The sequence below is a fragment of the Acuticoccus mangrovi genome (assembly GCF_016411865.1).
GTDB classification, from domain to species: Bacteria; Pseudomonadota; Alphaproteobacteria; order Rhizobiales; family Amorphaceae; genus Acuticoccus; species Acuticoccus mangrovi.
Genome location: NZ_JAEKJA010000020.1, coordinates 57,672 through 112,419 on the forward strand (window position 1 = coordinate 57,672; position 54,748 = coordinate 112,419).

Here is a 54,748-nt window from a genome sequence, read left to right on the forward strand (position 1 = left end):
GGCCGACGCCGAGGAGGAGACGAACAGAACGTCGCCATGGCGATAGAGCGGCTGCATGGAATCGCCCACCACCGACAGAGCGTAGAGCGGACCGTGCCGCGCATCCGGAAAATGGATGATCCGCGGCGGACGCGGCAGCGCCACGGGTTTCTCGGCCGCCGCCGCCGGCAGCTCGAAGCCCGCGTGCGCCTCCCCGAGGAGGGGCACGGAGACGTGCTCGGCCGGATAGACGGTTTCCGCCCCCTCACCGAAGAGCTCGGTGATCGAGGTGTTGGTGGCCGTCAAAATCTTCGCGATGGATTCGGTGGACGGCCAGCGGGGCCGCCCATCCGGCGCGAAACGCTTCGACTTGTTGAACGTGGTGGGATCGAGACCGGAACGGCGCGCCAACCCCGATGGCGACATGCCGTTGCGATCCGCCAACGAGTCGATCGCGTTCCAAACCTCTTCGTGCGCAAGCATATTCTACTCCAAGCCGAAGGTGTTCGTCCGCGGCAATGTCCTAATCCGCATGCGGTACTGACCTAGATCAAACTTAGCCCGGGTCGCGATCGCAACCGCTCAGCGTGCGAACAAGCTGCAACCGCTATGGAAACATTTAACACAGTATGCATTCAGCATGGAATAATGCCGGAACGCCTCTCTCTCTTTCATCGAAACCATCGCGGAGGACAGAAGCTCAATCCAATGAACGATGTGTCGATCATTAAAATTCTCCGCGCCGACGAGTTGGCCGAACTGGTGGTGTCCGGACGCTTCGAGGGCTCCGCCGACGACCGCCGCGACGGCTTCGTGCACCTGTCGACCGACGCCCAGGTGCCCGGCACCCTGACAAAACATTTCCACCAAATCGCTACGCTGTTTCTAATATATGTTAAAATTGGGGCGCTTGAAGACGCACTCCGCTGGGAGGTCTCGCGCGGCGGAGAGCGCTTCCCTCACCTCTATCGTCCCCTCGTGCTGAGCGACGTGGAAGCGGTCGTGCCGGTCCCGCAGACGCGGGACGGCTGGCAGGTCCCGCGTCTGAAGTTGGAAGTTTAGTGCGACGTCGTGTCGCACCCTGACACCTGTCAGGCGGCCTGACGCTGCCCCGTGAGGAGCTTCCTGTTCACCAGGAGTTCAGCAATCTGCACGGTGTTGAGCGCCGCGCCCTTGCGCAGATTGTCCGACACCACCCACATGGCGAGGCCGTTCTCCACCGTCGGATCCTCACGGATGCGGCTGATGTAGGTGGCGTCCTCGCCGGCGGCCTCGTAGGGGGTCACGTAGCCGCCCGGCTCGCGCTTATCGACCACCAGGCAGCCCGGCGCCTCGCGCAGGATCTCGCGTGCCTCGTCGGCCGACAGCGGCTCCTCGAGCTCCAGCGTCACCGCCTCGGCGTGGGAGATGAACACCGGCACGCGCACGCAGGTGGCGATCAGCTTGATCTTGGGGTCGAGGATCTTCTTGGTCTCGACCATCATCTTCCACTCTTCCTTGGTGGCGCCGTCCTCCATGAAGACGTCGATCTGCGGGATCACGTTGAACGCCATCCGCTTGGGGAACTTCTTCGATTCCACCGTGTCGGAGACGAACACCGCCCGCGTCTGGGCGAAGAGGTCGTCCATCGCCTCCTTCCCGGCGCCCGACACCGACTGGTAGGTCGACACCACCACGCGGCGGATCTTGGCGCGGTCATGGATCGGCTTCAGCGCCACCACGAGCTGCGCGGTCGAGCAGTTGGGGTTCGCGATGATGTTCTTCTTGCGGAAGCCCTCCACCGCGTCGGCATTCACCTCCGGCACGATCAGCGGCACGTCGGGATCGACGCGGAAGGCGGAGGAGTTGTCGATGACCACCGCGCCGGCCTTGCCGATCTTCGGCGCCCATTCGCGCGAGACGTCGCCGCCGGCCGACATCAGCACAATGTCCACGTCGGAGAAGTCGGCAGTCTCGAGGGCGGAGCAGGTCAGGGTTTTGTCGCCGAACGACACCTCGGTGCCCTGGCTGCGGCGCGAGGCAAGCGCCGTCACCTTGTCGGCGGGAAAGCCGCGCTCGGCCATGATGTCGAGGATTTCGCGGCCGACGTTGCCCGTCGCGCCGACGACTGCCACGTGGAAGCCCATCGAACCATCTCACTCTTTGTCGTGATGCGAAGCGGTCAGATAGGCGCGATAGGGGGCGCTTGTCCATGGCAGGCGCGCAATTCGCTCCCGGATCAGAGGAGCGGGACGAGCTCGGCGCGCAGCGCCGCCGCGCTCAGGCCGCCGTCGCGCAGCACCTGCAGCGCCTCCGCCCCGTTCGACTTCGACAGCTTGCGCCCGTCCGCCCCGAGGATGAGCGGATGGTGCCGATAGGCGGGGGCCGGCAGGTCGAGGAGGCTTTGCAGCACCCGGTGAACCGCCGTCGAGGGAAGGAGGTCCTCGCCCCGCACGACATGGGTGATGCCCTGCGCGGCATCGTCGACGACCACCGCGAGATGATAGCTCGTCGGCGTCTCCTTGCGGGCGAGGAGAACGTCGCCCCAGAGCGCGGGATCGACGGGGCGGCGCACCGGATCGGCCCCGTCGGCGTCCACCGTCACGGCCTCGAGCGGGCCGGTGCGGACGAGGGCGTCGGCCATTCTGAGGCGCCACGCCGCCGGCTCGCCGCTCGCCCGCCGGCGTGCCGCCTCCGCCGCGCCGAGGATGGCATCGTCGCCGGGGAACACCGGCGCCCCGTCCGGGTCGCGCGCGATCCCCGGCACGCGCGCCGCCTCCGAAATCTCCCGTCGCGAGGCGAAGGACGGATAGAGGAGCCCCATCGCCCGCAATCGCGCCAGCGCGTCCGCATAGGCGGGGAAGCGGGTGCTCTGGCGCCACATCGGCGGCGTCCAGGCGATGCCGAGCCAGGCGAGATCGTCGAGGATGGCGCTCTCGTACTCCGGCCGGCAGCGACCGGGGTCGATGTCCTCCATCCGCAGCCTCAGCGGCAGGCCGAGCCGATCGGCCATGTGCCGGTTGGCGAGCGCGGAGAGGGCGTGACCCTTGTGCAGGCGCCCGTTCGGGCTCGGCGCGAAGCGCAGCATTCGTCCTCCTCGACCGCCGCAACTCTGAGCCGACCGTCGCCCCAGTGTCACCACAGCCACACCCATTTCAACGGGATAGGGCCCGCGCACCGTCGGGCCGATCACGAATTCAATGGCGCGGCCCGCTGGGAGCCGCTATGGGAGAGCGACATGGCAGAGCGGATCCGAACTCAATCCGACATCGACGATGCCGTGCGGGCGCTGACCGCCCGCGACCCGCGCCTCGCGCGCATCGCCGAGCTGGTGCCGGTGGTGCCGCTGCGGCTGCAGCCGGCGGGGCTCGCCGGCCTCCTGCGGATCGTCGCCGGCCAGCAGCTGTCCACCCAGTCCGCCGCCGCGGTCTATGGCCGGGTCGAGACCTGCCTCGCCCCGCTCACCGCCGAGACGATCCTCGCCGCCAGCGACAGCACGATGCGCACCGCCGGCCTCTCGCGCGGCAAGGTGCGCACGTTCCGCGCCGTCGCCGAAGCGGTGGCGGGCGGGCTCGATCTCCTCGCCCTCGCCGAGGCGGAGACCGCCGAGGCGCGCGCCGCGCTGGAGGACCTCCCCGGCATCGGCCGCTGGACCGCCGATCTCTACCTGATGTTCTGCGCCGGCCATCCGGACATCTTCCCCGTCGGGGATCTCGCGGTGCGCCGCGCCACCCAGGACGCCCTCGACCTCGCCGAGGAGCCGCGCCCCGACGCGCTCGACGCCATCGCCGAGGCGTGGGCGCCCCACCGCTCCACCGCCGCCCGGCTGATGTGGGCCTACTACCGCTATTCCGGCGCGCCCGCGACGCAGACCCCCACCGAGGCGGCAACGGCGGGGTTCCCCTTGTGAGCCTCCTCACCGGCCCTCGCAAATCGCCGCGCTCGGGCCGGCCGCCGACCTCGCTGGTCGTCTTCCTCCACGGCTACGGCGCCGACGGGGCGGATCTCATCTCGCTCGCCGACATCTTCGCCCGCGCCCTGCCGAACACCCAGTTCGTGTCGCCCAACGCGCCGGCGGCGACGCCGATGGGCGGACGCCAGTGGTTCCCCCTCACCATGCGCGACCCCGCCGAGTATGTTCGCGGGGTCGCCGCCGCGGCGCCCTCGCTCGACGCCTTCCTCGACGCCGAGCTCGCCCGCTACGCGCTCGACGAGACGGCGCTTGCCCTCGTCGGCTTCAGCCAGGGCACCATGATGGCCCTTCACGTGGGCTACCGCCGGCCGCGGCCGCTCGCCGCGATCGTCGGCTTCTCCGGCCTCTGCGCCGATCCGGAGCCCGCCGACCTGCCGCCGGTGCCGACCCTCCTCATCCACGGCACGGCCGACAACATCCTTCCCGCCGGCCACACGCTGCAGGCCGCCACGGCGCTCGGCGGCGCCGGTGTCCCGGTGGAGTTTCATTTCCGCCCCGGCCTCGCCCACGGCATCGACGAGGACGGCCTCGCCATGGCCGGCGACCATCTCGCCCGCTCCTTGCCGAGGTAAGCATCATGGTGACGCCGAGACGGACAAGCTTCACATCTCCGTCACGTTGGCGCACGATAACGACGACAGGACTTCTCGCGATTCGGCGAAGAGGGAGAGTAGGTTGACCATCGCGGTTCATCCCGATGCGCATCCCACGCTGGTACTCAATGCAGACTACCGGCCGCTCAGTTATTACCCCTTGTCTCTCTGGGCTTGGCAGGATGCCATCAAGGCGGTGTTTCTCGACAGAGTGAACATCGTATCGGAATACTCGGCGGAGGTGCGCAGCCCCTCCTTCCGAATGCGGCTCCCCTCGGTGGTCTCGCTGAAGACCTACATCCGACCGGCCCGCTTCCCCGCCTTCACACGCTTCAACGTGTTCCTCCGCGACCGCTTCGAGTGCCAATATTGCGGATCGCCCGACGACCTCACCTTCGACCACCTCGTTCCGCGCTCGAAGGGCGGCCTCACCACCTGGGACAACGTCGTCACGGCCTGTTCCCCCTGCAATCTGCGCAAGGCCAACAAGAGCTGCAAGGCGGCCGACATGTTCCCCCGCCAGCACCCCTACCGCCCCACCGTGCAGGACCTGCACAACAACGGCCGCCTCTTCCCGCCCAACTACCTCCACGAAAGCTGGCTCGACTTCCTCTACTGGGACACCGAGCTGGAGCCCTAGACGCCGCCCCCCCGCCCACGCGGCACCCGCGCGCAAGCCGACACCGTCTCCGAAGCCGCACGGCCGCGAGCCCCCTTGCCCGCCACGGTGTCGCACGCCCCTTGCGTCGCACCGCACCGACACGACCTCTGCAATTGTTCCAAGTCATGAAAGCAAGGGTCAATGCTGGGATGCTAAGAGGCTCCGATCCGGCACGGAGGAGCGGTGTTGTCGTGAGCCCATCCGAAGCCATCCCCAGCCGACACTTCACCCTGATGAAGACGGGCGGACGCATCGCGGCCTCCGCCGTCGCCATCGTGCTGACGCTGATGCTGCTCGCGGTGGCCGCGGCCTGGGGCGGCAGTCCCGGAGCCCCGGGCACCCAGCCGTTTCGGGTCGCCGACGCGTCCTTCGTCCGTCAGGAGGTGCAGACGCCGACGCGGATCATCAGTCCACCCGCCCGCGTCAGGGGTTGCGCCGGCACCTGCGTCGGCGAGGCGACCACCGTCACCACCTATCGCACGCGCGAGGTCTACTGGTCGCGCGCGACGCCGACGACCGCCCTCCGGCGCACCGCGCCCGCCGCGGCGACGCTGCGCTGCTCGACCCCCTCCTGCGCCTCGCGCTGACGCGGCGTTCGCGACGCCGAAGGCTGCGGCGCACCGCGCAAGCAGGCTTTCCCCTTTCGCCCAAGATGCCCTAGGTGGATGCTGAACCCATCCGGAGGCATCCTATGCATTACCTGCACACCATGGTCCGCATCACCGATGTGGACGAGTCGCTTGATTTCTATTGCAACAAGCTCGGCCTGCGCGAGGTGCGCCGGATGGAGAACGAGAAGGGGCGCTACACCCTGATCTTCCTCGCCGCGCCCGACGACATGGCGCGCGCGCAGAGCGACGAGAAGAGCCCGATGGTCGAGCTCACCTACAATTGGGACCCGGAAAGCTACCCCAGCGGCCGCAACTTCGGCCACCTCGCCTTCCGCGTCGACGATATCTACGCCACCTGCCAGCGGCTGATGGACGCCGGCGTGACCATCAACCGCCCGCCGCGGGACGGCTACATGGCCTTCGTGAAGTCGCCGGACAACATCTCCATCGAGCTGTTGCAGAAGGGCGAGGCGAAGGCCCCGGCCGAGCCGTGGTCGTCGATGGAGAATACCGGCAGCTGGTGAGCCCGCGGCTCGACACCGGCGCACGCCGTCGATGCGGCCTCGCGCCGCCGGAGATCGCGGCGGTCAGAAGTCCGTCGCGATCCCCTTGACCTCCCAGTCGCCGTAGCGGACCGGCTCGGGGCCGTTGCGCCCGCCCTGTTCGGCGGGGCGCTCGGCGGCCTCCTGCGCCGCCGCGGCGCGGCGGGCTGCGGCCTCTTCCAGCGCCCGGCGCGCGGCCGGCGTCAGGGGCGGACGGTCGTCGGATTTGGTTTCATCGCTCATACCCGCGATATGTTCCATTCCGCGCCGCCGATCAATCGCCGTGTCCGTGGCCGATCCGCCACCCCTCACGCGCGTGTGAGCCCCCGCCCATTGCGACGCGCCGTGCCGACCTCATCTGTCGCCTCAACTGCGCCGTGCTGCCCCCCGGCCAAGGCGCGACAAGGGAGCGACATCATGATCCTCAACCGCCGCCAGATCCTCTTGAGCACGGCCGCCGCCGGCGCCGCATCCACGCTGTCCGTGCGCCTCGCCGCGGCGCAGGGTGCCGCCGCCACCGCGGGCACCGCCCAGGCCCCCGCCTTCCATCGCATGAAGGTGGGCGAGGCGACGGTGACGGCCCTTGCCGACGGCTATCTCCAGCTCAACGCCGGCGTCTTCCCCACCGTCGGTGAGACCGACTTCGCGGGCGCCATGGAAGCCGCCTTCCAGCCGACATCGGCCTATCCCGCGGCGGTCAACGCCTACGCCATCGAGATCGGCGATCGCGTCATCCTCGTCGACGCGGGCGGCTCGCGCGGGATGGCGCCGACGCTCGGCAACCTGAGGGCCAACCTCGAGGCGGCGGGCATCGCGCCGGCCTCGGTCGACACCATCCTGATGACGCACCTCCACCCGGACCACATCGGCGGCCTGACGGACGCGACCGGCGCCGCCGCCTTCCCGGACGCCGAGCTCGTCGTCGCCGCGCCGGAGCTCGAATTCTGGACCGATCCCGGGACCCGCGCCGCCCTGCCGGACGGAGCGAAGGGGATGGTCGACGGGGTCAACGCCGTCGCCGCGGCCTACGAGGGAAGCACCCGCACCTTCACCGACGATCTCGGCGTCGCGGGCGTCGACGCCGTGGCGCTGCCCGGCCACACGCCGGGGCACACCGGCTACCGCCTCGAAAGCGGCGACACCGGTCTCCTCATCTGGGGCGACATCGTCCACGTCCCGCCGCTCCAGCTCGCCGACCCGGCGATCTTCATCGGCTTCGACTCCACGCCGGAGCAGGCCGTCTCCACCCGCCAGAAGATCCTCGACGAGGCGGCGAGCGATCGCCTGCTCGTCGCCGGCATGCACCTCCCCTTCCCGGGTTTCGGCCACATCGCCCGCGACGGTGACGGCTACGCCTTCGTCCGCGCCGACTGGCAGTATCTCTAGGTCATCCGACGCTCGACCGAGCGCATAGAGGATGCTCTATCCGGCTGCGCGGGACGCACCCCTCATCGGTCAGGCCTGACCGATGAGCACCCCGGCGGCGAGCACCAGCGCGCCGCCGACCACCACCTGCAAGGTGGCCCGCCAGAACGGCGTCTGCATGAAGTGCTTCTGGACCCAGGCGATGGCCCAGAGCTCCATCGCCACAAACGTGAAGGCGATGATCGTCGCCGTCCAAAAGTGCGGGATGAGGTAGGGAAGGGCGTGGCCGAGGCCGCCGATCGTGGTCATCACCCCGGTGGTGATGCCGCGCAGCAGCGGCGACCCACGCCCCGAGATCACCCCGTCGTCCGACGCGGCCTCGGTGAAACCCATCGAGATGCCCGCGCCGATGGACGCCGCGAGACCCACCAGGAAGGTCTGCCATGTGTCGCCCGTCGCGAACGCCGCCGCGAAGATCGGCGCCAACGTCGACACCGATCCGTCCATCAAGCCCGCGAGGCCAGGCTGCACGTAGGTGAGGATGAACTGGCGATGCGCCGCCGCGTCCTCGGCCGAGCGCACGTCGCGCGGCACGTCGGTCTCCTCGATGCTGTTCCAACGGTCCTCGTGCTCGGCCTCGGCGGCTGCGAGATCGCCGAGCAGCAGGCGCACGTCGCCGTCGGGACACACCTTGGCGGCGTTGACGTAGAAGTCGCGGGCGTCGGCCTCCATCCGCGCCGCCTCCTCGCGAATGCGGGTGACGCCCATCTTCTCGATGAGCCACACCGGGCGGCGGGTGTAGTAGCCGGCGATGTGCTCGCGCCGGATGAGGGGGATCACCGGACCGAAGCGCTTCTGATGCATCTCGATCAGGCGCCGGCGGTGACCGTCCTCCTCGCCGGCCATCTCATCGAGCGCACTGGCGCTCGCCGGATAGTCCGGACGCAGGCTCTCCGCGTACCACCGGTAGATCTGCGCGTCGTCCTCCTCCGACGTGATGGCGAGCGCGAGCACCTCCTGCTCCGACAGATCCTTGAACCGTCGGCGCCCGAACAATCCCGCCATCATCGATGAGAGCCCTTCTTACGAATTAGAATAAATCCAATCTAATGGATTTCCGTCGCTGTTTCAATGCATCATGCCTTGGTGATGGAGTTGCCGCCATCCACCATCATCGCCGCCCCAGTAACGAAGCTCGCGTCGTCCGACAACAGGAAGAGCGCGGCGCGCGCGATCTCCATCGGATCGGCCATCCGCTTCAGGGCGTGGAGACCGGCCACGTAGGCGTGGACGTCGGGATCGTCGCCGGCCATCGCGGTGCGCGTGCCGCCCGGCAGAAGCGCGTTGGCGCGGATCCCCTCCGCCCCGTGCTCCGCCGCCAGCACCCGGACGAGACCGACGAGCCCGGCCTTCGCCGCCGCATAGGCGCCCATGCCGGCAAGCCCCGTCGTGTGCCCCACGAAGGACGAGGTGAAGACGAGCGCCCCGGCGCCCCGGGCCCTGAGCGCCGGGATCTGGTGGCGCGCTGCGGCGAAGGCGGCGGTGAGGTTCACCGCCAGCGTCTCCTCAACCTCGGCCATCGACAGTGCCTCCACCGGCGCGAGGGTGCCGACGACGCCGGCGTTGTTGAAGGCTCCGTCGAGCCCGCCGAAGCCCTCCGTCGCGATCGCCACGAGGGCCGCGGCATAGGCCTCGTCGCGCACGTCGCCGGCGAGGGCGGCGGCGCGCCCGCCGTCCGCGGCGATCGCCTCGACCAGCGCAGTGAGGCGATCGCCGCGCCGCGCTCCGAGCACCACGTTGGCACCCTCGGCGGCAAAGAGCCGCGCGGCAGCGGCGCCGATGCCGCTGCTCGCGCCGGTCACGATGATGGTCCTGTCCTGAAGGCGCTTGTTCTCGTGCGGATGCATGGGTGCTCCTTGCGTTGAAAGAGCCTCCCGATAGGTTCGCGCCCCAGCCGCCGCGTCCCGCTTCTCGCCGGCAAACTCTGCGATGCTTGCAAGGATGCGCCACGGCGTGGCACATAGCCGGCCATTCCCGCCCCCTTAAGAGCACGCCATGACTGCGCCAAAGAAAGTCGTTCTCGCCTATTCAGGCGGTCTCGACACCTCCATCATCCTCAAGTGGCTCCAGACCACCTACGACGCCGAGGTGGTGACCTTCACCGCCGACCTCGGCCAGGGCGAGGAGCTGGAGCCGGCGCGCAAGAAGGCCGAGATGATGGGCTGCCGCGAGATCTACGTGGAGGACCTGCGCGAGACCTTCGTGAAGGACTACGTCTTCCCGATGATGCGCGCCAACGCGCTTTATGAAGGCGTCTACCTTCTGGGCACTTCCATCGCCCGTCCGCTCATCGCCAAGCGCCAGATCGAGATCGCCCACGAGACCGGCGCCGACGCCGTCGCCCACGGCGCCACCGGCAAGGGCAACGACCAGGTCCGCTTCGAGCTCGGCTATGCCGCCCTCGACCCCACGATCCGCGTCATCGCGCCGTGGCGGGACTGGGAGTTCAAGTCGCGCACCGACCTGATCGAGTTCGCCAAGCTGAACCAGATCCCGGTGACGAAGGACAAGGAGGGCGAGGCGCCCTTCTCCGTCGACGCCAACCTCCTGCACTCCTCCTCCGAGGGCAAGGTGCTCGAAAACCCGGCCGAGGCGCCCCCCTCGATCGTGTTCCAGCGCACCGTGTCGCCGGAAGAGGCGCCCGACAAGCCGACCATCATCGAGATCGGCTTCAAGGCCGGTGACGCCGTCTCCATCGACGGCCAGGCGATGAGCCCGGCGACCCTTCTCGCCGCCCTCAACGACCTCGGCCGCGACAACGGCATCGGCCGCCTCGACCTCGTCGAGAACCGCTTCGTCGGCATGAAGAGCCGCGGCATCTACGAGACCCCCGGCGGCACGATCCTGCACGTGGCGCACCGCGCGATGGAATCGATCACCCTCGACCGCGGCGCGATGCACCTGAAGGACGAGCTGATGCCCCGCTATGCGGAGCTCATCTACAACGGCTTCTGGTTCTCCCCGGAGCGCGAGATGCTGCAGGCGGCCATCGACTGCTCCCAGAAGGAGGTCGAGGGCACGGTGCGGCTGAAGCTCTACAAGGGCAACGTCATCGTGATGGGGCGCGAGAGCAAGAAGTCGCTCTATTCGGAAGCGATCGTGACGTTCGAGGACGACGCCGGCGCGTACGACCAGAAGGACGCGGTGGGCTTCATCCACCTCAACGCCCTGCGCCTGAAGCTCCTCGCCCAGCGCAACAAGCGCGGCTGAACGACCACGGGGCGTCCGCCGGACGCCCCGCCCCGCCCCGCCGGCCCCCGGTCCGCGTCAGTCGCTGATGATCTTGACGAGCTCGCCCGAGGCCAGCTGACGATCGGGCCCGAGGTCGTTGAGCGCCTCGAACAGCGGCACCTTCAGCTCCTCGTCCACCCCCACCATGCGCGCGGCGAGCGTCTGCACCGTCTCGTTGGGGCGCACCGCGACGATGCGGATCCGCAACGGCCGCATCTCGGCCCGCTGCTCGGGCGTCAGCAGGCGGAAGGACGCCATCGTGCGCCGGAACGCCGCCTCGTAGGCCGACGCCGGCTTCGACGAGGCGAAGATGAAGCGATAGACCCGCTCCGGGCCCCGGATCACCCCGATGCGGAACGACCAGCCCTCCACCAGCGCCGAGGCCATCGCGGCCTCCAGCCCGCCGACCATGTCGGTGCGGATGGAATCGGCGACAAGCCCCTTCACCCACCCCGACCGCAGATAGTCGGCGAGCGAGGTGTTGTCGGGCACGGCCACCGCGTCGAAGCGGATCGCGGTGTGCTCGCCGTCCGTCGCGAGCACGGCGGCGGAGGTGTTCTTCAACACGTAGCCGTCCGGCACCTCGAAGGCGATGCCGAGCTCGATGTGGGCGAACTCGCGCCCGCGCACGTAGCCCTCGCGCGGGTCGTCGCCATAGAGCGTGCCGTTGAGGCTGCGCAGGTAGCTGTTGCTCGCGCTGTTGCCGATGCCGGGTGCACCGAACTGCCGGGCCACCCGCCGCGCCTTCTCCACCCGGGCGGGCGTCGAGGGGTGAGAGGAGAGGAAGCCCGCCTTCGTCTGCGTGGCCGCATTGATCGACGGCAGGGCGGCGAAGCGCGCCATCGACGTGAGGAAGCGCGCCGCGGCAAACGGGTCGAAGCCGGCCCTGGCGAGCGTCTTGACGCCGATCTCGTCGGCTTCGAACTCCTGCTGCTGACTGAACGTCGCCAAGCTCGTCTCGGCGGTTTCGCGCGTGTCCTCGCGCACGCCGGGGTCGACAACCACGTTGCTCACCCGCTTGGCGAGCGCCGCGGCCTGCGCCTGGCGCTGCCGCTGACGCGCGTGGTCGGCGGTCACGTGGGCGATCTCGTGGGCGATCACGGCGGCGAGCTCGCTCTCGTCGTTGGCGAGCACGATGAGCCCGCGCGTCACATAGAGGTCGCCGGAGGGCAGAGCGAAGGCGTTCACCGCCGGGGAGTTGAGGATGGTGACGCGGAAGCTGCGGTTGGGCTGATCCGATGCCTCCACCAGCCGGCCGACGATCTGGGCGACCTCGGTCTCCACCTTCGGGTTGGAGTAGACGCCGCCATAAGCGCCGATCAACTTGACGTGCTCGGCGCTGCGCTGGGTGTTCGGCGGCGTCACGGGCGGCATCGGGGGCAGCCCCTTCGCCGGCGCGTTGGACGTGATCAGCGGCTGCTCGCTGATCGATCCAGCGCACCCGGCGAGCCCGAGCGCAGCGACGAGAACGGACGCTAGCGCAGCGGCGCGAAAGCCTCCGCTCGCTCGATTTGCGCGGGATGCTCGATCCGGATCAAGCCGCCGTTCCACGCTTCCAACACACCCCTGATGCGTACCCTGGCGCCCTTCAGCGCCGTCAGACCGTCACCCCATCCGCGAGCATCATTACGCCGGACCAGGGCAGTGAAATCAGTACGATAGTCGCCGCCGAAGTTCAGATAGATCGTCCGTTTCGTTTCGCCGACGCTCTCCACCGTGCCGTCGACGATGACGTAGCGCCCCGCCTGATCTACGAGATTCGGCGTGCCCGCCGGCACCACCGTCCCCGCTTGTGCCCAAAGGCCGCGGCTCTCGGCCTCCGCCCGCCGTTCGGCCGCAAAGAGCACCGAAAGGCACTGTTCCGACATAGCAACCGGGTCGACGAACGCAAGGCCACGCGCGACGAGTGATGCGCTTAAGGACGCGGTTGTGTCTTTCAGAACGATGTCGCCGACTGTTCGGCCGTACCGATCGAGCTCCGGCAGCGGCCTCAGCAGCGCCTCGCGCCCGTCCAACCCAACCGGCGGCTCGGCGCCCTCGACCACCCGCACATCGGCAAGCCGCACCGCCCTGCCGTCATCGAGGGTGACGACGGGGAGGCGCGCCGTCGCGATCCTCACCGGCTCCGACGGGCCGTAGCACGGCACCGCGGCGGCCGGCCCCGGCGTGACGAACCCCGCCGGGAGCGCCGCCGCAGCGGCGAAAAGCGCCTGTCGCGGCCCCCGCCTCAGCGGGTCGGCACCGGGGTCTCGCCCCGATAGTCATAGAAGCCGCGACCCGCCTTGCGGCCCAGCCAGCCGGCTTCGACGTACTTCACCAGCAGCGGGCACGGGCGGTACTTCGAATCGGCGAGCCCGTCGTGCAGCACCTGCATGATGGACAGGCAGGTGTCGAGGCCGATGAAGTCGGCGAGCTGCAGCGGCCCCATCTTGTGGTTGGCGCCGAGGCGCATCGCCGTGTCGATGGCGATCACCGAGCCGACGCCCTCGTACAGCGTGTAGATCGCCTCGTTGATCATCGGCAGCAGGATGCGGTTGACGATGAAGGCCGGGAAGTCCTCGGCCACCGCCGACACCTTGCCGAGCCGCTCCACGAAGCGCTGGGCGAGCGCGAAGGTCTCGTCGGCGGTCGCGATACCGCGCACGAGCTCGACGAACTCCATCACCGGCACCGGGTTCATGAAGTGGATGCCGACGAAGCGCTCCGGCCGGTCGGTCGCCGCCGCGAGACGCGTGATCGAGATCGACGAGGTGTTGGTGGCGAGCACCGCCTCGGGCTTCAGGAGCGGGCACACCTGCGCGTAGATCTTGCGCTTGACCTGCTCGTTCTCGGTCGCCGCCTCCACGACGAGGTCCATCTCGGACAGCTCGTCGAGATTTTCGGCGGGCGTGATGCGCTCCACCGCCGCCTTGCGCGCCTCGTCGTCGATCCGACCGGCGGCCACCTGGCGGGCCATGTTGCCGGTAATGGTGGCGAGGCCGGACTGGATCCGCTCCTTCGCCACGTCGTTCAGGTAGACGGTGTAGCCGGCAAGCGCCGCGACGTGCGCGATCCCGTTGCCCATCTGACCGGCACCAATTACGCCAACGCTTTGGATATCATTCATGGGGATCGCCATCCTCGACGAGTAGGTATCGTCGATGAAGCCCGCCTTGCCCGGCACGTCAAGCCGGGGCGACCGTTTCACGCTCCGATCGCCTCGGCTCATGGTCAGGATGTGTGTTTTTTGATCTCACCCTGAAGCTCAGGGACGATCGTGAAGAGGTCGCCGACGAGCCCGTAGTCGGCCACCTGGAAGATCGGTGCCTCCTCGTCCTTGTTGATCGCCACGATCACCTTGGAATCCTTCATACCCGCGAGGTGCTGGATGGCGCCGGAGATGCCGCAGGCGATGTAGAGCTCGGGCGCCACCACCTTGCCGGTCTGGCCGACCTGCCAGTCGTTGGGGGCGTAGCCGGCGTCGACGGCGGCGCGGGAGGCGCCGATCGCCGCACCCAGGGCGTCGGCGAGCGGCTCGATCACCTCGTGGAACTTCTCCGCCGAGCCGAGCGCCCGGCCGCCGGACACGATCACCCGCGCCGCACCGAGCTCGGGACGGTCGCTCGCCGCCACCTCTTCGCCGACGAAGGACGAGAGGCCCGGGTCGGCCGCCGCGTCGACCGGCTTGATCTCGGCCGAGCCGCCCTCGCCCGCCGCCGGGAAGGAGGCGGTGCGCACGGTGAGCACCTTCTTGGGATCGGTGGAGCGCACCGTCTGGATGGCGTTGCCGGCGTAGATCGGTCGGCGGAAGGTATCGGGGCCCTCCACGGCCATCACGTCGGAGACCTGCATCACGTCGAGGAGCGCGGCCACGCGGGGCATCACGTTCTTACCCGTGGTGGTCGACGCGGCGACGAGGGCGTCGTAGTCGCCCGCGAGCGACACGATGAGATCGGCGAGCGGCTCGGCGAGGCCGTGGGCGTAGATGTCGCCGGTGGCGGTCAGCACGGCCGCCACACCGTCGAGCTTTGCGGCGGCCTCGGCCACCGCGGCCACGTCGCCGCCGGCCACCAGCACGTGCACCGGCGCGCCGAGCGCCACCGCCGCCGTCAGCGCCTTCGCCGTGGCGTCCCCGAGAGCGCCGTCCGCGTGATCGGCGATAAGAAGCGTCGTCATGTATCCCTCCGCGGCCGTCAGATGACGCCGGCTTCGTTCTTCAGCTTGTCGACCAGCTCGGCGACCGAGCCCACCTTGACGCCCGCCTGACGCTTGCCCGGCTCGGCGGTGGTGATGACCTCCAGGCGCCGCTTCGGCTCCACGCCGTAGTCGCCGGGCGTCTTCTGATCGAGCGGCTTCTTCTTGGCTTTCATGATGTTCGGAAGCGAGGCGTAGCGCGGCTCGTTGAGGCGCAGGTCGGTGGTCACGATGGCCGGCATCTTGAGCTTCACCGTCTGCAGCCCGCCGTCGACCTCGCGCGTCACGTCGACGCTGTCGCCGTCCACCGCCACCTTGGACGCGAAGGTCCCCTGCGCCCAGCCGAGGAGCGCGGCCAGCATCTGGCCGGTCTGGTTGCAGTCGTCGTCGATCGCCTGCTTACCGAGGATCACGAGGCCCGGGGCCTCCTCGCCGATCACCCCCTTGAGGATCTTGGCGACGTCGAGCGGCTCGAGCATCTCGTCGACCTCGACGAGGATCGCCCGGTCGGCGCCCATGGCGAGCGCCGTACGCAGCGTCTCCTGCGCCTGCTTGGGGCCGATCGACACCGCGATCACCTCGGCGGCGGTGCCCGCTTCGCGCAGGCGCAGCGCCTCTTCCACCGCGATCTCGTCGAACGGGTTCATGCTCATCTTGACGTTGGCAAGATCGACACCCGTTCCGTCCGGTTTGACGCGGATCTTGACGTTGTAGTCGACCACCCGCTTCACCGGCACCAGGATTTTCATCGTCGTCGTAACCTTCGATCGTCAACACATTCGCTGTGCGGCGGGACGCTATAAGCGGCCCGTAACCCTGTCAAACGCCCCGCGACTGGCCGGGCACCCAGAGAACGTCATCGGCGCCGTCGCGGTTGGCGACGCGCGCCGCCACGAAAAAGAAGTCGGAGAGGCGATTGACGTAGCGCAGCGCCGCCTCGCCCACGCTCTCGTGCTCGGCGAGCTCCACCATCAGCCGCTCGGCGCGCCGCAGGACGGTCCGCGCCAGATGAAGCTGCGCGGAGGCCGCACTCCCGCCCGGCAGCACGAACGACTTCAGCGGCTTGAGACGGCCGTTCAGATCGTCGATCTCGCGCTCGATCCGATCCACCTGGGCGGCGACGATGCGCAGCGGCTCGTAGGGGAGGTCCGCCGTCTCGGGCGTCGCGAGGTCCGCGCCGAGGTCGAAGAGATCATTCTGGATGCGGGCGAGCATCCGGTCGAGCGCCTCGTCGAGCCCGCCGGCGGCGCGGACGCAGCCGATCACCGCGTTCGCCTCGTCGACGGTGCCGTAGCTCGCGACGCGCAGATCGAACTTCTTGCGGCGCTCGCCGTTGCCGAGCGCCGTCGAGCCGTCGTCGCCCGTGCGCGTGTAGATCTTGTTCAGCGTAACCATGGTCGCCTCTGTTCACCCCGTGGTGAAATACAAGGCCGTCATTGCGACGACGATCGCAATGAACTGGAGCAGAACGCGCATGCGCATCAGCGCCTGCGACCGGCTCGGCGATCCGCCGCTCACGAGGTTCCACAGGCCGAGGAGCAGAACCACGACCACGGCCCCCACGGCGACCACGATCAGAAAATGGAAGAAAGTCGACATTGTTGTTCTTTCTCGTCTGGAGCGCGGGGGGCTAGACCGCCTCGCCTCGCATCAGCCGTGGCAACTCGCCCTCCAACCCCGCCGCCTCGCGAATGAACAGCCGCTTGAGGCTGTCGCGCCGCTCGACGAGGCCGAGGCCGACCGAGCGGATCGCCCGCGCCGCGTTGGACTTACGCGAGAACATGGCGTTCAGCCCGTCGGTGACGAGGGCCATCTGCGCCGTATCGGCCCGGCGGCGGCGGGCATAGCGCGGCAGCGCCTGGGCGACGTCCTCGCCGATGCGGGCGGCGTCGATCAGCGCTTCGGCGAGCGCGGCCACGTCGCGCAGCCCCATGTTGAGCCCTTGTCCGGCGAGCGGATGGATCACGTGGGCGGCGTCGCCGGCGAGCACCAGCCGGCCGGCGGACCATTCGCGCGTCAGCACGAGCTTCAGCGGGTGGGCGACCAGCGCGCCTTCCACCGTCAGCCGGCCGAGCGAGAGGCCGAACACCCGCTCGATCTCGAGCGCGGCGAGCAGCGGATCCATCGCCGTCAGCTCGGCGGCGAAGCCCGGCCGCTCGGTCCACACGATCGACGACCGGTTGCCGGTGAGCGGCAACATGGCGAACGGCCCGTTGGGCAGGAAATGCTGCGTCGCGACGCCGTGATGGGGCTCCTCGTGCGCCACGGTGCCGGCGATGCCCCACTGGTCGTACGCCTTCTCCACCGCCACGATGCCGGCGATGGAGCGCAGCCGCGAGGCCCGCCCGTCGGCCGCCACCAGAATGTCGGCGTCGAGCACGGAGCCGTCCGACAGCTCCACCCGGATGGCCCGCTCGTCCTCGGTGTAGAAGGTCGCCCGCGCCGCCGTTTCGGCGATGCCGAGCGCGGCGCAGCGCTTGGTGAGCGCGGCGAGCAGCGTGTCGTTGGGCACCATCTGGGCGAAGGCGTCGCCCACCTCGCCGTCGAACGACAGGAGCTCGGGGCGGATGAGATCGTCGGCGGCGCTGTCGGTGATCACCATGCGGCGGATCGGCTCGGCGTCGGCGGCGATGAGCGACCAGACGCCGACGCGCTCGAGGAAGGCGCAGGCCGCCGCCGCGATGGCGCTCGCCCGCACGTCGGGCCCCGGCGCCGGCCCCGCGATCAACCGCACGTCGAGGTGCGACTGGCTCGCAAGGGTCACCGCCAGCGTGCGACCGACGAGGCCTCCGCCTGCAATCGCGATCACCGGTCTCATCCGTTTCACTCCTCGCTCCGTTCGGCCGGCGCGGCGCAAAGGGCTCGCCCGCCGTGCCTCGGCCTGCTAGAGGCGGCGGGCGGGCCGCGCGGCCCACCCCTCGTCTGCTCCGATCCAGGTTGCTATCATAGAGCCATGCGCCCGTCCGTCGCCGAACTTCTCGCCACCCTCGACCTGGAACCCCTGGAACGCAACCTCTTCCGTGGCCGCAGCCCGCAGGTGGGATGGCAGCGCGTCTTCGGGGGCCAGGTGATCGGCCAGGCGCTGGTGGCGGCCAGCCGCACGGTGGACGAGGAGCGCCCGGCGCACTCGATGCACGGCTACTTCATGCGCCCCGGCGATCCGAACGTGCCGATCATCTACCGGGTCGACCGGGCTCGCGACGGACGCTCCTTCGCCACCCGCCGCGTCATCGGCATCCAGCACGGCGAGGAGATCTTCTCGATGATCGCCTCGCATCAGACGCGCGAGCCCGGGCTCGACTATGCCGCGCCGATGCCGCCCGACGTGCCGCGGCCCGACGAGCTCGCCGACCTCGACGAGCTGCGCCAGGTGGCGCTCAAGAACGCGCCCGACAACATTCGCCACTACTTCGAACGCGAGCGGCCGATCGAGCTGCGCCCGACGGACCTGCGCCACTATCTCACCGACGAGCCGCTGCCGCCGGTGCAGCACGTCTGGGTGCGTGCCTGCGACCGCCTGCCAGACGATCCCGGCCTCCACCGCGCCGTCCTCGGCTACCTCTCCGACATGACGCTCCTCGACACAGCCCTCTTCGTCCACGGCAAGTCCGTGTTCCGGCCGGAGATGCAGATGGCGAGCCTCGATCACGCCATGTGGTTCCACCGCCCCTTCCGGGCCGACGAGTGGCTGCTCTACGCGCAGGATTCGCCGTCGAGCCAGGGCGCGCGCGGCCTCTCCCGCGGCCTGATCTTCGACCTCGGCGGCCGCCTCGTCGCCTCCACCGCCCAGGAGGGCCTGATGCGCGTGCGCACCCGCTGACAGACGCCGCGATGGTCGCCGAACTCTGAGCCCGCGGGGCGCGTTGGACCCCCATGGACACGCTTGCGGCGGCCCTTTCCGACGAGTTCCTCCATCTGCCCGGCCCGGACGCCATCATCGTGGTGCTGCGCCTCGCCGGAGCGGCCCTCCTCTGCGCCCTGATCGGCTTCGAGCGCGAGCGGCGGCGCCACGCGGCGGGGCTGCGCACCAACATGCTCGTCGGGTTCGCCGCCGCCACCTTCGCGGTGATCTCCTCAGGCGTCATCGCCGAGGCGACGTCGGACACCATCCGCACCGACCCGCTGCGCCTCGTCGAGGCGGTCACCTCCGGCGTCGCCTTCCTCGCCGCCGGCCTCATCGTGTTCTCCCGCGGCGAGGTGCGTGGCCTCACCACCGGGGCGACGGTCTGGCTGTCGGCCGCGATCGGCCTCGCCGTGGGACTCGGCCAGTGGATCGTCGGCCTGACGGCAGCGGTCGGAGGCCTCGTCATCCTCGTCGTCCTGCGGGCGCTGGAACGGCGTTTGGGACTCGACGACCAAGCCCGCTACCATGGACCCCGCAGCGGGGAGCACGACGGATCCTGACCGCCGATGGCATCGGGTTTCCCGCTCACTATATCGGACGGGTACGGTTTCCCGTTCGCCTTCGATCCATGGCCTCAGGCCGTTCGCGACGGAGACGCCCGTGCACCCGACAGCCACCTTGCGTACCGGAGCCGCCCCTTGAGTGCCGCCGACACCGATTCCGCCGTCCTGACCGGCGGTGACGACCTCGTTCTGCCCTTCTCCGTGGAGGAGCTCGACGTGCGCGGCCGTGTCGCCCGTCTGGGCCCCGCGCTCGATTCCATCCTTCGCCGGCACGACTATCCGCCCGCCGTCTCGCGCCTGCTCGGCGAGGCGGTGATCCTCAACGTCCTCTTCGCCACCGCGCTGAAGATGGAGGGGCGGGTGATCGTACAGATCCAGTCCGACGGGCCCGTGTCGCTGCTCGTGACCGATTTCACGAGCCCCGACGGGCTGCGCGGCTACGCCCGCTTCGACGGGGACGCCGTCGCCGCCCTGCCCGAGGGGGCCGGCCTCTCCCAGCTCGTCGGCACCGGCTCGATGGCGATCACCGTCGACCCTCGCACCAACATGCGCCGCTACCAGGGCGTGGTGGAGCTCTCCGGCAACAGCCTGGAAGAGATCGCCCACACCTACTTCACCCAGTCTGAGCAGATCCCCACCACCGTGCGCCTCGCCGTGGCCGAGACGCTGGAGCGGCAGCCGGGCGAAGAGCCGCGCCGCATCTGGCGCGGCGGCGGTGTGACCGTCCAGTTCCTGCCGCAGGCGCTCGACCGCATCGTGGTGCGCGACATCGACCCCGGCGATGCGCCCGAAGGTGCCGCCCGCGACGAGCGCGACGACGACGATGCCTGGGTCGAGGCGAGCGCCCGTGCCCAGAGCGCCATGGACCACGAGCTGGTGGATCCCGCGATCAGCGCCGAGCGGCTGCTCCTGCGCCTGTTCCATCAGCGTGACGTCAGGGTTTTCGACCCATTCAGCTTGAGTGCAGACTGTCACTGCTCAACTGAGCGCATAAGGATGATGCTGAACCAGTTCGACGAGGATGACCGCGCCTCGATGGTCGAGGACGGCGTGATCAAGGTGACATGCGAGTTCTGCAACACCCACTACGCGTTCGATCCGGCGACGCTCGAGGCGGTCGACCCCACCGAGTGAGGTGTCGGTGAGGGCGGCGCTGGCGCGGCTGCCGCGCCGTCTCGCCCAGGCGGTGCTGCCGGGCGTCGTGCTCGTCGCCGCCTTCCTCCTCACCGAGCACCTGATGGAGGGCCCGGCCCGTGACGACGGGCAGCCGCCGCGCGTCGAAACGGTCTACGCCGTCACAGCGGCCGACATCGAGGTCGGCACCAACCGGGCCAAGCTGCGCGCGTTCGGCGAGGTCATCGCCGGAACCAGCGCCGAGCTGCGCGTCGCCTCGCCGGGCGAGGTGATCGCCGTCGCCGACGATCTCGCCGTGGGCCGCGTGGTGGAGAAGGGGGCGACCCTCGTCACCATCGACCCGTTCGCCTACGAAGGCGCGCTGCGCGAGGCGCGGGCCCAGCACAGCGAGGCGATCGCCGGAGAGCGCGAGGCCGCCGCCCGCATCGCGCTCGAGGAGAGCGGCGTCGAGCGGGCCGCCGAGCAGCTCGACCTCGCCCGGCGCGACCTCGAACGCGCCGTCACCCTCACCCGGTCCGGCAACATCACCGACCGCGGCGTCGACGACCGCCGCCTCCTCGTCAGCCAGCGCCGGCAGGCGCTCGACCAGCGCCGCTACACGCTCGACGTGGAGAAGGCCCGGCGCGACCAGATGCTCGCCACCATCGCGCGGCTCGACTGGGCGGTGGAGCGCGCCGAGCGGGCGCTGGAGGACACCGCCCTCGTCGCCCCCTTCACCGGCATCGTACGGGCCGAGAACGCCGCCGTCGGCCGCCTCCTCGCCGCCAACGACGTGGCCGTGGAGCTGATCCGCGCCGATGCTCTCGACGTGCGCTTCACCCTCTCCGACCAGCGCTACGGCCGCCTGATGGCCGGCAGCTCGCTCATCGGCACGCCCGTCGCCGTCACCTGGCGCATCGGCGACGTGCCGATCTCCTACGAGGCGACCATCTCGCGCGTCGCCGCGGACATCGATTCGGCGACGGGCGGCGTCGACGTGTTCGCCCGCCTCACGCTGCCGGCGAGCGGCGTCGCTCCCCGGCCCGGTGCGTTCGTGGAGGTGCGCGTGCCGGGGCTCGCCCATCCGGGCACCGCGCGCATCCCCGCCGCCGCGCTTTACGGCGATCACGTCTTCCTCATCGCCGACGACAGCCGCCTCGTCCGCCGCGACGTGAGCCCGCTCGCCCTCGACGGCGGCACCATCATCGTCAAGGGTCCGCTGACGTCCGGCGACGTGGTGGTGACCACCCGCCTCGCCGAGGCCGGTGAAGGCATCAAGGTCCGCCGCGTGGTACTCGACGCACCGGACGTCGCGGCGGCGCCGGCGGCCCCCGAGGCGCCGGCCGTCACCCCGGCGGGCGCCTCGGAGCCCGTCCGCCGCCGCCGCAAGAGCGCCGAGCGCTCGTGATGCGGGGGGAGAGCCGCGTCGGCGGCGTCATCGCCCTCTTCGCCCGCCACCCCAATGCCGCCAACCTCCTGATGGCGCTGATGCTCGCGCTCGGCGTGTTCGCGCTGATGAACCTCACCACGCGCTTCTGGCCGCCGGCCGAGCTCTCCGAGGTGGAGGTGAATATCAGCTGGCCCGGCGCCAGCGCGGAGGACGTCAGCGCCAACATCATCGCCGCCGTCGAGCCCGCCGTGCGCTTCCTGTCCGATGTCGACCGCGTGCGCTCGATCGCGCGGGAAGGCTCCGCCCACACCTCGATCCGCTTCGAGGCGGGCACCGACATGCAGCGCGCCCTCGGCGACGTGGAGCAGGCGGTCGCCGCCATCACCACGCTGCCGGAGGAGAGCGAGACGCCGGTCATCAAGACCGACAGCCTGCGCGATCCCGTCGCCAAGATCGGCGTCTCCGGCCCGTTCTCGGAAGCCGCACTCCAGGTCTTCGCCCGACGCATCCGCGACGATCTGATGAGCCGAGGCCTCGACCGCGTCTCGCTCGGTGGGGTGCGCGACCGCGAGATCCTGGTCGACGCGCGCGAGCACGATCTCCTGCGCCTCGGCCTCACCACGTCCGACATCGCCGCCGCCATCCGCGCCAACACCGTGGATCGCCCGTCGGGCGTGCTCGACGGCGCCGTCGATCGCCAGATCCGCGTGCTCGCGGCCGGCGAGACCGCCGACGCCGTCGCCGCCATCACCTTGAAGTCGCTGCCGTCCGGCGAGCCGCTGCGGGTCGGCGACGTGGCCGACGTCACCGACGGCTTCGCCCGCGGCTCGGTCTCCGGCACGCGCGGCGGCAACCACGCCATCGAGATCACCGTGGAGCGCGCCCTGCAGGCGGACGCGCTCGCCGCCGACCGCATCGTGCGCACCTATCTCGACGAGGCGCGCGCGCGGCTGCCCGAAAGCCTCGACCTCAAGCTCTACGACGTGCGCACCGACCAGCTCTGGGAGCGCATCACCATCCTCATCACCAACGGCTGGCAGGGGCTCGCGATCGTGCTCCTGGTGCTCTTCCTGTTCCTCGACGCGCGCATCGCCTTCTGGGTCGCGCTCGGCATTCCGGTGGCCTTCGCCGGCACCCTCGCCGTGATGCTCGCCTCCGGGCAGACGATCAACATGATCTCCCTCTTCGCCCTCATCATGATGCTGGGGGTGATCGTGGACGACGCCATCGTGGTGGGCGAGCACGCCGACACGCTGGCCTCCCGCGGCGTCCCGCCGGACGAGGCGGCCACCCGCGGCGCCACGGAGATGCTGGTGCCGGTGCTCGCCTCCTCGCTCACCACCATCGCCGCCTTCGCGCCGCTGTTCCTGATGCGCGACGTCATCGGCCAGATGATGGCCGCCTTGCCGCTCGTCGGCATCGCCATCATCACGGCCTCGCTGATCGAGTGCTTCCTCGTGCTGCCCGGCCACCTCGCCCATGCCGGGCGGCCGAAGGGACCGCTCGCGGTGGGCCGCTTCCTGCGCCTCACCCTCCTCGCCGGTCTCGGCGCGACCTTCGTCGGCGCCCTCCTCAAGGGTGCGGCGCATCTCGCCCGCGGCGAAATGGCGCACATCGGCGACGCCGTCCTCGCCCTGCCACCGCTGCTTCTCGCGGTGATCGCCGTGATCGTCGGCCTCGCCCTCGCCGGCGTTGTGGAGCACCACATCGCCCACCGCCGCGGCGCTCTCGCGGTCTCGCCGCTCCGCCGCTTCCGCACCGCCTTCGACCGGCGCTTCGACGCCTTCCGCGACGGCGCCTTCTCCCGCCTCGTCGCCGCCACCTACGCCTTCCGCTACACCACCCTCGCCGCCGCCGTGGGCAGCGTCATGGTGGTGGTGTGGGGGCTCTATCTCGGTGGCGGCCACCTCGCCTTCGTGTTCTTCCCCTCGCCGGAAGCCGAGTTCATCAGCGCCCGCATCGAGTTTCACCCCGGGACGCCGCGCGATCGGGCGGTGGAGGGGGTCGCGGCCATCGAGGCCGCGCTCCGCCGCACCGAGAGGGCGCTCTCTCCCGACACGCCGCTGGTCGTCGACGCCTACGCCCTCGTCGGCCGCGCCGGACGGGAGCGCGGCGACAATCTCGCCACTCTCAACGTCCAGCTCACCGCCTCCGAGTTGCGCGAGGCCCGCACCCCCGACATCGTGCGCGCCTGGCGGCGCGAGATGCCGCGCCTCGCCGGCGTCCAGCGCGTCTCGATCGCCGAGCGACGCGGTGGGCCGCCCGGCCGCGACGTCGATCTGAAGCTCACCGGCACGAGCCCCGACGCCCTCAAGCGCGCCGCCGCCGACGTCATGGGCGTGCTGGAGACCATCCCCGGCGTCTCCGCCGTCACCGACGACCTGCCCTACGGCAAACCCGAGGTCGCGATCCGCCTCACGCGGCGGGGCGAGAGCCTCGGCTTCACGCTGGAGAGCGTCGGCCGGCAGATCCGTGGCGCCTTCGAGGGCGAGATCGCGCGCCGCCTCGCGATCGCCGAGGAGGAGGTGCCGGTGCGCGTGCGCCAGCGCAACGGCGGCGAGCCGGTGCCGCTCGACGATCTCTTCCTGCGCGCCCCCGGCGGCTCCTTCGTGCCGCTCACCGAGGTGGTGGCGCTCACCGAGCGGCACACCTTCTCGATCATCATCAGCCGCAACGGCGTGACCACCGTCGCCGTCCTCGCCGACGTCGATCCCGACGTCACCACGCCGGGCGCCGTCACCGAGCGGATCGCCGCCGACGTGCTGCCTGCGGTCGAAGCCCGCTACGGCGTGCGCGGCGAGTTTGCCGGCCGCGATCGCGAGCGCCGCCGCTCGTTCGAGGATCTGCGCCAGGGCGCCTACCTCGCGGCGGTGGTGATCTACCTCACCCTCGCCTTCGTCTTCGGCTGCTACTGGCGGCCGGTGGTGATCATGCTCATCATCCCGTTCGGCGCCGTAGGGGCGATCCTCGGCCACCTCCTTCTCGGGATGAACCTCACCATCGTGAGTCTCGCAGGCCTGCTCGGTCTCGCTGGCATCCTCGTCAACGATTCCATCATCCTGGTGCGCCGCTTCGACGAGCGCCTCGCCGACGGCGAGAGCTTCGCCGCGGCCGCGGTGGGCGCCAGCGCGGACCGGCTGCGCGCCGTGCTCCTCACCTCGCTCACCACCATCGGCGGCCTCGTCCCCCTCCTCTTCGAAACGGCGACGTCGGCGCAATTCCTCCTGCCGATGGCCGTCACCATCGTGTTCGGCCTGTCGCTCGCGACGATCCTCGTCCTCGTTCTCGTCCCGACGCTCCTCGGCGTCGGCCACGACGTCGGCCGGGCGGCGGCCGGCCTCATCGGGCGACGAGCGCCACGCGGCGGCGACGCCCCGGTCGAGGGGGCATGACGATCTCCCTTGTCATTGGTCCACCGTGTTCTGGTACTGTGTCGGCTGGCCCGAAGCTGGATCGTTTACATTCAGATGTCCCGCCCCACCTACAGGACCATGCAGAAGACCACGTCAGCGGGCGGTGCGCACAACTCTTTGAGGGAAGGTTCGTCCGAGCCGCCGCGGCGGGCCGGCAAGCCCGCGTCGGCGGAGCCCAAGAGTAATCACAGTGCCGATCTCGGCATATATTCTCTGCTGAACCGTTTTCTTGGGAATAACTATCGGCTGAAGGTCCTCACCATCGCGTTCTTCGGGACGCAGATCCCGCTGGCGGTGGTGCTCGTCTACTTCGCCGTGACCGTCGCGCCGGACTGGCAGGCGCGGCTCGCGCTTCTCGGGGTGGTGCTGTTCGCGACGGTGCTCGCGACCGGGCTCACCATGTGGCTCCTCAGCGGCCTGATCCGGCCGGTCCTCAAGACCTCGGGCGCGCTGCAGGCCTACCGCTCCGCCCGTACCATCACGCCGCTCCCGGGCGGCTATCGCGACGCCGCCGGCACGCTGATGCAGGACACGCACGAAACGCTGCTCCAGCTCGAGCGCATCCGCGACCGCATCGAGACCATCGACGACACGACGGGCCTGCCCAATCGGGCCCGCATCGTCGCCACCCTCAACGAAATGATCGCCCAGGAAGAGCCGTTCCATCTCGCGGTGATCCGCCTCGCCAACGCCGGACGGATCACCGACGCCGTCGACAAGGACGCCCGCGAGCAGGCGATCCGCGCCATCGCCCGCCGCCTCGGGGCGACGTTGCCGGAGAACATCACCCTCGGGCGGATCGACGTCGACACCTTCGTCGCCGTCACCCTCGACACCGTGGTGCACAACTGCACCTCCACCATCGGCGCGGCGCTGCCCCAGTGCACCCGCACGCTGGCTGCCGGCGGCATCGCCGTGAAGCCCGCCCTCACGGTGGGCATCGCCGCCTTCCCCGACGACGGCAGCGACGCGGAGACACTGCTCGAGACCGCGACCGCCGCCGGGGCGACCAGTCTGACCACGCCCGTCGTCGCGCAGACGCCCGGTGTCCGCCGCGCCCTCCTCGACCGCCGCCGCCTCGAGGACCGGCTGCAGGACGCGCTGGAGCAGAAGGAATTCTGCCTGTTCTATCAGCCCGTCGTCGACCTCGCCGCGAACCGGATCCGCGCCGCCGAAGCCCTCCTGCGCTGGCGTACCGACGGGGGGCGCATCCACCTGCCGGAGGCCTTCATTCCAGTGGCGGAGGCGAGCGGGCTGATGGAGCCGATCGCCTGGTGGGTGCTCAACGAGGCGTGCCGCCAGATGGTGAGCTGGGCGGACGAGGGGCGGGGTCCCGAGCGCCTCGCCGTCAACCTGTCGATGGAGCAGTTCCTCGACCCCAACCTCACCAACCGCATCGTCGACACGCTGTCGGCCCACGATCTCAGCCCCGTGCAGCTCCAGGTGGAGGTGACGGAGTTCGCCGCCACCGACGATCACGAATATACGCGCAGGGTGTTCGGCCAGCTTCGGGAGGCCGGCATCGGCGTGACGCTCGACAATTTCGGCCGCGCCTTTGCCGGCATCGGCCAGCTTCACGCCCTCCCCTTCGACACGCTGAAGATCGACCGGAGCTTCATCCAGGGGGTGCATCGGCGCCCGTCGGCGCAGGCGGTCTGCGCCGCGCTGGTCTCGCTCACCGGCGGGCTGGGGCGCGATCTCGTCGCCGAGGGCGTCGAGCTGCTCGACGAGGTGCGCTATCTGGAAGGCATCGGCCTGCGCCTTTTCCAAGGCTACTATTTCGGCCGACCGGCGCCGCCGGAAGTCTACACCACGGCGATCGATGCTCAGGCGCCGCCGGCCGGGGTGATCGACCAGCACCCCTGAGCCGTCGCGGCGCCGGGTGTCGCCGGATCAGATGTCGGAGCCGCCGTTTTCCTTGGCGTACCGGTCGCGCTGCTCCTTCATCTTCTCGAGATGAGGGTGGATCTCGAGGGCGTGGTCCATCACCACCACCGCCTCGTCCTTGCGGTCGAGGGCGGCGAGGATCATCGCCATGCCGGCGAGGGCGCCCCAGTGGCGCGGTTCCCGCTTCAGCACCTGCTCGATGTCGGCCATCGACCGGCCGTAGTCGCCCACCAGGAAATAGACCGTGGCCCGTCGGTTCCAACCCTCGGCGTAGTCCGGCTGTAGCCGCACCACCCCGTCGAGAAGGTCGAGCGCCATCGGCAGGTCCTTCGCCTGCATGGCCTTCGCCGCACGGACCATCAGAAGGTCGACGGTGTCGCTGCCGGACTGCGTCATCCGCCGCATGATGTGGCGGGCGATCCTGTCGGCCCGGCGCTTGTTCGTGGCCTTGGCGAGACGCCCGAACATCAGGTCGAGCCGCGCCTTGCGCCGCTCGGCTTCGGTGCCGCTGTTGGCCCTGTCGCCCTTCTGGGCGAGCGCCGTCCCCGCCGACGGTGTCGGGATGGACACGACGTCCTCAGCGCTCGCCGGACCGGCGAGCGCCACGATCACGAAGAGAAATGCGAGGTGTTTCATGCCCCCATGATGGGGCCGCAACGCCGGGCCGTCAAAAGGTCCGGCTGTCGCAAGTGCGTGATCAGCCGCGCTTTGGCGCGCGGCCGCAAGCTCCGCTCAACCCTGACGGGCCTTGTAGCGCGGAGCCTTCTTGTTGATGATGTAAATTCGCCCGCGACGACGCACGAGCTTGTTGTTCCGATCGCGCTTCATCAGCGCCTTGAGCGAGTTCTTGATCTTCATGGGAAGCCCCGGGTCGCGCACAAACGAAAGACGGCGCGGGGACCCCGCGCCGTGACCGGCCTTACTTAGAGATTGGGCGGCTACCCTGTCAAGCGTTGGCGGCGATCTTCATCGGCTCGCCCTTCTCGTCGCGCAGCGGCAGCTCGACTTCGACCTCCAACATCGACACCTCGTTGTTGCGGTCCATCGACACGTTCACCTTGTCGCGCTCGACGGGCATGTGCTTCGCGATCACCGCCAGGATCTCCTCGCGCAGCGTCACGATCAGATCGGACGAGCCGATCTGCGCCCGCTCGTGCGCGAGGATGATCTGGAGGCGCTCGCGCGCGACGGGGGCGGTGGTCTTTTTCCGGAAGAGGTCGAATACATTCATGCTGCCTTCCTCGCGAAGATCTTGCCGAACAGACCGCGCCGGTCGGTGGGGATCTCGACCGGCAAGGCCTCGCCCATCAGGCGACGCGCGGCATCGGTGTAGGCTTTCGCGGCGATCGACGCCGGCGAGCCCAGGGTCACGGGCATGCCGAGGTTGGAGGCCTTCAGCACGTCCTGGCTCTCCGGCACCACCGCGAGCAGCGGGATGGAGAGGATTTCCAGCACGTCGTCGACCTTCAGCATCTCGCCGCGGTCGGCCCGCACCGGGTCGTAGCGGGTGAGGAGGAGGAATTTCTCCACCCGCTCGTCGTTCTCCGCCTTCATCGTCTTGGAATCGAGAAGACCGATGATGCGGTCGGAGTCGCGCACCGAGGACACTTCGGGGTTGGTCGTCACGATGGCGACGTCGGCATGGCGCATCGCCATCGTCGCGCCCCGCTCGATGCCCGCCGGGCTGTCGCACAGGATGTAGTCGAACTTCTCGCGCATCTCGGTGATGACGGTCTCGACGCCCTCTTCCGTCAGCGCGTCCTTGTCGCGCGTCTGGGAGGCCGGCAGCAGATGCAGCGTATCGACGCGCTTGTCGCGGATCAGCGCCTGGGACAGCTTGGCGTCGCCGTTGATCACATTGATCAGGTCGAACACCACGCGGCGCTCGGCGCCCATCACGAGGTCGAGGTTCCGAAGGCCCACGTCGAAGTCGACGATGGCCACGTTCTTGCCGGTCTTGGCCAGCGCAGCACCCAGGGCGGCGGTCGACGTCGTCTTGCCGACGCCCCCCTTGCCGGAGGTGACAACGAGGACTTTCGCCATCCTATTAACCCTTTCCATTCAAGGCGGCCATCTTGAGGGCGTCGCCGTCGAGCCAGGCATGGACCGCGCGGCCGATGCAGGCCCGCTCGAGGTCTTCTGCTGTCTTGTAGAGTCCGTTGATCGCGACGAGCTCGGCGTGCAGCGCCTGGGCGAAGATCCGCGCCTTGCGGTTCCCCTTCGACCCGGCGATGGCGCGGCCGCGGAGCGCGCCGTAGACGTGAATCGACCCCGCCGCGATCACCTCCGAGCCGGACGCCACCGAGCCGATCACCGTCACGTCGCCGTTGAGGTGCACGATCGACTGCCCCGAGCGCACCGGCTCGTCGATGATCAGCGTCTCGCCTTCCGGCTCGTCGATCGCCTTCTCCACCGCCGCGAGGGCGGCCTCGGTGACGGCGTCCGGGGTCGGCGCGCCGGCCGGTTCGGAGGCGGCCGCCGGGGCGGACGCCGCCTTGTCCTTCACCTTCACCTCCTCCACCGCGTCGGCGAGGTTGGCGAGGCCGGCGATCTCCTTGCCGCCCGTGAGGATCGGCGGCAAGCCGCGCGCGTCGGCGCCGAGCTCGCCCGGCGTCCGCCCGTCGAGGCCCATGATGATGATGTGTCGGCGCCGCAGCTCCGTCACCATGTGCACGAGGTCGGGTCGCGAGGCCGGCATGTGGGAGATGTCCACCACCACCGGACGGCCGGCAAAGAAGCCGGGGCTACGCTTGGCGAAGGAATCGAAGTCCTCCAACCACTCCGCGATCGGCGGCTGCGGCGACAGGACGAACGCCATGAACGAGCGGCCTGTAAACCGGATGGATCGCTGTGGTGGAGTTGTTTCTTGCACGGGGGTAAATCCGGTTCCGCGTTTCGGTCAGTGAATGCGAACGCGGTAAAGGATCGGTTAACGAGTGATTCGTTGCACCCCCTGCGGGCAGCGATCCACAGCTCTCGCGTCTAGGAAGAGGACGCGGGCCGTTCAGCGCTCCTCGTCGGTGTCCGGCTCGGCGCTGCCGTCCTCCTCCACCACCGGAATGGCGTACTGGCCGCCGAGCCAGCGGTGGAGGTCGACGTCGGCGCAGCGCTTGGAGCAGAAAGGCCGCGTCGCATGCTGGGCCGGTTTGCCGCAGATGGGACACTTGCGGCCCTTGGTGCGGACGGGCTCGGGGTGGCTCATGCGCCGAGGAGCTCCGCCTTGGCGGAGCCGTTCGCCGCGTCCGGCCGCTGATAGCCGAGGCCGGTGAGGAGCTGATGCGTCTCGTAGAGCGGCAGCCCCACCACCGCCGAGTAGGACCCCACGATCTGCGTCACGAACGCGCCGGCGCGGCCCTGGATGGCGTAGCCGCCGGCCTTGCCGTTCCACTCCGTCGACGCGAGATAGTCGCGGATCTCGTCGCCGGAGAGGCGCTTGAACTTCACCCGCGTTTCGACGAGGCGCTCGCGCGTCTTGCCGCGCGGGCCCATCACCACCACCGCCGTCGCCACGCGATGGCCGCGGCCGGAGAGGGCGCGCAGGCACGCTTCCGCCTCTTCGAAGGATTCGGCCTTGGGCAGGATCCGCCGCCCGAGCATCACCACCGTGTCGGCGGCGAGGATGAAGGTGTTCTGCTTGTCGAGCACGCCCCGCGCGCGCTCCCATGCCACCTCGGCCTTGCCGCGCGCGAGGCGCTGGGCCGTGGCGTGTGGCCGCTCCTTCTTGAGCGGCGTCTCGTCGACGTCGGACGGCGACAGATGGTCGGGCACATAGCCGATCTGCTCGAGCAGCTGCAGCCGCCGGGGGGACCCGGACGCCAGGACGAGAACCGAAGACCCGCGCGATTGCGCCATCGGCCTACTTGTAGCGGTAGGTGATGCGACCTTTGGTGAGGTCGTAGGGCGTCATCTCCACCAGCACCTTGTCGCCGGCGAGCACGCGAATGCGGTTCTTGCGCATCCGCCCCGCGGTGTGGGCGATGATCTCGTGGTCGTTCTCAAGCTTCACGCGGAACGTGGCATTGGGCAGGAGTTCCGTCACCTGCCCGGGGAATTCCAGGACTTCTTCTTTCGCCATGGGCGCCTTTTGATCTGTTGCACATCCGGCCTCGGGTTTCCCTTCCGCCATCCGTTAAAGTGGTCATGTATGGCAAACGGTTCCAGGGCCCGATTGTCAACGGGCGAACCGCTCCCGGACCTGCTTGTCGAGGGCATCGCGGCAAGCGCGGTAGCTCTCAAGAATCTGCGCTCGCGATCCGTGCGTAACCGACGGATCGAGCGTTGGCCAGTATTCCACATCGAACGACTGTGTCCGCGCAAGCTCCAAGACGTGGTGGTGTGCCTCGGGAGCCAGGGTCACGATCAGATCGAACGAGGTGTCGGCCAGCTCGTCAAGGGTTCGCGGCGTGCGGTGCGAGATGTCGATCCCGCTCTCGGCGAGCACCGCGACGGCGAAGGGATCCGGCTCGCCGTGCTCCACCCCGGCGGACCGCACGTAGACGTGAGGGGCGACGTGGCGGGCGATGGCCGCCGCCATCGGCGAGCGGATCGCGTTGTGCCGGCAGACGAAGAGAACCGACGACGGCGTCTCGATCACCCCCTCATCCCTTGAAGTGCAGGGCGCAAATCAGCGTGAACAGCCGCCGCGCGGTGTCGTGGTCGACGGCGATCTTGCCCTCGAGCCGCTCCATCAGGATCCGTGAGCCTTCATCGTGCACGCCGCGTCGGCCCATGTCGATCGCTTCGATCTGGGCCGGCGCCGCCTGACGGATCGCGGTGAAATAGCTTTCGCAGATCAGGAAGTAGTCCTTCACCACCTTGCGCAGCGGCGACAGCGACAGAATGTGCGCCACGATCCGCTCACCCGCCTCGTCGGCAACGTCGAGCACCAGGCGGTTCTCGCGGATCGACAGCATCAGCCGATAGGGCCCCTTCGGCCCGCCCACCGGCTGAAAGCGGTTCTCCTCCAAGAGGTCGTACACCGCGACCGCCCGCTCGTGCTCCACGTCGGGGTTGCCGCGCTCGATCGACGCCTCGTCGAGCGTGATCGCAATCAGCCGATCGTCGCCCGGGGTTCCCGTATCGTCCCCCATCGCCGCCTCATCGGCCGATGCGCTTGGCGATCGACAGGCGGTGCGCGTCGAGCCCTTCCGCGGCGGCGAGCGCCATGGCGGGGCCGGCGAGCGCGTCGAGGGCGCCGCGGTCGATGCCGAGCAGGGTGGTGCGCTTCATGAAGTCGAGCGTCGACAGGCCCGAGGAGAAGCGCGCCGAGCGGCTCGTCGGCAGAACGTGGTTCGGGCCGGCCACATAGTCGCCGATCGCCTCCGGCGTCATGGTGCCGAGGAAGATGGCGCCGGCGTGGGTGATCTTGCCCGCCAGCGTCTCCGGATCGGCCACCGCGAGCTCTAGATGCTCCGGCGCGATGCGATCGACGAGCGCCACCGCCTCCTGGAGGGCTCCCACCAGGATGATCGCGCCGTTGTCGCGCCAGCTCGCCGCCGCCACCTCGCGCCGCGGCAGCGTCTCGAGCTGCGCCTCGACCGCGGCGGCGACCGCATCGGCGAAGCCCGCATCGTCGGTGATGAGGACGGACTGGGCCGCCTCGTCGTGCTCGGCCTGGGCGAGCAGGTCCGCCGCCGTCACGTCGGGATCGGCGGTACGATCGGCCACCACGACCACCTCCGACGGGCCGGCGACCATGTCGATGCCGACGCTGCCGAACACCTGCCGCTTGGCCGCCGCCACGTAGGCGTTGCCGGGCCCCACGATCTTGTCGACGGGGCGGATCGTCTCCGTCCCGAAGGCGAGGGCGGCCACCGCCTGCGCCCCGCCCACGCGGTAGATCTCGTCCACCCCGGCGAGCTCGGCCGCGGCGAGCACGATCGGGGGGAGCACGCCGTCGGGCGCCGGCACCACCATCACCAGCCGCCCCACGCCGGCGACCTTAGCCGGCACGGCGTTCATCAATAGCGAGCTCGGATAGGCCGCCCGTCCACCGGGCACGTAGAGCCCCACGGAGGACAGCGGCGTCCACCGCCAGCCGAGCGTCGCCCCACTCGCGTCGGTGAAGCGCTCGTCCCGCGGCATCTGGCGCTCGTGAAAGGCGGCGATGCGGCGCGCCGCGAAGGCCAGCGCATCGAGCGCCTCGTCGCTCACCGCGCCGCGGGCGGCGGCGATCTCTTCGGCGCTCACCCGGACCGGCATCGTCGAAAGATCGAGCCGATCGAAGCGCTTGGTGTAGTCGGCGAGGGCGGCGTCGCCGGTCGCCTTCACCGCGGCGATGATCTCGGCCACGGCCGCCGTCACGTCCTCCGACAGCTCGCGCTGGATAGCGAGGAGGGCGGCGAAGTCGTCCGCGAAGGTGGCGCTGCGTGTGTCGAGGCGGCGCATCAGGCCTTCTCCCGTCCGAGCCGATGATTGGGACGCATCGAGGCGCTCCACGTCGCCCCGAGATCGGTGAGCTGGGCCTCGATGCACTCCACCTCGAGCTGCAGCACGGCATCGCCCGAGCACACGATGCTGACGACGCCCGCCGGCGTATTGGTCTCCTCGAACACCACGGCGAGCAGCGACAGCACCACGTCGCGATCCCCCTTCACGAGACCCGCCGAGCGGGCGCGGGTCACCCGGTCGAAGTGCAGCACCGAGCGGCGGCGCTGGTCGTCCTGGCGCCGGGTGCGGCGGCCGACGCTGCGCTCCCAGGCGAAGCGGTTCATCGGCATGGTGAACTGGCCGGCGCGGGGCGACCATTTGATGTCCCCGACCTTCACCACAGCGTCCTGCACGTGCGCGGAGAGGACGCCGAGGTCCTCCTCGTCGAGCGCAAAGAGCTTCAGGGGGCGAATAGTCGACATGGGCAACGGGTCCGGCGCGAGGCAATGCCCGCCCTATAGCGGGCTTCGGTCGAGACCGCGAGGGGGCAGCCGCGCTTTCGCGGATCCGCTGCTCGGGCGGTCAGGCGGAAACGCGCTCGATCTGCGCGCCGCAGCGGGACAATTTCTGCTCCAGCCGCTCGAAGCCGCGATCGAGATGATAGATGCGGCTGACCTCCGTCTCGCCCTCCGCGGCGAGGCCCGCGATCACCAGGGAGACCGATGCGCGCAGGTCCGTCGCCATCACCGGCGCGCCCTTCAGCGCCTTGACGCCCTCGATGGTGGCGGTCTGGCCGTTGAGGGAGATGTTGGCGCCGAGCCGCACCAGCTCCTGCACGTGCATGAAGCGGTTCTCGAAGATGGTCTCGGTCACGTGGCTCGTTCCCTTGCCCGCCGTCATCAGCGCCATGAACTGGGCCTGCAGGTCGGTGGGGAAGCCGGGATAGGGCGCCGTCTCGGCGTCGACGGCGTAGATGCCGTGGCCGTTGCGGCGCACGCGGATACCGCGGTTGGTCACGCTGATCTCGGCGCCGGCGTGCTGCATCAATTCCAACGGCCGCTCCAGATGGGCGGCCGACGCCCCCTCGAGCGTCACGTCCCCGCCGGCCATTGCCGCCGCGAGCGCATAGGTGCCGGTCTCGATCCGGTCGGGCAGCACCTGGTGGCGCGCACCGCGCAGCCGCGGCACACCCTCGACGAGAATGGTGGAGGTGCCGTGCCCCTCGATCTTCGCGCCCATGGCGATGAGGCATTCGGCGAGGTCGACGATCTCCGGCTCGCGGGCGGCGTTCTCGATCACCGTCTCGCCGCGGGCGAGGGTGGCGGCCATCAAGATGGTGTGCGTCGCCCCCACGGAGACGCGCGGGAAGCGGACGCGATTGCCGATCAGCCCGGCCCGCGCGTTCGCCACCACGTAGCCGCGGTCGATGTCGATCTCGGCGCCGAGCGCCTTGAGGCCGTCGATGAAGAAGTCTACGGGCCGCGTGCCGATGGCGCAGCCGCCCGGCAGTGACACCCGCGCCTCGCCCATCCGGGCGACGAGCGGGCCGATCACCCAGAAGCTCGCCCGCATGGTGGAGACGAGGTCGTAGGGGGCGGTGGTGTCGACGATGTTGTTGGCCGTCATCGCCACGGTCTGGCCGGCGAGGAGGTCCTGGCCGGAGCGCTTGCCCTGGAACGAGGTGTCGACGCCGTGGTTGGCGAGGATGTGGAAGAGCTTCTGCACATCGGCGAGGCGCGGCACGTTGTCGAGCGTCAGCGTCTCGTCCGTGAGGAGGGAGGCGATCATCAAGGGCAGCGCGGCATTCTTCGCGCCCGAGATGGGGATCGAGCCTTCGAGCGGCACACCACCGAGAATCCGGATGCGGTCCATCATGTACCCCTACACGCCACTACGCACGAAACGATACATCGCTTCGTCAACATTCCGTCGCTATCGGAGCGGCTGGTTCCTTTCAATTCGAGAGAATGGACCGCCGAGGTCGGTTCGCGCGGAACGCGTCGGGGTGCGGCATTTGCGTCACATGGCGTCGACCCGAACGCTTCCCTCGACCGGCGCAGGCCACTAGGCTCGCGGCAAGAGCCGGAATGGCCCCGCCCGAAAGGACGCTCCCCGTGAAGACGATCGCCCCCCTCGCCCTCCTCCTCGCGCTCACCGGCGCACCGGTCGCCGCGCTGGCGCAGAACGCCGCCGCCGAGCAGGTCGCCTTCCTGCCCGGGGAGACCCAGACCACCATCACCGGCGAGCTGACGGGCAAGGACACCAAGGACTACGTGTTCAAGGCCACCGCCGACCAGACGATGTCGGCCGAGCTGACCGGCCCGTCGAGCCTTTATTTCAACGTCCTGCCGCCGAGCTCGCAGACCGCGATCTTCAACGGCAGCGTAGACGGCTCCACCTTCATCGGCACGCTACCGTCCGACGGCGACTATACGATCCGCCTCTACCAGATGGGTGCGGCCGCAGAGGATGCGAACGTCGCCGACTATTCACTGACGGTGTCGATCGTGGGGGCCGGCGAGCCCGCCGCCTCGCCCAAGCCGGAATAGTCCCGGCCCGCGCCACTCGTCCCCGCCACGCCGAGGATCAGACGCGGGTGACGAAGCCGTCGATCACCCGCTTCCGCCCCGCCTTGTCAAAGTCCACGGTGAGCTTGTTGCCCTCGACCTGGGCGACGTCGCCGTTGCCGAACTTCTGGTGGAACACGCGGTCGCCCACCGCATAGGCGGAGGGCTTCTCGGTCACTGTCTTCGCGACCAGCTCGCCGTCGATGGTGGTCGGCACATGGCGGCGATGGCGCGGCACGTCCTCCCGCCGCCGCTGCGCCCGCGCCCAGCCGGGGGTGTGGTAGGACGAGGAGAAGGTCTCCACCTCGTCGAAGCGGCTTCGGCCGTAGCTGCCGATGCCGCCATAGCCGGCCTCCTCGCGCACCATCACGTGCCCCTCGGGCAGCTCGTCGACGAAGCGCGACGGCGCCGAGCTCTGCCACATGCCGTGGATGCGCCGATTGAGGGCGAACCACACGAAGGCGAGCTTGCGCGCCCGCGTCAGCCCGACATAGGCGAGCCGCCGCTCCTCCTCGAGCCCGGCCTGGCCGTTCTCGTCGAGCGCCCGCACGGAAGGGAACAGCCCCTCTTCCCACCCGGGCAGGAACACCACGTCGAACTCGAGCCCCTTCGCGGCGTGCAGCGTCATCAACGTCACCGCCTCGCCGCCGGCTTCGCCCTGCGCATCGGTGACGAGCGACACGTGCTCCAGGAAAGCCGGCAGGGAATCGAACTCCTCCATGGAGCGGATGAGCTCCTTGAGGTTCTCGAGCCGCCCCGGCGCGTCGGCCGAGCGGTCGGCCTTCAGCATGTCGGTGTAGCCCGACTCCTCCAGCACGATCTCGGCGAGCTCGGTGTGGCTCATCGTGTCGAGCTGGGAGCGCCACCGCTCCAGGCTCGCGACGAGGCCGGCGAGCCCGGTGCGCGCCTTGCCCTTCACCTCGTCCGTCGACAGGAGGTCGGTGGCGGCGGCGATCATCGGGATGCCCTCCGCCCGCGCCGCCTCGCTGACCAGCCGCACCGACACCTGACCGATGCCCCGCGCCGGCACGTTGATGATGCGCTCGAAGGCGAGGTCGTAGGCCGGCTGCGTCACGCAGCGGAAATAGGCGAGGGCGTCGCGGATCTCCTTGCGTTCGTAGAAGCGCGGGCCGCCGATCACGCGATAGGGCGTGCCGGTCGTCACGAAGCGGTCCTCGAAGGCGCGCATCTGGGCGGTGGTCCGCACCAGGATCGCCATCTCGTCGAGGCTCGCCCCCTTCTTCTGGAGGCTCTCCACCTCCTCGTTGATCGCGCGCGCCTCCTCCTCCGAGTCCCACGAGGAGGCGACCGTCACCGGCACCTCGTCCGGATCGGTGAAGTCGGTGAAGAGCTCCTTGCCGAGCCGACCCTCGTTGTGGGCAATGAGATGGGAGGCCGCCGCCAGAATGTGGCTGGTGGAGCGGTAGTTGCGCTCCAGCCGCACGACGGTGGCGCCCGGAAAGTCGGTCTCGAAGCGCAGGATGTTGTCGACCTCCGCCCCGCGCCAGCCGTAGATCGACTGATCGTCGTCGCCCACCACGCAGAGATTGCGGTTGCCCTGCGCGAGAAGGCGCAGCCACAGATATTGGGCGACGTTGGTGTCCTGATACTCGTCGACCAGCATGTAGCGGAAGCGGCTCTGATAGTCGGCGAGAATGTCCGGATTGGCGCGGAACAGGCGGATGGGCTCCAACAGGAGATCGCCGAAATCCGCCGCGTTCAGCGCCTTCAGCCGGTCGCGATAGAGCTTGTAGAGGCCGACGCCCTTGCCGTTGGCGAAATAGTCGCCCTCCGACTTCGGCACCTCCTCCGGGGTGAGGCCGCGATTCTTCCAGGCGTCGATCATCCCGAGCATCTGGCGAGCCGGCCAGCGCTTCTCGTCGATATTCTCGGCCTGCAGGACCTGCTTGGCGAGACGGATCTGGTCGTCGGTGTCGAGGATGGTGAAGTCGGGCGAGAGGTTCACCATCTCGGCGTGGCGGCGCAGGATGCGGGTGCCGATGGCGTGGAAGGTGCCGAGCCAGGGCATGCCCTCCGACTGCCCGCCGATCACCGCGGCGACGCGCTCCTTCATCTCCCGGGCGGCCTTGTTGGTGAAGGTCACCGCCAGGATCTGCGACGGCCGCGCCTTGCCGAGGGACAGGATGTGGGCGATGCGCGTCGTCAGCACCCGCGTCTTGCCGGTGCCGGCGCCGGCGAGCACCAGCACGGGCCCGTCGATCGCCTCCACGGCGCGCCGCTGCTCCGGGTTGAGGCTCTCCAGATAGGACGGCGTCGGCCGGGAGACGCGCGCCGCACGCTCCGAGATCGACATCGCCCTGGAGCCTTGCTCCTGTGCGCTCAGCCGCGCCACCTCACTCATGATACCTCGCCGATTCGGCCCGTTAGCAGATTAGAACAGAAGTGCAACCGATGCGAGGCGAAGTCCAGAGGTGTGGACAAGTGCCGCGCGATCGCCGGCGCGCGCGGCGACCCTCAGCGCTCGCCGTCCCGCCGCCGGAGCCGCGGCAGGTGGAGCTGCAGCACGTAGATCAGCAGCGCCGTCGACCAGCCGAACATCATGATGCCGCTGCCCGCCGTCATCGGGCTCATGAGGCGGGCCGGCGTCGTGTGCACCACGTCGCCGTAGCCGAGCGTCGTGTAGTTGACGAAGGCGGAGTAGAACGCGTCCTCCGCCTGCTCGACGAGCCCCAGATGCAGATAGACGGCGGCCCAGATCCCCACCTCGACGACGTGCGCGTTCAACAGGATGAAGTTGACCACCACCAGGCTGATCACGAGGTGGGCGGTGTGGTTGTTCCGGATCACCCGCTCGAAATAGGGAAAGAGCACGATCAGAAGGAGGGTCGCCGCGAGGTGGATGAGGGTGACGGCGACGTTCACCGTCACCCCGGTCAGGATTTCTTTGAGCACTGGACGATCCGACGGCACGACTTCGGCGCCCGCGTCCCCCGCAGGCGCTCCGAGCGCCGCTTGTAGCCCGGCGGGGCGGCGCTGTCCCTCCCGTCCCGACGGCCGCGGGTCTTTGCCTCACGGGCGCGGTTGGGGCACCCTCGGCCCGACGCTCACGGGAGCATACCGATGAACGATGGCCGCGCGGCGCTCTTGCTGCTGCCGCTTCTCGCGACGCCCGTCGCCGCCCAAGAGGTGGGCGTGGGCGACTATGCCTGCGAGGCCGACCGCGCCGTCGCCATCCGGCACGAGGCCGACGGCACGCCCGTCACCGGTGCGATCGCCCCGGTCGCGCCCCGCTTCACCCTCGTCGTCGCGCCGACCGACGAGACCGACGACCCGATGATGTCGTGCATGGCGATCGCCGGCTTCGACAGCGACGCCGTGCAGGACTTCTGCCGGGAGACCGACGCCACGATCTATCGGGCGGTGCTGAAGGGTCGCGACGAGCCCTCCTTCAACGAGCTGTTCGCCTGGGACCGGCGCATCGCGACGGGGGCGCCCGTCTATTTTCAGAACGGGCCCGCCTCCTTCCTGCACCTCTTCGCGGGGCGGGGCTTCTTCAAATACACCCTGTCCTACGGCGAGCCGAAGATCCTGACCGACGGCTTCACGTTCGACTATGTCACCGAGCAGGGCCGCTGCCGGCGGGCGGACTGAGCCCCTCAGCCCAGCGCCTGGCGCGCCGAGACGTGGAGCAGGGCGTGCCGGCGCGCCAAGGCCTCCACGTCGCTCATGTAGCCGCCGCCGAGCACGCCGGCGATCGGCAGCCCGCGCCGCCGCATCGCGGCCAGCACCCGCCGGTCGCGCTCGGCGATACCCCAGTCGGACAGCGACAGACGACCCAGCCGATCGTCGCGGTGGGGGTCCACCCCGGCGTTGTAGAAGACGATGTCGGCGGCGAACTCCTCCGCCCGCTCCAACGCCTCGTCGAGCACGGCGAGGTAGTCGTCGTCCTCCATCCCGTCGGCGAGGGCGAGGTCGAGCGTCGACGTCGCCTTGCGTACCGGATAGTTGGCCGCCGCATGGAGCGATATGGTGGCGACGGAGGGGTCGTCCGCGAAGATGCGCGCGGTGCCGTCGCCCTGATGGACGTCGCAGTCGAACACCAAGGCGCGGTGGATCAGCCCGTCGGCCTGCAGCACGCGGATCGCCACCGCGACGTCGTTGAACACGCAGAAGCCCGCGCCGTGCTCGGCCCGCGCGTGATGGCTGCCGCCGGCCGTGTTGCAGGCGATGCCGTGCTCCATCGCAAGGCGGGCCGTCAGCGTGGTGCCGGCGCAGGCGGTGCGCGAGCGCAACCCCACCCGCTCGTTCATGGGCAAGCCGATCTCGCGCTCGATCGGTCGCGGCACGCTACCGGCGAGGACCTGATCGACATAGGCGCGGTCGTGCGCGAGGGCGATCCACTCCGCCGGCGCCGGAGCGGGGGTGTGGAAGGGCGCGAAGCCGAGATCGGACAGGACCGCGGCGATGGCGGCGAACTTGCCCATGGGAAAGCGGTGCCCGTCGGGCAGCGGCGCGTGATAGTAGGGATTGTGAACGACCGGGAGCACCGTCCCTCCGAAGCGGCTCGTGATCCGCGATAGGTTGCCCCATGCGCCGCGCCGGGCAACCCCGGCGTCCCCTCAAAACCCGGCGAGGCGCGGGTCGGCCGCGAAGGTGCCGGCCGGAAAGTCGATCCCGACGCGCGGATGCTCGCAGACCGCCTGCGCCGTGCCCGGGCCGACGCGAATGCGCCAGCTCTGCCGCTTGACCGGCGCGCGCGCCCGGAAGGCGGTGGGCGACAGCACCGCGAGATTGGCGCCGCCCGCCGGATCGCGCACCGAGAGGTAGCGGATGATCTCCACCCCCGCCGGCCGCGCCGCGTCGGCGAGCGCCTGGCAGGCGCCGTAGTCGACGGGATCCGTCCACCGCGGCGCCTCCCGCGCGAAGGGGGGCATCGCGAGGTCGATCGCCCGATCCGTGCCGAGACGGGCGGCGAAGGCGGTGTATTCGGCCGCGCCCGTCGGCATCGGCGTGTCGGGCGACTCGGCATAGAAGAGGAGGCGGTAGAACACCATTTCGGCGACGGCCGCCTCGACCGTCTCCGCCGCATAGAACACGCCGTCGGTCCACCCCGCCCGCCGAAAGCGCGAGCCGTGCGGATAGGGCGCGTAGCGGAAGGGAGCGGCGAGCAGATAGTCGAGCCCACGGCACGCCTCGGGAAGCGGCGGCTTGGTCTCTTCCAGAATGTCTTCGAGCAGCGTCTGCTCGGCCACCGTGTCGACGAGGTCCAGGGTCGACACCCTGTGCTGTGCCTCCACCAGGCGCCAGCCCTCGCCCTTGTACGGTCGCGCCTCAGACGAGAGCGCGTCGGGCGTCCAGATAGGCGATGACATGGGTGAGCCCCGGGATCGTCACGATGAGATCGACGGGGCGTCCGCCGAGCGCGGTGTTCTGCCGCGTCATCCACGCCCGCGCGGTTCGGGTGTCGCCGCCGGTGATGGCGTCGAGCGAGCGGAACAGGCGCACCAGCAGCGCCGCGAGCTCGAACGGCTTGCCCGTCTCCTCGAGCACATAGTCGCCCCGCTTCATCCGCGAGGCGGTGGGCTCGCTCACCCCGATCACGGCCGCCAGCGTGCGTGCGGTCAACCCGAGCCGCTCGCCCGCCCGCAACACCGCCTTCGTCAGCACGGTCCCCTTGTCGAGCGCACCGGAGGGCCGCGACCCCGGCGCCAGCATCCGTTCCGGCATAGGCCTCTCCTCTTTCTAAGGAAAGATATAGTTCAAGATATTGTCTTTGGAAAGGGCTGATCGGTACGTGTGCCGAAGGTTCGCGTGCGCATGGCGGGGAGCGACAGCGCCAGCGTCAGCCCGCGCGCACCGAGGAAGACCAACAGCGCCAGCCACAGCCCGTGATTGCCGAAGAGCGGCGTCGCGAGCCACCAGACGGCAACGAAGAGCGCGCCGGAGACGAGCATCATGTTGCGCATCGCCGCCGACCATGTGGCACCGATATAGAGCCCGTCCATGGTGAAGGCGAGCGCGCCGGCAAGCGGCGTCAGCGCCGCCCACACGAGGTAGACCGCGCCCGCCTCGCGCACCGCCTCCGCCGTCGTCATCAACGCCACGAACGCGTTGCCGCCCGCGAAGGCGATCAGGCTGAGAGCCGCCCCGGTCGCGACGCCTGCCACGCTCGTCACCACCACCGTGCGGTCGAAGGCGGCCCGGTCACGCGCCCCCACCGCCCGGCCACCGAGCTGCTCGGCCGCCGTCGCGTAGCCGTCCAGCATGTGGCTGCCGAGCATGAAGATGTTGAGGAGCACCGCGTTCGCCGCCAGCGTCACGTCGCCGAGCCGCGCCCCCATCGCGGCGAAGAAGGAAAAGGTGCTGACGAGGATCAGCGAGCGGATCAGGATGTCCCGGTTGATGGCGAAGAGCCGGGCGAGGCCGCGATGCTCCAGCACCGCTGGCAGGCTCGGGGTGGGCCGCTCGGCCAGCCCGCGCGCCACCAGGAGCCCGCCGGCCACCGTCGCCGCCGCCTCGGCGAGCACGGAGGCGAGGGCGACCCCCGCGACGCCCATCCGAAGCCCCAGCACCAGCGCGACGGAGAGGACGATGTTGACGATCCCGAGCACCAGCTGGAGCGCGAGCCCCGCCCGCGCCCGACCGAGGCCCAGAAGCCATCCGAGGACGGCGTAGTTCGCCAGCATGAACGGCATCGCCCACACCCGGACGGAGAAATATGTGGTCGTCGCCTCCGCCACCGCCGCGCTCGCCCCCATGGCGCGCAGGAAGAGCCACAGCACCGGCCCCTGCAGCACGAGCGTCGCCACCCCGATGGCGACCGCCGTCATCAGCGCCCGCCAGAACGCCACCGCCTCGCTTTCGGCGTCGCCCGCGCCCATCGCCTGCGCCACCAGGCCCGTGGTGCCGGTGCGCAGGAAGTTCATGGTGGTGCCGATGAAGTCGAACAGCACCGCCCCCATCGCGACGGCACCGATCAGCGCCGCGTCGCCGAGCTGGCCGATCACCGCCATGTCGGTCACCCCGATCAATGGGGTCGACAGATAGGCGAACGTCATCGGCACGGAGATCGCGAACACCGCGCGGTAGGTGACGAGCGGGGGCGAGGGCCGCATCGGCGGTGACCGACGTGGTTGGGCCGGCGGCGCGAGAGACGGCCTAGCGGTCGACGCCGAGCTGGGTGAGCATCCGCTCGGCGCTGTCGTTCCACACCTCCCACAGCACGATCTGGCCGTCCTTCACCTCGAAGCGATCGATGTAGCGATTGCCGTCGAACTCCGTTCCGTCCGGCCAGGCGCCATAGAGGAAGCCGATCGAATAGACCACCACCGCGTCCTCGTTCACCGCGACGTCGGTCCGCACCATCTTCTTGCGCACCCACTGATAGCGGTTGGCGTTGAAGCGGGTGATGTCGGCCGCGCTGCGGAACTCCCGCGCGCCGGTGAAGATGATCGTGCAGTCGGGGTGCACCCGATGCGCCACCTCGTCGAACCGACCAGCCATCTGCTTGTCGAGAAAATCGAGAATCATGTCGCGAACGGCGGTCGCGGTCGCAGGCGTGTCAAGCATCAAGGAAGGCTCCAAAGTCGCGGTTGGACATTTCGCCACGCCCCAATACTGCGGGGGCTGGCACGAGAGTTGCTGAAAATACGCACGACAAAAGCAGCGTCCTCGACGCCATCCAATAGTCTATGCCGTTTCATCGGGAGGAGCCTACCCCATGACGAAGACCTTCGCCGTTACCCGCAGGCATGTCGTCGCGGCCGCCGCCGCGCTGGGCCTCGCGGCCGGCACCGCCCTGCCCGCCGCCGCCCAGGATCCGATCAAGATCGGCCTCATCGCCAGCCTCTCCGGGCCTTCGGCGAAGTCGGGCGAGGCGATCACCCGCGGCATCCTGCTCGCCATGGACGAGATCAACGCCGAGGGCGGGGTGCTCGGCCGGCCGCTGGAGCTCGTCGCGCGCGACGACGAGAACAATCCCGGCAAGGGCATCACCGCGGCGCGTGAGCTGATCAACCGCGAGGGCGCCGTGGTGATCTTCGGCGGCCTGCAGACCCCGGTGTCGCTCGCCCTCGTGCCCTACATCAATCAGACCAAGGTGCCCTTCATGGGCCCGTGGGCGGCCGGCACGCCGATCACCAAGAACGGCGCCGCGGAGAACTACATGTTCCGCGTCTCCGCCGTCGACGAGATGGTCGACGTCGCCCTCGTGGAGCGCGCCGCCACTCTGCACGGGGCGACGAAGCCGGGCCTCGTCCTCATCAACAATCCCTGGGGCGAGTCGAACGAGAAGGGCATCATGGCCGCGCTCGAGGCGAAGGGCATGGAGAATGCGGGCGTCGAGACAATCGAGGCGAACGACGTCGACGTCGTGCCGCAGCTCACCCGCCTCAAGGACGCCGGCGCCGACGCCCTCTTCCTCGTCGCCAATGTCGGCCCCTCGGCGCAGGTGATGAAGTCGCTGGAGCGGATGGGCTGGGACGTGCCGGTCGTATCCCACTGGGGCCCCGCCGGCGGCCGCTTCTCCGAGCTCGGCGGCCCGCGCGCCAAGGACGTGGAGATGATCCAGACCTTCACCTTCTCCGGCAACGATTCGCCGAAGGCCGCCGCCACGCTGGAGGCGCTGAAGAAGAAGTTCCCCGAGATCCAGTCTGCCGCGGACGTGACCCCCGCCGTCGGCATCGCCAACGCCTACGACGCGATGCACCTCACCGCCCTCGCCATCGAGAACGCCGGCTCCACCGACGGCCCGGCCATCCGCCAGGGCTTCTACGACATCGACAGCTACGAGGGCCTCATCAAGACCTACGAGACCCCGTTCACGCCCGAGGATCAGGACGCGCTCGGGCCGGAAGACTACGTCTTCACCCGCTTCATCGACGGCGAGATCATCCCCATCGACTGACAAGGGCGGGGGCGCCCCGCGCCCCCCTCGCACCATGATCGTCTCCACCCTCATCACGGGCCTCGCCTTGGGGTCGATGTACGGCCTGCTGGCCCTCGGCTTTCACGTCACCTACGCGGTGTCGAAGACGGTGAACTTCAGCCAGGGCGCGTCGATGATGGTCGGCGCGGTCCTCGGCTACACCTTCGCCGTCACCTTCGGCTGGCCGACCATTCCGGCCATCGTCGCCGCGCTCCTCGGCTGCGCGGCGCTGGGGCTCGTCGTCGAGCGGGTGCTGGTGCGCCCGTTCGCCTCGCGCGGCTCCGACCTCTGGCTGATGGCGACCATCGCCGGCGGGCTGATCCTCGAGAATGCCGTGCTCTTCACCTTCGGCAAGGAGCCGCGCTCGCTGCCTTCGCCGCTCGCCAGCGAGGCGATCAGCGTGTTCGGCACCGGCGCCTACCCACTGCAGCTCATCATTCCGGTGGTCGGGCTCCTCATCGCCGGCCTCCTCGCCCTCGTCCAGCGCCGCACCAAGCTCGGCAAGGCGATGCTCGCCGCCGTGCAGCGGCCGGAGGCGGCCGAGCTCGTCGGCGTCGACACGCGGGCGATGATCGCCGCGTCCTACGCCATCTCCACCGTGTTCGCCGGCGTCGCGGGCCTCCTCATCGCCCCGCTCTTCAACGTGTCCGCCTCGATGGGCACGATCTTCGGCATCAAGGCGTTCGCGACCGCGATCATCGGCGGCATCTCGTCGGCCTGGGGGGTGATGCTGGCGGGCCTCCTCTATGGCTGCGTCGAAGCCCTCACCACCGCCTATCTGGGGTCGAGCTACACCCAGATCGTCTCGTTCTCGATGGTCATCCTGGTGCTCGTGTGGGTGCCCAACGGCCTGTTCGGCCGCGCGGAGGTGAAGAAGGTCTGATGGCCCGCACCTACGCCCTGCGCGCCGGGCTCGCCCGCGTCCTCCACCACCCGCTGACGGCGCCCGCGGCGGTGATCCTCCTCACCGCCGCCACGCTGTGGCTCGCCGCCGGCGCCGGGGGCTATCTCGTCTTCATCCTGGCGCTCGCGGCGATCAACGTGATCGTCGGCGTCGGGCTCAACGTGCTCCTCGGCCTCTCCGGGCAGATCTCGTTCGGCCATATCGGCTTCTACGTCATCGGCGCCTACGCCGCGGGCATCCTGATGCTCGCCGGCCTGCCCTACTGGGGCGCCTTCCTGGCGGCGGGAGCGATCGCGGCGGCGGTCGGCGGCCTCCTCGCGCTGCCGGCGCTGCGCGTTTCGGGGCCGTATCTCGCGATGGTCACCATCGCCTTCGCCTTCATCGTCGAGCACGGCACCATCGAGTGGCGCGACCTCACGGGCGGACAGAACGGCCTGATGGGCTTTCCCTCGCCCGAAGCCTTCGGCCGCATGTTCTTCGAGACCGAGATGGCGCTCCTCGCCACCGCCATCGCCGGCCTGTCGCTGCTCTTCTACCTGCGCCTCCGGGCCGGCCGGTGGGGGCTTGCGATGCGCGCCGTCTCCGACAGCGAGGTGGCGGCCCGCTCCATCGGCCTCAACCCGGTGGCGGTGAAGACGGCGGCCTTCATCCTCTCGGCGCTCCTGACGGGGTTCGCCGGCGCCCTCTTCACCCCGCTGCAGGGCTTCATCAGCCCGTCGAGCTTCCCGTTCTTCCAATCGATCCTCTTCCTGCTCGCGGTGGTGGTCGGCGGCACCGGCACGCTCTTCGGCCCGGTGGTGGGCGTCCTCGTCACCGTCATGCTGCCGGAGTTCCTGTCGAGCCTCGCCGAATATCGGCTCCTCTTTTTCGGCGGCCTCCTCCTCGGCGTGCTCCTCGCCGCGCCGCGCGGGGTGATGGGCACCCTCGCCCGCCTCGCCGCCACCGAGGATCCGACGCCGGCGCGCCCCTCCGGCCGGCCGCTCGCCGAGATCATCGGCGGCGCGCGTGCCACGGCGCTGGAGGTGACGGGCCTCGGCATCGCCTTCGGCGGCGTGCAGGCGGCCGAGAACGTCGCCTTCACCGCGCCGCCGGGCAAGGTGACGGCGATCATCGGCCCCAACGGCGCCGGCAAGACCACCGCCCTCAACATGATCGGCGGCTTCTACCAGCCCGACGCCGGCTCGATCCGCCTCGGCAGGGAGCTCGCCGGCGCCCCGGCCCACGAGGTCGCCCGCGCCGGCATCGCCCGCACCTACCAGACGACGCAGCTCTTCGATCATCTCTCGGTCATCGACAACGTGCTGATCGCGATGAAGAAGGGGCGGCTCGGCTTCCTCCTCGGCCCGCGCCCCGGCAAGGCCGACCGGCAGGTCGCGGAGGATCTTCTCGGCGTCGTCGGCTACCGCGGCCCGCTGGCGCGCGAGGCGCGCGCCCTCCCCCACGTCGACCGCCGCCTGGTGGAGATCGCAAGGGCGCTCGCGACGCGGCCCGACGTGATCCTGCTCGACGAGCCCGCCGCCGGCCTCAGCCAGGCCGACAAGGAAAGCCTCGCCGGCCTCCTCACCCGGCTGGCCGAGGCGGGACTCGTCGTGATCCTCGTCGAGCACGACATGGATCTCGTCATGGGCATCTCCGATGCGGTGGTGGTGCTCGACGCCGGCCGCCCGCTGATGACCGGCACGCCCGCCGAGGTGCAGACCTCGCCCGCCGTCCGCCGCGCCTATCTCGGCGAGGCGGACTTCGAGGGGCGGCCCCGTCCCGCCCCGTTCGAGCGGCGGCGCGAGGCGGTGGTCGCGACCACGCGCCTCTCCGCGGGCTACGGCGCCGCGCCCGTCCTCGAGGCGGTCGAGGTGGAGGTGGATCCCGGCGAGATGGTCGCCGTGCTCGGCGCCAACGGCGCCGGCAAGTCGACGATGATGCGCGCCGTCGCCGGCCTCCACCGCCCGGTCGAGGGCACCATCGTCCTCGCCGACCGCGACATCACCGCGCTCAAGGCCCACGCCATCGCCGGCGCCGGCCTCGCGCTGGTGCCGGAGGGGCGGCAGGTGTTCCCCGAGATGAGCGTGCGCGACAACATCCTGATGGGCGCCTACCGCCGGCGCGACCTCAAGCCCGGCCCGGAGATCGACGCGCTGCTGAAGCGCTTTCCGCGCCTCGCCGACCGCATCGACCAGCGCGCCGGCGTCCTCTCCGGCGGCGAGCAGCAGATGCTCGCCGTGGCGCGCGGCCTCATCGCCCGGCCGCGCATCCTCCTCCTCGACGAGCCCTCGCTCGGCCTCGCCCCCGCCATGGTGCGCGAGCTCTACGACGCGCTCGCCGATCTGCGCGACGAAGGCGTCACCATCCTCCTCGTCGACCAGATGGCGACCCTCGCGCTCGCCATCGCCGACCGCGGCTACGTGCTCGAAAACGGCGAGGTGGTGACGAGCGGCACCACCGAGGCGCTGAAGGGCGATCCCGCGATCGAGGCCGCCTATCTCGGCATCGCCGGCTGACCCCCGAAAGGACCATCATGGATCTCACCCTCCACGACGTGCGCCTGATCTCCGATCCGACGACGCCCGTCGACATCGGCGTCGCGGGCGAGAAGATCGTCGAGATCCGCCCTGGCCTCGCGCGCGGCGACCGCGCCCTCGACCTTGGCGGCCGCCTGGTGCTGCCGGGCTTCTGCGAGACCCACATCCACCTCGACAAGTCCTGCATCCTCGACCGCTGCGCGATGCGCGGCGGGCTCGACGAGGCGATCAAGGAGGTCGCCGGGCTGAAGTCCGCCTTCACCGAGGAGGACGTCGCCGAGCGCGCCAAGCGCACCCTCAGAAAGGCCGTGCTCAACGGCACCACGCGCATGCGCACCCACTGCGAGACCGATCCCACCATCGGCCTGCGCGGCTACGAGGGGGTGAAGGCGGCCATCAAGGAATGGGCGTGGGCGATCGACGTCACCGTCTGCATCTTCCCGCAGGAGGGGCTCCTCAACAATCCGGGCACCGACGAGCTGATGGTGGCGGCGCTGAAGGACGGCGCCAAGGCGGTCGGCGCCGCGCCCTATGTCGACAGCGACTCGCGCGGGCAGATCGAGCGCGTGTTCGAGATGGCGCGCGAGTTCGACGTCGACGTCGACATGCACCTCGACTTCGGCAACGACCCCGAGGGCCTCGACATCGAGCACGTCATCCGCTGCACCGAGGCCCATGGCTGGGGCGGGCGCGTCACCTGCGGCCACGTCACCCGCTTCGCGCAGATGGCGCCGGCGAAGATGATCGATCTCGCCCGCCGGGTCGCCGACGCCGGCATCGCGCTGACCATTCTGCCCGCCACCGACCTCTTCCTGATGCACCGCGACCACACGGCGAACACCAGCGTGCCGCGCGGCGTGACGCCGGTGCACCTGATGGCGGCGGAGGGGGTGAACTGCTCGCTCTCCACCAACAACGTGCTCAACCCGTTCACCCCGTTCGGCGACTGCTCGCTGATCCGCATGGCGAACCTCTACGCCAACACCTGCCAGATCGGCTCGCGCGACGTGATGGCGGACTGCCTGTCGATGGTCTCCACCCGCTCCGCCGAGCTGATGAACCTCACCGACTACGGGCTCGTCCCGGGCAATCCCGCCGACATCGTGGTGCTCGACGCCACCGACCCGGCGATGGCGGTCGCCGAGCTCGCCCAGCCGATGTATGGCTTCAAGAACGGCAGGCCGGTGTTCACCCGCGCCTTGCCCGAGCTGCACCTGCCGAACTGAGAGAGGACCGTCCCGATGGAGGACACCGTCAACGCCTTCGTGGACGTCTTCACCATCGAGGGCGGCAGCGGCCCGCTGTCGGGCCTCACCTTCGGCGCCAAGGACCTCTACGACGTCGAAGGCCACGTGACGGGCTGCGGCAATCCGGACTGGGCGCGCACCCATCCGGCGGCGACGGCGCACTGCCCCGTGGTGGCGACGCTGCTCGCGGCCGGCGCCACGCTCATGGGCAAGACCCACACCGACGAGCTCGCCTATTCGCTGATGGGCGCCAACGCCCACTACGGCACGCCGACGAACAGCGCCGACCCGCGCCGCATGCCGGGCGGCTCCTCGTCCGGCTCGGTGGCGGCGGTGGCGGCCGGGCTCGTCGACATCGGCCTCGGCTCCGACACCGGCGGCTCGGTGCGCCTGCCGGCCTCCTTCTGCGGCGTCTGGGGGCTGCGCACGACGCACGGCGCGGTACCGCTCGAGGGGGCGATGCCGATGGCGCCCTCGTTCGACACCGTCGGCTGGTTCACCCGCGATCTCGCCACCATGGCGCGCACCACCGCCGCCATGGGTCTTGCTGGCGAAGGGCCCCTGCCGCCCCGCCTGCTGCTGCCCGTCGATCTCTGGGCGCAGGCGATGCCGGCGACGGTCGATGCGGTCGCCCCCACCCTCGCCGCGCTGGAGGCGGCCGTCGGCCCCGCCGTGCCCGTCGTCGTCGCCGAGGAGGGGATCGACACGTGGTTCGACGCCTTCCGCATCGCCCAGGCGGCGGAGGTCTGGGAGACGCACGGCGCGTGGGTGAGCGCGGTCAAGCCGAACTTCGGCCCGGGCATCGCTGACCGCTTCGCGATGGCGAGCGCCATCGGCTCCGACGAGCGCGCCGCCGCCCTTGCGATGCGCGAGAAGGTGCGCGCCCGCGCCGCCGCTCTCCTTGCCGACGGCGCCGTCGTCGTGCTGCCGACGAGCCCCGGCCCCGCGCCGTTCCGCGATGCCGACGAGCCGACCCTCAACGCGTTCCGCAACCGCGCGCTGCGGATGCTCTGCCTCGCCGGCCATGCCGGCCTGCCGCAGCTCTCGGTGCCGGCGGGCGTGGTGGAGGGCGGCCCGGTCGGCCTCAGCCTCGTCGGCCCCCGCCACGGCGAAGGCAGCCTCCTCTCCCTCGCCGCCACCCTCTGAGCGCATCAACGCGCCGAGCGCCCGTCCGTCACCAGCGTTCGGCGAGCCGCCACACGCTGGTGCGCTTCACGTCCTGATCCTCCAGCGCCGCGTTGCCGGGGATGGTGTAGGTGGCCGCGATGGTGAGCCGGTCCGCCGGCAGGTAGGAGCGTTTGGGATCGCCGATGAGGACCAGCGCCCCCGCCTCGTCGGCACGGACGAGAAAGCCGTAGGCGCGGGTGGCGAGCGGCTTCTCGTAGAAGATGTCGCCGGCGAGCACCACGTCGGCGTCGGCCGGTCCGTCCAGCAGGTCCTCGCCGACCGGCGCGAGGCTCACCCCGTTGAGCGCGGCGTTGAGCGAGATGGCGGTGCGGGCGAAGGGATCGATCTCCGCGGCGCGCACGCTCGCCGCGCCGCAGAGGGCGGCGGCGATCCCGGCGATGCCGCCACCGGCACCGAGATCGAGCACGCGCTTGCCGCGCACGAGTTCGGGCGCGTCGAGCACGTAGCGGGCGAGCGCCTGTCCGCCGGCCCACGCAAAGGCCCAGAACGGCGGCGGCAAACCCGTCTCGCCGAGCTCGTCCTCGGTCATCTGCCACAGCGGCAGCGCCTCGTCGGCGAGGTGGAGGCGAATTTCCGGCACATGCGCCGGCGTTTTTATGACGGTGTTCTCGCGCACGAAGGCGGCGCGCTCCACCTCACTCTCCGTTCGCGAGGGCGAGCACGGCCTCCCACTCGGCCTCCTTCACCGGCTGAACCGAGAGGCGGGAGTTGGTGACGAGGGCCATGTCCTTGAGCGTGTCGTGCGTCTTGACCTCGGCGAGGGTGACGGGTCGGGCGAGCGGCTCCAGCGCGCGGATGTCGACGCATTCCCACTTGCCGGTGTCGTCGGTGGAATCGGGATGAGCCGCCTTCGCCACCTCCACGATCCCGACGATCTCCTTGGCGTTGACCGAGTGGTAGAAGAAGCCGCGGTCGCCGACCTTCATCTGGCGCATTTGATTGCGGGCGAGAAAGTTGCGCACCCCGTCCCACTCGGTGCCCTTCTTGCCGGCCTTCACCTGATCGTCCCAACTCCAGGTATTCGGCTCGGACTTGAACAGCCAATACGCCATCGCTCCCCCATCGTGGCGCCGTCTCGCGAATCGTCGCGGCGCCGGCGGACTGTAGCAGAGCCGCCGCGACCCGCGCACGAGCCGAATGACACGGGTTCTCGACCCCGCTTTTCACATGTTCGGGCTTGTGTCCAAATCGTGGCGAGCCGCTGATGAGTTTTTTTTCAAACGGCTGTTGACTTAAACTTCCTAATTGCTAATATCTCTTCACGGACGCAACGGCTTCATTAGAAGAGTCGCAGAAAAGGTCCGCTAAAAAAGTTCAAAGAGGCCCCGACGGGCCTCTTTTTTTGTGCGCCGCACACATCTCCAGGGGCGCTTCTCTTCATGGCATCCATCAGAAAAACATGGCGTTCGCGCACGAATGCCTACTTTTTTGGCGCGCCATATGTTTTAGCACTTTTTGCGCCGGCACACGGCCCGCTCGGGGCGACGGAGCGGCGTCGATGGCCGCGTCATCGCGCCGCCGTCTTTGTGGACTTTGTGCGCTTGAACCCTGGGCAACTGCTTTTTCTTTGAGCAGCAACAGTGTACACGAGGCGGGCAACCACGGCGCCCACGGTTGGCACAGACCTTGTAAAGCGTTTGTGTTGACCGCCGTCGGGCGCCCCGAGCCCGCCGGGGAGACATAGGGAATGCGCATGAAAATTGTGATGGCGATCATCAAGCCGTTCAAGCTGGACGAGGTGCGCGATGCACTCTCCTCCATTGGCGTTTCAGGGCTGACGGTTACGGAAGTGAAGGGCTATGGCCGTCAAAAGGGCCATACCGAAGTCTACCGTGGCACTGAATACGCGGTCAGCTTTCTGCCGAAGCTGAAGATCGAAGTGGCCGTGCCTTCCGAGTCGGTCCCCCGGGTGATCGAGGCAATCCAGACCTCGGCCAAAACCGGCCAGATCGGCGACGGCAAGATCTTCGTCTACACGCTCGACACCGCCGTGCGCGTGCGCACCGGCGAAGTGGACGTCGAAGCCCTTTGATCTTTCCTCCCTCTCTCGCGGACACTCTCATGAAGAAGCAAACTTTCTGGACAATCGCCGGAGCGGGGATCGCCCTCGCCGTGACGGCCACCGCCGTCTGGGCGCAGACGGAAACCGGTGCGGACACCACGTCGGCGGCTCCCGCTGTCGACGCAGCGGCGAGCGCCGCTGCTGCTGCTCCGGCGGCGGCTGCGCCCGCGGCTGAAGCCGCAGCGGCGGCGGCCCCGGCCGCTCCCGCCGAGCCCTCGGCGTTCCCCTTCGTCGCCAACACCTTCCTCTTCCTCGTCACCGGCTTCCTGGTGATGTTCATGGCGGCCGGCTTCGCCATGCTCGAGGCGGGTCTCGTGCGCGCCAAGAACGCCTCGATGCAGTGCTTGAAGAACATCGCCCTGTACTCGATCGCCGGCCTGATGTTCTGGCTGCTCGGCTACAACCTGATGTACGAAGGCGTCGACGTCGCCAACAACATCCCCGAGCTCGCCGGCTATCTCGGCACCTTCTCGATGAAGGACATCCCGGCGCCGTCGGCCGATACCGGTGACTACGCCGCCGCCTCCGACTGGTTCTTCCAGATGGTGTTCTGCGCCACCACGGCCTCGATCGTGTCCGGCACGGTGGCCGAGCGCATGCGCCTGTGGCCGTTCCTGATCTTCACCGTCTTCCTGACCGGTATCCTCTACCCGATCACCGGCTCCTGGGAGTGGGGTGCGGGCTGGCTCGACCAGATGGGCTTCTCCGACTTCGCCGGTTCCACGCTGGTGCACTCGGTCGGTGGCTGGGCGGCTCTCGCCGGCGCCATCGTGGTCGGCGCCCGTGCGGGCAAGTTCGGTGAGAACGGCGTGATCCACCCGATGCCGGGCTCCTCGATCCCCCTCGCCACGCTCGGCACCTTCATCCTCTGGCTCGGCTGGTTCGGCTTCAACGGCGGTTCCCAGCTCGCCCTCGCCAGCATGGAAGACGCCTCCTCGGTGGCGAAGATCTTCGTCAACACCAACACGGCGGCCGCGGCCGGCGTGGTGGTCTGCGTGATCCTCACCCAGCTCCTCTACCGCAAGGTCGACGTCACGATGGCCCTCAACGGCGCCCTCGGCGGTCTCGTCTCCATCACTGCGGAGCCGCTCGCTCCGACCATGGCCCAGGCGGCGATGATCGGCGGCATCGGCGGCGTGCTCGTGGTGGTGTTCGTGCCGCTCCTCGACCGCATCCACCTCGACGACGTGGTCGGCGCCATCCCGGTCCACCTCGTCTGCGGTATCTGGGGCACCATGATCGTGCCGCTCTCCAACTCGGACGCGACCTACTACGTCCAGTTCATCGGCGTGATCTCGATCGGCGCTCTGGCCTTCTTCTCGAGCCTCATCCTGTGGCTCATCCTCGCCGCGGTCACCGGTCTGCGAGCGACGCCCGAGGAAGAGGCGGTCGGTCTCGACTCGGCAGAGGTCGGCATCCTCGCCTACCCAGAGTTCGGCAGCCAGCGGGCCTGATCCCGCCGGCGATCGGCTCAGAGAGTCCGCGATCAAGGCCCGGGTTCGCCCGGGCCTTTTTTGTGGCCAGCCACCGACGCGCCCAACATCGGTTTGAACGGGACCACCTCCCCGTGCATTGGTGAAGGACGATGGCGTTCCGGCCCCGGCCGGCCCGCATGACGAACCGACGTGAAA

The 54,748-nt window shown here is 69.6% G+C and carries 60 protein-coding genes (2 of these 60 only partly in view); 24 read left to right on the forward strand and 36 right to left on the reverse strand.

Annotated elements, in window-relative coordinates; genetic code table 11:
* A protein-coding gene (locus tag JCR33_RS18660) for a S24 family peptidase (RefSeq protein ID WP_198883640.1) crosses the window boundary here: on the reverse strand, positions 1-462 show its 5' portion. 177 nt of this gene lie to the left of the window's left edge; only the first 462 of its 639 coding nucleotides appear in the window; the start codon lies at positions 460-462; its stop codon lies off the left edge, out of view.
* Between the two features lie 225 nt (positions 463-687).
* Here JCR33_RS18660 and JCR33_RS18665 point away from each other — a divergent pair, with 225 nt between their 5' ends.
* On the forward strand, positions 688-1,041 hold the full coding sequence (locus JCR33_RS18665) for a DUF952 domain-containing protein (RefSeq protein WP_198883641.1): 354 nt from the start codon (positions 688-690) through the stop codon (positions 1,039-1,041).
* A gap of 29 nt (positions 1,042-1,070) precedes the next feature.
* Here the strand turns inward: JCR33_RS18665 and JCR33_RS18670 are convergent, their stop codons facing one another.
* Positions 1,071-2,105, reverse strand: a complete 1,035-nt coding sequence (locus JCR33_RS18670; RefSeq protein WP_198883642.1) for an aspartate-semialdehyde dehydrogenase — start codon at positions 2,103-2,105, stop codon at positions 1,071-1,073.
* A gap of 92 nt (positions 2,106-2,197) precedes the next feature.
* Positions 2,198-3,046 (reverse strand): tRNA glutamyl-Q(34) synthetase GluQRS, encoded by an 849-nt coding sequence (gene gluQRS / locus JCR33_RS18675; RefSeq protein ID WP_198883643.1) that lies wholly within the window; start codon positions 3,044-3,046, stop codon positions 2,198-2,200.
* A 150-nt stretch (positions 3,047-3,196) separates the two neighbouring features.
* On the opposite strand from gluQRS, the gene JCR33_RS18680 reads away from it, so the two are divergent.
* The 5 genes from JCR33_RS18680 to gloA all read left to right on the forward strand — a co-directional run bounded on the left by JCR33_RS18680 (position 3,197) and on the right by gloA (position 6,320).
* Positions 3,197-3,868, forward strand: a complete 672-nt coding sequence (locus JCR33_RS18680; RefSeq protein WP_198883644.1) for a DNA-3-methyladenine glycosylase family protein — start codon at positions 3,197-3,199, stop codon at positions 3,866-3,868.
* Complete coding sequence (locus JCR33_RS18685; RefSeq protein ID WP_198883645.1) at positions 3,865-4,503, forward strand: alpha/beta hydrolase; 639 nt, start codon at positions 3,865-3,867, stop codon at positions 4,501-4,503. Before JCR33_RS18680 ends, JCR33_RS18685 begins: the two co-directional genes overlap by 4 nt.
* Before the next feature lie 103 nt (positions 4,504-4,606).
* Positions 4,607-5,164, forward strand: a complete 558-nt coding sequence (locus tag JCR33_RS18690) for an HNH endonuclease (protein WP_198883646.1) — start codon at positions 4,607-4,609, stop codon at positions 5,162-5,164.
* Positions 5,165-5,376: 212 nt separating this feature from the next.
* Complete coding sequence (locus JCR33_RS18695) at positions 5,377-5,772, forward strand: hypothetical protein (RefSeq protein WP_198883647.1); 396 nt, start codon at positions 5,377-5,379, stop codon at positions 5,770-5,772.
* Positions 5,773-5,876: 104 nt separating this feature from the next.
* A complete protein-coding gene (gene gloA, locus JCR33_RS18700; protein WP_198883648.1) occupies positions 5,877-6,320 on the forward strand; it encodes a lactoylglutathione lyase in 444 nt (147 codons plus the stop codon).
* A gap of 63 nt (positions 6,321-6,383) precedes the next feature.
* On the opposite strand, the gene JCR33_RS18705 is transcribed toward gloA, so the two are convergent.
* Positions 6,384-6,581: a DUF1674 domain-containing protein gene (locus JCR33_RS18705; RefSeq protein ID WP_198883731.1), complete on the reverse strand. Its 198-nt coding sequence runs from the start codon at positions 6,579-6,581 to the stop codon at positions 6,384-6,386.
* A 174-nt stretch (positions 6,582-6,755) separates the two neighbouring features.
* Between JCR33_RS18705 and JCR33_RS18710 the strand changes: the two genes are divergently transcribed.
* Positions 6,756-7,724, forward strand: coding sequence for an MBL fold metallo-hydrolase (locus JCR33_RS18710; protein ID WP_198883649.1), 969 nt, complete (start codon positions 6,756-6,758; stop codon positions 7,722-7,724).
* Positions 7,725-7,793: 69 nt separating this feature from the next.
* Here JCR33_RS18710 and mbfA read toward each other — a convergent pair whose 3' ends face one another.
* Together mbfA and JCR33_RS18720 are read right to left on the reverse strand one after the other, a co-directional pair.
* Complete coding sequence (gene mbfA, locus JCR33_RS18715; RefSeq protein WP_198883650.1) at positions 7,794-8,771, reverse strand: iron exporter MbfA; 978 nt, start codon at positions 8,769-8,771, stop codon at positions 7,794-7,796.
* Positions 8,772-8,839: 68 nt separating this feature from the next.
* Positions 8,840-9,610: an SDR family oxidoreductase gene (locus JCR33_RS18720; RefSeq protein ID WP_198883651.1), complete on the reverse strand. Its 771-nt coding sequence runs from the start codon at positions 9,608-9,610 to the stop codon at positions 8,840-8,842.
* 148 nt (positions 9,611-9,758) lie between these two features.
* Between JCR33_RS18720 and JCR33_RS18725 the strand changes: the two genes are divergently transcribed.
* Positions 9,759-10,973 (forward strand): argininosuccinate synthase, encoded by a 1,215-nt coding sequence (locus JCR33_RS18725; protein ID WP_198883652.1) that lies wholly within the window; start codon positions 9,759-9,761, stop codon positions 10,971-10,973.
* 57 nt (positions 10,974-11,030) lie between these two features.
* On the opposite strand, the gene JCR33_RS18730 is transcribed toward JCR33_RS18725, so the two are convergent.
* The 8 genes from JCR33_RS18730 to JCR33_RS18765 form a co-directional block, all read right to left on the reverse strand.
* Positions 11,031-12,368, reverse strand: coding sequence for a M48 family metalloprotease (locus JCR33_RS18730; RefSeq protein WP_232372680.1), 1,338 nt, complete (start codon positions 12,366-12,368; stop codon positions 11,031-11,033).
* A 101-nt stretch (positions 12,369-12,469) separates the two neighbouring features.
* Positions 12,470-13,114: a thermonuclease family protein gene (locus tag JCR33_RS18735; RefSeq protein WP_198883654.1), complete on the reverse strand. Its 645-nt coding sequence runs from the start codon at positions 13,112-13,114 to the stop codon at positions 12,470-12,472.
* Between the two features lie 107 nt (positions 13,115-13,221).
* A complete protein-coding gene (locus JCR33_RS18740; RefSeq protein WP_211110411.1) occupies positions 13,222-14,100 on the reverse strand; it encodes a 3-hydroxybutyryl-CoA dehydrogenase in 879 nt (292 codons plus the stop codon).
* A 104-nt stretch (positions 14,101-14,204) separates the two neighbouring features.
* A complete protein-coding gene (locus tag JCR33_RS18745; protein ID WP_198883655.1) occupies positions 14,205-15,149 on the reverse strand; it encodes an electron transfer flavoprotein subunit alpha/FixB family protein in 945 nt (314 codons plus the stop codon).
* Positions 15,150-15,166: 17 nt separating this feature from the next.
* Positions 15,167-15,916, reverse strand: a complete 750-nt coding sequence (locus JCR33_RS18750; protein WP_198883656.1) for an electron transfer flavoprotein subunit beta/FixA family protein — start codon at positions 15,914-15,916, stop codon at positions 15,167-15,169.
* Positions 15,917-15,986: 70 nt separating this feature from the next.
* Positions 15,987-16,562: a cob(I)yrinic acid a,c-diamide adenosyltransferase gene (locus JCR33_RS18755; protein ID WP_198883657.1), complete on the reverse strand. Its 576-nt coding sequence runs from the start codon at positions 16,560-16,562 to the stop codon at positions 15,987-15,989.
* Between the two features lie 12 nt (positions 16,563-16,574).
* Positions 16,575-16,766 (reverse strand): twin transmembrane helix small protein, encoded by a 192-nt coding sequence (locus tag JCR33_RS18760; RefSeq protein ID WP_198883658.1) that lies wholly within the window; start codon positions 16,764-16,766, stop codon positions 16,575-16,577.
* Between the two features lie 31 nt (positions 16,767-16,797).
* Entirely contained in the window at positions 16,798-17,985 is a 1,188-nt protein-coding gene (locus tag JCR33_RS18765; protein ID WP_198883659.1) for an FAD-dependent monooxygenase, read from the reverse strand.
* Positions 17,986-18,120: 135 nt separating this feature from the next.
* Here JCR33_RS18765 and JCR33_RS18770 point away from each other — a divergent pair, with 135 nt between their 5' ends.
* The 6 genes from JCR33_RS18770 to JCR33_RS18795 all read left to right on the forward strand — a co-directional run bounded on the left by JCR33_RS18770 (position 18,121) and on the right by JCR33_RS18795 (position 27,356).
* The gene (locus tag JCR33_RS18770) at positions 18,121-18,987 is read left to right on the forward strand and encodes an acyl-CoA thioesterase (protein WP_198883660.1); all 867 of its coding nucleotides are present in this window, start codon (positions 18,121-18,123) and stop codon (positions 18,985-18,987) included.
* A gap of 53 nt (positions 18,988-19,040) precedes the next feature.
* Complete coding sequence (locus tag JCR33_RS18775) at positions 19,041-19,571, forward strand: MgtC/SapB family protein (RefSeq protein WP_198883661.1); 531 nt, start codon at positions 19,041-19,043, stop codon at positions 19,569-19,571.
* A gap of 138 nt (positions 19,572-19,709) precedes the next feature.
* Complete coding sequence (locus tag JCR33_RS18780; RefSeq protein WP_232372681.1) at positions 19,710-20,708, forward strand: Hsp33 family molecular chaperone; 999 nt, start codon at positions 19,710-19,712, stop codon at positions 20,706-20,708.
* 7 nt (positions 20,709-20,715) lie between these two features.
* On the forward strand, positions 20,716-22,095 hold the full coding sequence (locus JCR33_RS25355; protein WP_198883663.1) for an efflux RND transporter periplasmic adaptor subunit: 1,380 nt from the start codon (positions 20,716-20,718) through the stop codon (positions 22,093-22,095).
* Entirely contained in the window at positions 22,095-25,469 is a 3,375-nt protein-coding gene (locus JCR33_RS18790) for an efflux RND transporter permease subunit (RefSeq protein WP_198883664.1), read from the forward strand. The genes JCR33_RS25355 and JCR33_RS18790 overlap by 1 nt, the downstream gene beginning before the upstream one ends.
* A 75-nt stretch (positions 25,470-25,544) precedes the next feature.
* Positions 25,545-27,356 carry a putative bifunctional diguanylate cyclase/phosphodiesterase gene (locus JCR33_RS18795; protein ID WP_211110412.1) on the forward strand — a complete coding sequence of 604 codons (1,812 nt, stop codon included), beginning with the start codon at positions 25,545-25,547 and terminating at the stop codon, positions 27,354-27,356.
* A gap of 27 nt (positions 27,357-27,383) precedes the next feature.
* Here the strand turns inward: JCR33_RS18795 and JCR33_RS18800 are convergent, their stop codons facing one another.
* The 13 genes from JCR33_RS18800 to murA form a co-directional block, all read right to left on the reverse strand.
* The gene (locus JCR33_RS18800) at positions 27,384-28,013 is read right to left on the reverse strand and encodes a tetratricopeptide repeat protein (RefSeq protein WP_198883666.1); all 630 of its coding nucleotides are present in this window, start codon (positions 28,011-28,013) and stop codon (positions 27,384-27,386) included.
* Between the two features lie 96 nt (positions 28,014-28,109).
* Positions 28,110-28,235, reverse strand: a complete 126-nt coding sequence (ykgO, locus tag JCR33_RS18805) for a type B 50S ribosomal protein L36 (protein ID WP_198883667.1) — start codon at positions 28,233-28,235, stop codon at positions 28,110-28,112.
* A gap of 88 nt (positions 28,236-28,323) precedes the next feature.
* Complete coding sequence (gene minE, locus JCR33_RS18810) at positions 28,324-28,608, reverse strand: cell division topological specificity factor MinE (protein ID WP_198883668.1); 285 nt, start codon at positions 28,606-28,608, stop codon at positions 28,324-28,326.
* Complete coding sequence (minD, locus tag JCR33_RS18815) at positions 28,605-29,420, reverse strand: septum site-determining protein MinD (protein WP_198883669.1); 816 nt, start codon at positions 29,418-29,420, stop codon at positions 28,605-28,607. The genes minE and minD overlap by 4 nt, the downstream gene beginning before the upstream one ends.
* Positions 29,421-29,424: 4 nt before the next feature.
* Positions 29,425-30,195 (reverse strand): septum site-determining protein MinC, encoded by a 771-nt coding sequence (minC, locus tag JCR33_RS18820; protein ID WP_232372682.1) that lies wholly within the window; start codon positions 30,193-30,195, stop codon positions 29,425-29,427.
* A 186-nt stretch (positions 30,196-30,381) separates the two neighbouring features.
* Positions 30,382-30,579, reverse strand: coding sequence for a DNA gyrase inhibitor YacG (gene yacG / locus JCR33_RS18825; protein ID WP_198883671.1), 198 nt, complete (start codon positions 30,577-30,579; stop codon positions 30,382-30,384).
* Positions 30,576-31,229, reverse strand: a complete 654-nt coding sequence (locus tag JCR33_RS18830) for a Maf family nucleotide pyrophosphatase (protein ID WP_198883672.1) — start codon at positions 31,227-31,229, stop codon at positions 30,576-30,578. The genes yacG and JCR33_RS18830 overlap by 4 nt, the downstream gene beginning before the upstream one ends.
* Positions 31,230-31,233: 4 nt before the next feature.
* Positions 31,234-31,452, reverse strand: a complete 219-nt coding sequence (gene infA, locus JCR33_RS18835; RefSeq protein WP_108662039.1) for a translation initiation factor IF-1 — start codon at positions 31,450-31,452, stop codon at positions 31,234-31,236.
* A gap of 96 nt (positions 31,453-31,548) precedes the next feature.
* Positions 31,549-31,971, reverse strand: coding sequence for an arsenate-mycothiol transferase ArsC (locus JCR33_RS18840; RefSeq protein ID WP_332461224.1), 423 nt, complete (start codon positions 31,969-31,971; stop codon positions 31,549-31,551).
* Positions 31,972-31,975: 4 nt separating this feature from the next.
* A complete protein-coding gene (locus JCR33_RS18845) occupies positions 31,976-32,467 on the reverse strand; it encodes a UPF0262 family protein (protein ID WP_198883673.1) in 492 nt (163 codons plus the stop codon).
* A gap of 7 nt (positions 32,468-32,474) precedes the next feature.
* Positions 32,475-33,764: a histidinol dehydrogenase gene (hisD, locus tag JCR33_RS18850; RefSeq protein ID WP_211110413.1), complete on the reverse strand. Its 1,290-nt coding sequence runs from the start codon at positions 33,762-33,764 to the stop codon at positions 32,475-32,477.
* On the reverse strand, positions 33,764-34,228 hold the full coding sequence (locus JCR33_RS18855) for a DUF2948 family protein (protein ID WP_211110414.1): 465 nt from the start codon (positions 34,226-34,228) through the stop codon (positions 33,764-33,766). Before JCR33_RS18855 ends, hisD begins: the two co-directional genes overlap by 1 nt.
* 100 nt (positions 34,229-34,328) lie before the next feature.
* Entirely contained in the window at positions 34,329-35,618 is a 1,290-nt protein-coding gene (murA, locus tag JCR33_RS18860) for a UDP-N-acetylglucosamine 1-carboxyvinyltransferase (RefSeq protein WP_198883674.1), read from the reverse strand.
* A gap of 242 nt (positions 35,619-35,860) precedes the next feature.
* Here murA and JCR33_RS18865 point away from each other — a divergent pair, with 242 nt between their 5' ends.
* Entirely contained in the window at positions 35,861-36,295 is a 435-nt protein-coding gene (locus tag JCR33_RS18865; protein ID WP_198883675.1) for a hypothetical protein, read from the forward strand.
* A gap of 37 nt (positions 36,296-36,332) precedes the next feature.
* Here the strand turns inward: JCR33_RS18865 and JCR33_RS18870 are convergent, their stop codons facing one another.
* Both JCR33_RS18870 and JCR33_RS18875 read right to left on the reverse strand, forming a co-directional pair.
* On the reverse strand, positions 36,333-38,675 hold the full coding sequence (locus JCR33_RS18870; protein ID WP_198883676.1) for an ATP-dependent helicase: 2,343 nt from the start codon (positions 38,673-38,675) through the stop codon (positions 36,333-36,335).
* Between the two features lie 113 nt (positions 38,676-38,788).
* Positions 38,789-39,226, reverse strand: a complete 438-nt coding sequence (locus tag JCR33_RS18875) for an ion channel (RefSeq protein WP_198883677.1) — start codon at positions 39,224-39,226, stop codon at positions 38,789-38,791.
* Between the two features lie 168 nt (positions 39,227-39,394).
* Here JCR33_RS18875 and JCR33_RS18880 point away from each other — a divergent pair, with 168 nt between their 5' ends.
* Positions 39,395-39,925, forward strand: a complete 531-nt coding sequence (locus JCR33_RS18880; protein WP_198883678.1) for a hypothetical protein — start codon at positions 39,395-39,397, stop codon at positions 39,923-39,925.
* A gap of 5 nt (positions 39,926-39,930) precedes the next feature.
* Here JCR33_RS18880 and JCR33_RS18885 read toward each other — a convergent pair whose 3' ends face one another.
* The 5 genes from JCR33_RS18885 to JCR33_RS18905 all read right to left on the reverse strand — a co-directional run bounded on the left by JCR33_RS18885 (position 39,931) and on the right by JCR33_RS18905 (position 43,843).
* Positions 39,931-40,821: a histone deacetylase family protein gene (locus tag JCR33_RS18885; RefSeq protein ID WP_332461225.1), complete on the reverse strand. Its 891-nt coding sequence runs from the start codon at positions 40,819-40,821 to the stop codon at positions 39,931-39,933.
* Positions 40,822-40,893: 72 nt separating this feature from the next.
* Entirely contained in the window at positions 40,894-41,646 is a 753-nt protein-coding gene (locus JCR33_RS18890) for an RES family NAD+ phosphorylase (protein ID WP_198883679.1), read from the reverse strand.
* Entirely contained in the window at positions 41,606-42,001 is a 396-nt protein-coding gene (locus tag JCR33_RS18895) for an MbcA/ParS/Xre antitoxin family protein (RefSeq protein ID WP_232372683.1), read from the reverse strand. The genes JCR33_RS18890 and JCR33_RS18895 overlap by 41 nt, the downstream gene beginning before the upstream one ends.
* A gap of 32 nt (positions 42,002-42,033) precedes the next feature.
* Positions 42,034-43,389 (reverse strand): MATE family efflux transporter, encoded by a 1,356-nt coding sequence (locus JCR33_RS18900; protein WP_198883680.1) that lies wholly within the window; start codon positions 43,387-43,389, stop codon positions 42,034-42,036.
* A 43-nt stretch (positions 43,390-43,432) separates the two neighbouring features.
* A complete protein-coding gene (locus tag JCR33_RS18905; protein WP_198883681.1) occupies positions 43,433-43,843 on the reverse strand; it encodes a nuclear transport factor 2 family protein in 411 nt (136 codons plus the stop codon).
* Positions 43,844-43,994: 151 nt separating this feature from the next.
* Here JCR33_RS18905 and JCR33_RS18910 point away from each other — a divergent pair, with 151 nt between their 5' ends.
* The 5 genes from JCR33_RS18910 to JCR33_RS18930 are packed head-to-tail and all read left to right on the forward strand — an operon-like array spanning position 43,995 to position 51,013.
* Positions 43,995-45,179: an ABC transporter substrate-binding protein gene (locus JCR33_RS18910; RefSeq protein WP_198883682.1), complete on the forward strand. Its 1,185-nt coding sequence runs from the start codon at positions 43,995-43,997 to the stop codon at positions 45,177-45,179.
* Between the two features lie 34 nt (positions 45,180-45,213).
* The gene (locus JCR33_RS18915) at positions 45,214-46,083 is read left to right on the forward strand and encodes a branched-chain amino acid ABC transporter permease (RefSeq protein WP_198883683.1); all 870 of its coding nucleotides are present in this window, start codon (positions 45,214-45,216) and stop codon (positions 46,081-46,083) included.
* Positions 46,083-48,599: a branched-chain amino acid ABC transporter ATP-binding protein/permease gene (locus JCR33_RS18920; protein WP_198883684.1), complete on the forward strand. Its 2,517-nt coding sequence runs from the start codon at positions 46,083-46,085 to the stop codon at positions 48,597-48,599. The genes JCR33_RS18915 and JCR33_RS18920 overlap by 1 nt, the downstream gene beginning before the upstream one ends.
* Positions 48,600-48,616: 17 nt before the next feature.
* A complete protein-coding gene (locus JCR33_RS18925; protein WP_198883685.1) occupies positions 48,617-49,846 on the forward strand; it encodes an amidohydrolase family protein in 1,230 nt (409 codons plus the stop codon).
* Positions 49,847-49,861: 15 nt separating this feature from the next.
* Positions 49,862-51,013 carry an amidase gene (locus JCR33_RS18930; RefSeq protein ID WP_198883686.1) on the forward strand — a complete coding sequence of 384 codons (1,152 nt, stop codon included), beginning with the start codon at positions 49,862-49,864 and terminating at the stop codon, positions 51,011-51,013.
* A gap of 28 nt (positions 51,014-51,041) precedes the next feature.
* Here the strand turns inward: JCR33_RS18930 and JCR33_RS18935 are convergent, their stop codons facing one another.
* The gene (locus JCR33_RS18935; RefSeq protein ID WP_332461226.1) at positions 51,042-51,689 is read right to left on the reverse strand and encodes a class I SAM-dependent methyltransferase; all 648 of its coding nucleotides are present in this window, start codon (positions 51,687-51,689) and stop codon (positions 51,042-51,044) included.
* Position 51,690: 1 nt separating this feature from the next.
* Positions 51,691-52,107, reverse strand: coding sequence for an EVE domain-containing protein (locus tag JCR33_RS18940; RefSeq protein ID WP_198883687.1), 417 nt, complete (start codon positions 52,105-52,107; stop codon positions 51,691-51,693).
* A 641-nt stretch (positions 52,108-52,748) separates the two neighbouring features.
* Here JCR33_RS18940 and JCR33_RS18945 point away from each other — a divergent pair.
* The 3 genes from JCR33_RS18945 to JCR33_RS25075 all read left to right on the forward strand — a co-directional run.
* Positions 52,749-53,087, forward strand: coding sequence for a P-II family nitrogen regulator (locus tag JCR33_RS18945; RefSeq protein ID WP_198883739.1), 339 nt, complete (start codon positions 52,749-52,751; stop codon positions 53,085-53,087).
* A gap of 29 nt (positions 53,088-53,116) precedes the next feature.
* Entirely contained in the window at positions 53,117-54,571 is a 1,455-nt protein-coding gene (locus JCR33_RS18950; protein WP_198883688.1) for an ammonium transporter family protein, read from the forward strand.
* 171 nt (positions 54,572-54,742) lie between these two features.
* On the forward strand, positions 54,743-54,748 hold the 5' portion of the coding sequence (locus tag JCR33_RS25075; protein WP_198883689.1) for a WecB/TagA/CpsF family glycosyltransferase. 987 nt of this gene lie beyond the right edge of the window; 6 of the gene's 993 nt are visible here — the first part of the coding sequence; it begins with the start codon at positions 54,743-54,745; its stop codon lies beyond the right edge, outside the window.

Bases quoted from the DNA above. Each gene is read 5' to 3' on its own strand.
- JCR33_RS18855 (WP_211110414.1), bottom strand. From the start codon at position 34,228: ATGTCGACTATTCGCCCCCTGAAGCTCTTTGCGCTCGACGAGGAGGAC.
- JCR33_RS18880 (WP_198883678.1), top strand. From the start codon at position 39,395: ATGAACGATGGCCGCGCGGCGCTCTTGCTGCTGCCGCTTCTCGCGACG.
- JCR33_RS18760 (WP_198883658.1), bottom strand. From the start codon at position 16,766: ATGTCGACTTTCTTCCATTTTCTGATCGTGGTCGCCGTGGGGGCCGTG.
- JCR33_RS18680 (WP_198883644.1), top strand. From the start codon at position 3,197: ATGGCAGAGCGGATCCGAACTCAATCCGACATCGACGATGCCGTGCGG.
- JCR33_RS18945 (WP_198883739.1), top strand. From the start codon at position 52,749: ATGAAAATTGTGATGGCGATCATCAAGCCGTTCAAGCTGGACGAGGTG.
- JCR33_RS18895 (WP_232372683.1), bottom strand. From the start codon at position 42,001: ATGCCGGAACGGATGCTGGCGCCGGGGTCGCGGCCCTCCGGTGCGCTC.
- mbfA (WP_198883650.1), bottom strand. From the start codon at position 8,771: ATGATGGCGGGATTGTTCGGGCGCCGACGGTTCAAGGATCTGTCGGAG.
- JCR33_RS18910 (WP_198883682.1), top strand. From the start codon at position 43,995: ATGACGAAGACCTTCGCCGTTACCCGCAGGCATGTCGTCGCGGCCGCC.
- gluQRS (WP_198883643.1), bottom strand. From the start codon at position 3,046: ATGCTGCGCTTCGCGCCGAGCCCGAACGGGCGCCTGCACAAGGGTCAC.
- JCR33_RS18940 (WP_198883687.1), bottom strand. From the start codon at position 52,107: ATGGCGTATTGGCTGTTCAAGTCCGAGCCGAATACCTGGAGTTGGGAC.
- JCR33_RS18765 (WP_198883659.1), bottom strand. From the start codon at position 17,985: ATGAGACCGGTGATCGCGATTGCAGGCGGAGGCCTCGTCGGTCGCACG.
- ykgO (WP_198883667.1), bottom strand. From the start codon at position 28,235: ATGAAGATCAAGAACTCGCTCAAGGCGCTGATGAAGCGCGATCGGAAC.
- JCR33_RS18670 (WP_198883642.1), bottom strand. From the start codon at position 2,105: ATGGGCTTCCACGTGGCAGTCGTCGGCGCGACGGGCAACGTCGGCCGC.
- JCR33_RS18745 (WP_198883655.1), bottom strand. From the start codon at position 15,149: ATGACGACGCTTCTTATCGCCGATCACGCGGACGGCGCTCTCGGGGAC.
- minC (WP_232372682.1), bottom strand. From the start codon at position 30,195: ATGGCGTTCGTCCTGTCGCCGCAGCCGCCGATCGCGGAGTGGTTGGAG.
- JCR33_RS18710 (WP_198883649.1), top strand. From the start codon at position 6,756: ATGATCCTCAACCGCCGCCAGATCCTCTTGAGCACGGCCGCCGCCGGC.
- JCR33_RS18950 (WP_198883688.1), top strand. From the start codon at position 53,117: ATGAAGAAGCAAACTTTCTGGACAATCGCCGGAGCGGGGATCGCCCTC.
- JCR33_RS18870 (WP_198883676.1), bottom strand. From the start codon at position 38,675: ATGAGTGAGGTGGCGCGGCTGAGCGCACAGGAGCAAGGCTCCAGGGCG.
- JCR33_RS18920 (WP_198883684.1), top strand. From the start codon at position 46,083: ATGGCCCGCACCTACGCCCTGCGCGCCGGGCTCGCCCGCGTCCTCCAC.
- JCR33_RS18730 (WP_232372680.1), bottom strand. From the start codon at position 12,368: ATGCCGCCCGTGACGCCGCCGAACACCCAGCGCAGCGCCGAGCACGTC.
- JCR33_RS18900 (WP_198883680.1), bottom strand. From the start codon at position 43,389: ATGCGGCCCTCGCCCCCGCTCGTCACCTACCGCGCGGTGTTCGCGATC.
- JCR33_RS18830 (WP_198883672.1), bottom strand. From the start codon at position 31,229: ATGGCGCAATCGCGCGGGTCTTCGGTTCTCGTCCTGGCGTCCGGGTCC.
- JCR33_RS18915 (WP_198883683.1), top strand. From the start codon at position 45,214: ATGATCGTCTCCACCCTCATCACGGGCCTCGCCTTGGGGTCGATGTAC.
- JCR33_RS18775 (WP_198883661.1), top strand. From the start codon at position 19,041: ATGGACACGCTTGCGGCGGCCCTTTCCGACGAGTTCCTCCATCTGCCC.
- JCR33_RS18740 (WP_211110411.1), bottom strand. From the start codon at position 14,100: ATGAATGATATCCAAAGCGTTGGCGTAATTGGTGCCGGTCAGATGGGC.
- murA (WP_198883674.1), bottom strand. From the start codon at position 35,618: ATGGACCGCATCCGGATTCTCGGTGGTGTGCCGCTCGAAGGCTCGATC.
- JCR33_RS18770 (WP_198883660.1), top strand. From the start codon at position 18,121: ATGCGCCCGTCCGTCGCCGAACTTCTCGCCACCCTCGACCTGGAACCC.
- minE (WP_198883668.1), bottom strand. From the start codon at position 28,608: ATGAATGTATTCGACCTCTTCCGGAAAAAGACCACCGCCCCCGTCGCG.
- JCR33_RS18720 (WP_198883651.1), bottom strand. From the start codon at position 9,610: ATGCATCCGCACGAGAACAAGCGCCTTCAGGACAGGACCATCATCGTG.
- JCR33_RS18755 (WP_198883657.1), bottom strand. From the start codon at position 16,562: ATGGTTACGCTGAACAAGATCTACACGCGCACGGGCGACGACGGCTCG.
- JCR33_RS18930 (WP_198883686.1), top strand. From the start codon at position 49,862: ATGGAGGACACCGTCAACGCCTTCGTGGACGTCTTCACCATCGAGGGC.
- JCR33_RS18795 (WP_211110412.1), top strand. From the start codon at position 25,545: ATGTCCCGCCCCACCTACAGGACCATGCAGAAGACCACGTCAGCGGGC.
- infA (WP_108662039.1), bottom strand. From the start codon at position 31,452: ATGGCGAAAGAAGAAGTCCTGGAATTCCCCGGGCAGGTGACGGAACTC.
- minD (WP_198883669.1), bottom strand. From the start codon at position 29,420: ATGGCGAAAGTCCTCGTTGTCACCTCCGGCAAGGGGGGCGTCGGCAAG.
- JCR33_RS18925 (WP_198883685.1), top strand. From the start codon at position 48,617: ATGGATCTCACCCTCCACGACGTGCGCCTGATCTCCGATCCGACGACG.
- JCR33_RS18845 (WP_198883673.1), bottom strand. From the start codon at position 32,467: ATGGGGGACGATACGGGAACCCCGGGCGACGATCGGCTGATTGCGATC.
- hisD (WP_211110413.1), bottom strand. From the start codon at position 33,764: ATGCGCCGCCTCGACACACGCAGCGCCACCTTCGCGGACGACTTCGCC.
- JCR33_RS18890 (WP_198883679.1), bottom strand. From the start codon at position 41,646: ATGTCATCGCCTATCTGGACGCCCGACGCGCTCTCGTCTGAGGCGCGA.
- JCR33_RS18800 (WP_198883666.1), bottom strand. From the start codon at position 28,013: ATGAAACACCTCGCATTTCTCTTCGTGATCGTGGCGCTCGCCGGTCCG.
- JCR33_RS18705 (WP_198883731.1), bottom strand. From the start codon at position 6,581: ATGAGCGATGAAACCAAATCCGACGACCGTCCGCCCCTGACGCCGGCC.
- JCR33_RS18750 (WP_198883656.1), bottom strand. From the start codon at position 15,916: ATGAAAATCCTGGTGCCGGTGAAGCGGGTGGTCGACTACAACGTCAAG.
- JCR33_RS18665 (WP_198883641.1), top strand. From the start codon at position 688: ATGAACGATGTGTCGATCATTAAAATTCTCCGCGCCGACGAGTTGGCC.
- yacG (WP_198883671.1), bottom strand. From the start codon at position 30,579: ATGAGCCACCCCGAGCCCGTCCGCACCAAGGGCCGCAAGTGTCCCATC.
- JCR33_RS18790 (WP_198883664.1), top strand. From the start codon at position 22,095: ATGCGGGGGGAGAGCCGCGTCGGCGGCGTCATCGCCCTCTTCGCCCGC.
- gloA (WP_198883648.1), top strand. From the start codon at position 5,877: ATGCATTACCTGCACACCATGGTCCGCATCACCGATGTGGACGAGTCG.
- JCR33_RS18905 (WP_198883681.1), bottom strand. From the start codon at position 43,843: ATGCTTGACACGCCTGCGACCGCGACCGCCGTTCGCGACATGATTCTC.
- JCR33_RS18725 (WP_198883652.1), top strand. From the start codon at position 9,759: ATGACTGCGCCAAAGAAAGTCGTTCTCGCCTATTCAGGCGGTCTCGAC.